Source organism: Gammaproteobacteria bacterium, from assembly GCA_035279405.1.
In the GTDB taxonomy this organism is placed as follows: Bacteria; Pseudomonadota; Gammaproteobacteria; order Natronospirales; family REEB76; genus REEB76.
The window spans coordinates 1-57,671 of sequence record DATEHU010000049.1 but is presented as its reverse complement, the minus strand read 5'-3'; the positions used below and the strand labels follow the sequence as shown (position 1 = coordinate 57,671).

Sequence of the window (57,671 nt, the reverse complement as noted above, 5' to 3'; positions counted from 1 at the left end):
TGATTTTCCGTCCCGCGCGGATCATTCAGCGTCGGGCTGCCTATCCGGTGCAGCATCCGCAAATGCGGCCAGTGCCAGACAGGTGGCATTGATGCGCTCAATGGCGGGAAACGACGCGAGATCTATCTTGAAACGCCGGGCATTGAATACCTGAGGCACGAGGCAAATGTCGGCCAACGTGGGCTGATCGCCGTGGCAGAACTTGCCGGTGGCGGGGCTGCTGCCCAACAGTTTGTCCAGCGCGTTGAATCCCTCGACGATCCAGTGACGGTACCACTTGCTGCGCGCGGCTTCGTCAGCGCGGAATTCCTTTTCTAGGTACTTCAGAATCCGCTGATTGTTCACCGGATGAATGTCACTGGCCACGATTTGCGCCAGTGCACGCACGCGCGCGCGGCCGGGCGCATCCTTCGGCAACAGCGGCGGTTGGGGATGGGTTTCGTCCAGGTACTCGATGATGGCGAGGGATTGCGTGAGCACGTGTCCCTTGTCCACCAGTGCCGGCACCAGGCCCTGCGGATTCAGCGCCAGGTATTCCGGCTGGTGCTGCTGGCCGCCGTCCTTGACCAGATGCACGTAGCGGTAATCCGCCTTCAAGCCCTTGAGGTTGAGTGCGATGCGCACGCGGTAGGCGGCGGAAGAACGGAAGTAGGTGTAAAGCTCCATGTGTCTCTTCTGCAACTTGAGCTAAGTGCGGCAAGACCCAAAATGCGGGGCCGCAACGTCGGGATCGGCAGATTCACCCGATCTGCGGTTGATATTTCTCCACCACTTGGTCAATCGCGCCGAAAACAGACATGCCGTCCGCATCGCACATCTCGATGCGCACCCGGTCGCCGAATTTCATAAACGGCGTGGTCGGCTTGCCGTCCTTGATGATCTCCAGCACGCGCTTCTCGGCGAGGCAGGAGGAACCTCTGGATTCGTCCTGGTTGGCCACGGTACCGGAACCGACGATGGTGCCTGCAGCCAGCGGCCGCGTCTTGGCCGCATGTGCGATCAACTGCGGAAAATTGAACTGCATATCCGCGCCGGCATTGGGCTCGCCGAACAGCTTGTCGTTGAGGTGCGTGATCAGCGGCAGATGCACCTTGCCGTCCTTCCACGCATCGCCCAGCTCGTCCGGCGTCACCGCGATGGGCGAGAGCGCCGAGCGCGGCTTGCTTTGCAGGAAGCCGAAGCCCTTGCCGAGTTCCGCGGGAATCAGGCTGCGCAGCGATACGTCGTTGATGAGCAGAATCAGCTTGATGTGCTTGGCCGCCGCCTCGGGCGTAACACCCATCGGCACATCGTCCACCACCACGCCGACTTCTGATTCGAAATCTATGCCGTAGTCCTCGCTCGCGGCCTGGATGGGCGCACTGGGTGCGAGAAACGCATCGCTCGCCGCCTGATACATGAGCGGATCGGTAAGGAAACTCGGCGGCATCTCCGCACTGCGCGCCTTGCGTACCCGTTCCACATGCGCGAGATAGGCGCTGCCGTCCACGAACTGCGGTGCACGCGGCATGGCCGCCGCCAACTCCCTGATAGTCACCTTGAAAACACCCGTAGCCTTGCCGGCTGCCAATGTGTCGAACTCAGCCTTGAGCTTCAATTCGGTTTCAGACCAGCTCTCCAGCGCCAATAACAGACTGCCGGCAATATCCGGAACCCGCGTCGCGTTCTCCAGTTTTTTGTCCACAATAATCAGCGTGCCGTCGCGGCCGTTGTTGAGGCTCGCCAGTCGCATACTCGCAGCTCCTTTTGTCAGTCGTCATTCTGCGCCAGCAGGGATCCGGCATCATCGAGTCCCGGGATACCTGCTCTTGCCCGCATGCCAGGCAGAAATGTACTCAGCGCTGGGTCGGATTGAAATGCTTTTTGATGCCCTGCCAGCACTGCCAGTAATCAGTCTGCAATTCCCCCGCGAGCATGGCCTGTTTGGTCGGGTGGATCACCAGGCGTGTCTCGAACATGAAAGCCATGGTATCGGTAACGTGCTGGGGTTTCGAGGTATCCGTGGCAAGCGCCTTCTCGTAGCTGGCGGCGTCCGGCCCGTGACCGCTCATGCAATTGTGCAGCGAAGCGCCGCCCGGCACGAAGCCGCCGCCCTTGCCGCCCTCCTTGGCATCGTACACGCCGGTGATGAGGCCCATGAATTCGCTCGCCACGTTGCGGTGAAACCACGGCGGCCGAAAAGTATGCTCGGCGACCAGCCAGCGCGGCGGAAAAATCGCGAAATCCACGTTGGCCGTGCCGGACGTATCGCTCGGCGAAGTCAGCACCGTGAAAATCGAAGGATCCGGGTGATCGTAGCTGATGGAGCCGATGGTATTGAATCGCGTGAGGTCGTACTTGTACGGCGCGTGATTGCCGTGCCAGGCCACCACGTCGAGCGGCGAGTGGTTCAGCTCCGCCGACCACAACCGGCCCTGGAATTTGCCGACCAGTTCACACTTGCCTTGTACGTCCTCGTAGGCGGCAACCGGATACAGGAAATCCCGCGCGTTGGCCAGAGAGTTGGCGCCGATGGGTCCGAGTTCCGGCAGGCGCAGCGGCGCACCAAAATTTTCTCCCACGTAACCGCGTGCGCTTGCGTCGAGCAGTTCCACGCGAAAGCGCGTGCCGCGCGGAATCACCGCGATTTCCAGCGGCGCGAGGTCGAGCACACCCAACTCCGTAGCAATCCGCAGCCGTCCCTGCTGCGGCACGATGATCAGCTCGCCGTCGGCGTTGTAGAAAAACCGTGCTTGCATGGAGCGGTTGGCGCAATAGATATGGATGCCGCAGCCGCTTTGGGTGGCGGGACTGCCGTTGCCAGCAACCGTGAATAGGCCGTCGAGAAAATCCATGGGCTTGCGTGGCATCGGGAACGGATTCCAGCGCAGACGCTCGGGCGTGACCGGCAATTCATCGAAGCGGCTATGAAAACGGCCCACGCGCAACAACTTGAATGGCATGTGCACGGCGGCCGGGCGGATGCGGTACAGCCAACTGCGGCGGTTGGCGGCGCGCGGCGCGGTGAACGCGCTACCTGTGAACTGTTCGGCATACAGCCCATAGGGCACCGTCTGCGGAGAGTTCTGGCCGACGGGCAGTGCGCCCGGCAGCGCTTCGGTGGAAAACTCGTTGCCGAAACCGGATTGGTAATGGACAGTTTTGCTCGTCAACATCGTACTTTTCGATTCACGCTTGCCAAGCTTTTGCTCCATCGTTGAGACCTCACGAATCCGATAGCTATCAGTCGTCAGGCACTGCTCATTCTACGGCCCACACGGGAGAGAAGCTGGCGCGTTTCCCTCCATGCGTTCAGTGCCTTCCGATGTTCTTAAATCCGTTCACCCTGAGCTTGTCGAAGGGTGCCGGTTTCTGAACGCTGAGATAATAGCAAGACCCGTTCGTACTTCGACCAGCTCAGTACGAACGGATTTTTCAATCATTTTTGGGTTTGCTCTTGGCTAGTCTGCTTACCTCTGCCCAGTCATTGGCTACATATGCCAGCTTTTTGGCGCGACTCCAACCTTTTAACTTACGCTCCATAGTAAGCGCTTCGTAGCGGCTTTCGAATTCCTCAGCATGAATCAGTTTCAATGGCAATCGCCTTGCAGTATAGGCATCTACTTTACTCTGTTCATGCTGCTGTAAACGTCGGCTTAGATTATCGGTGTGACCGATGTACAGCGTTTCATCGGCACACTTCAGGATATACAGTGTAAACATTGCCATCCGTGGCACTCCAATTCAGGACCCTTCGACTTCGCCCTTCGGGCTACGCCTGTCCTGAGCTTGCCGAAGGGCTCAGGGTGAACGGTATTTACATGAACGCCATGGCTACAATACCCCGCGCTTCATCTGTTCGCGCTCGATGGATTCGAACAACGCGGTAAAGTTGCCGTTGCCGAACCCCTCATTGCCCTTGCGCTGGATGATCTCGAAGAAGATCGGGCCGATGCAGTTCTGGGTGAAGATCTGCAGGAGCAGCTTCTTTTTGGTTTCATCGTCCGCGTCCATGAGGATGCGGTTCTTCTGCATGCGCGCCAGGTCTTCGCCGTGGCCGGGAATGCGCTCGTCAATGATCTCGTAATAGGCATCCGGCGTGTCCAGGAATGCCACTTTTTTCGCGCGCATGGCTTCCACCGTGACGTAGATGTCGTTGGTGAACAGCGCGACGTGCTGGATGCCCTCGCCCTTGTATTCGTCCAGATACTCGTTGATCTGGCTTTTCTTGTCGGAGGACTGGTTCAGCGGAATGCGCACCATGCCGTCCGGAGCGGTCATGGCCTTGGACACCAGGCCGGTGCGCGCGCCCTTGATGTCGAAGTAGCGGATCTCGCGGAAATTGAACAGCTGCTGGTAGAAATCCGCGAACTTTTCCATGTTGCCGAAATACAGATTATGCGTGAGGTGGTCAATGAAGGTGAGACCGAAGCCTTTTGGATGCCGCTCCGCGCCCGGCAGATATTCAAACTCCGCGTCGTACACTTCGCCCTGGGCGCCATAGCGATCCACCAGATACAGCATGCTGCCGCCAATGCCGGCAATCACCGGCACGTTCACCGCCTTGCTGGCTTCCTTGTGGGTGATTTTCACCGCGCCTTTGGCCAGTGCCTGCTCTTGCAATTGGGCGGCCGGTTTGCTGAAACGAATGGCAAAACCGCAGGCACAGGGCCCGTGCTTTTTCGCAAAGTCGGCGGCGAATGAATCCGGCTCTTCGTTCACCAGGAAGTTGCACTCGCCCTGGCAATACAGGCTGATCTTGCGGCGCTTGTGCCTGGCCACCCGCGTGAAGCCGAGGCGGGGAAACAGATCGTGCAGGAGTTTGGCGTCGGGCGCGGCAAATTCCACGAACTCGAAGCCGTCCACCCCCATGGGATTCTCGAAGGTGGTGGGGCGCATGCCGATATTGGGTTGGGCGCTCATGGTGTTCCTCCTGCCGCAACGCAAGCGGCAAACAGCGCGCAGTGATGCTGCAATTATACCGTCCGGCCGGGAACCGGCCCAAGGCGGAGATCAGCCAGTCGCGCCAATTTCGGTGCGCACGTCAATCAATTCGGGGAAAAACGTCAGGTCCAGCGCCTGCTTGAGGAATCCCACGCCCGAGGAGCCGCCGGTGCCCTGCTTGTGACCGATGATGCGCTCCACGGTTTTCATGTGGCGGAAGCGCCAGAGCTGGAAATATTCCTCCACATCCACGAGCTTTTCGCACATCTCGTAGGCGTCCCACCAGCGCGCGGTGTCCTGATAAATCAGCTTGAACACGGCGACCACTCCGGAATGGCGTTCGTAGGGCTCGGACCAGTCGCGCTCGACGCGCTCCTTCGGCACCGGCAGGCCGCGGCGCGCCAGATAGCGCAGGAATTCGTCGTAGAGGCTCGGGCGCTTGAGAAGCGACTCCAGCCAGGCGTACGCCTTGGGATCATGCCGGTGCACGCGCAGCAACTCCGCGGCCTTGTTGCCGAGCATGAATTCGAGCGCGCGGTACTGCACCGATTGGAATCCCGAAGCATGCCCCAGCACCGAGCGGAACTCCGCGTATTCGCTTGGCGTCAGGGTCTCGAGCACCGCCCACTGGTTGAACAACTGCATCTGCACGTGCTTGACGCGCGCCAGGATCTTGAAGCACGGCTCGAGCGCGTCGTGCTGCACGTGGCCGAGCGCGGCTTCGAGTTCATGCAGCAGCAATTTGATCCACAGTTCCGAGGTCTGGTGCTGGATGATGAACAGCATCTCGTCGTGGTGCTCGGGACGGCTGAGTGGCACCTGCGCCGAGAGCAGGCGCTCCAGTTGCAGGTAACCCGAGTACGTCAGGCGATCGCGCAGATCGGTGTGGATGCCCTGCTCCAGCTCGCGCTTGTTCGCAGTCATGGCGGTATCCGGTTTGGCAATGAAGGCATTCTAGCCGAGCCCGGTCGCATGCCGACCGGTCGCGCCGCGGGCCTCCTGTATAATGGCGGGCCCGCGGTGCGCGGGAATCCCGGCGTTTCAAGCCGTTACGGACATTTCTCCCCGCAGCCCTCGAGGAGCATGCAGTTTGAAGACCGTCGCCACCTTCGAAATAAAATTCCGGCAGTACCTCGACCCGCAAGGCAAGCTCACGCAGAAGGCCCTGCCCGGGTTCGCCCAGGACACGGGCGAACTCGTGAAGATGTACCGCATGATGTCGCTGGTGCGTGTGTTCGATACCAAGGCCATCGCGCTGCAGCGCACCGGCCAGTTGGGCACGTACGCGTCCTCTCTGGGTCACGAGGCCACGCACGTCGGCATCGGCGCGGCCATGAAACCCGAAGACGCGTTCTTCCCCATGTACCGCGAGTACGGTACGCAGTTCTGGCGAGGCGTAAAGCCTCACGAAGTGCTGCTGTTCTGGGGCGGCGACGAGCGCGGCAACGTGTTCTCCGGACCCACACACGATTTTGCCTGGTGCGTGCCCATCGCCACGCAATATCATCATGCGGCCGGCGCGGCGCTGGCCTTCAAGCTGCGCAAGGAGAAGCGCGTGGCGGTGACCGTGATCGGCGACGGCGGCACTTCGCAAGGCGATTTCTACGAATCCCTGAACGCTGCGGGCGCCTATCAACTGCCGGTGGTGTTCGTGGTCACCAACAACAAATGGGCGATTTCCGTACCGCTCGCCGCGCAAACCGCCTGCGAAACGCTGGCGCAGAAGGCCATCGCCGGCGGCTTCGAGGGCGTGCAGGTGGACGGTAACGACATCATCGCGGTGCGCGACACCATGGAATACGCGCTCGACAAGGCGCGCTCCGGCAAAGGTCCGACCCTGGTCGAGGCACTTACCTACCGCATCAGCGATCACACCACCGCAGATGACGCCACGCGCTATCGCAGCAAGGACGAAGTGGAAGACGCCAAAAGGAAAGAACCGCTGATCCGTATCCGCAAGTACCTCATGGACATCGGCGCCTGGAATCAGAAGCAGGAGGATCAGCTGCTGGCCGAATGCGCCGCACAGATAGACACGGAGGTTAAGGTATATAAGGACACCGGCAAGCCGCCGGTGGCATCCATGTTCGATCACATGTTCGCCAACCTGCCGGAGAGCCTCATCGAACAGCGCGCCGCTGCGATCGCGGAGGGCGAGCACCATGGCTAAGCTCGCAATGGTGGAAGCCATTACCCAGGCGATGGCTTACGAGCTGGAGCACGACCCGGCCGTGGTGGTACTGGGCGAAGACGTGGGCATAAACGGCGGCGTGTTCCGCGCCACCAACGGTCTGCAGCAGCGCTTCGGCAAGGAACGCGTCATGGACACGCCGCTTGCGGAAGCCCTGATCGCCGGCCTGTCCATCGGCATGGCGGCCATGGGCCTGAAGCCGGTGGCGGAAATCCAGTTCTCGGGCTTCATCTATCCCACCGTGGACCAAATGATCAACCACGCCGGGCGGCTGCGCACCCGCACCCGCGGCCGGCTGCACGTGCCCATGGTGCTGCGCGCGCCGTCGGGCGGCGGCATCCACGCGCCCGAGCATCATTCCGAATCCAACGAAGCGCTGTTTGCCCATATGCCGGGCATCCGCGTGGTCATGCCCTCCTCGCCGACGCGCGCTTATGGCTTGCTGCTCGCCGCGATCCGCGACCCCGATCCGGTGGTGTTCCTCGAACCCACGCGGCTGTACCGCATGAACAAGCAGGAAGTCGAGGACAACGGCCAGGCCCTGCCGCTCGATACCTGCTTCGTCTTGCGCGAAGGCGAGGACGTGACGCTGGTATCCTGGGGCGCGATGATCCACGAAAGTCTGCAGGCCGCGGCCAATCTCGCGGAAGAAGGCGTGGGCTGCGAAGTCATTGACCTGGCGACGGTAAGTCCTATTGATTTCGAGACCATCCTGGGATCGGTGGAAAAAACCGGCCGGCTCGTGATCGTGCACGAGGCGCCGCGGAACTGCGGCGTGGGCGCCGAGATCGCAGCCACGGTGGCCGAAAAGGCGATTTATTCGCTGCAAGCACCCGTGGAGCGCATCACCGGCTACGATACCCCGATGCCATTATTCAAGCTGGAGCACGACTACATGCCGAGCGTGGAGCGGGTGATCAAGGGAATTCGCAGGGTTCTGGAGACGTAAATTTCATGCGCCGCATCGCGGCGCCTCCTTGTCCCCTCTCCCCCGGCGGGAGAGGGTAGGGTGAGGGGGAAATCATGGCGGCACAGGGCAGCAATGATGAGGATTTTGAAATGAGAACCTTCAATCTTCCCGACTTGGGCGAAGGTCTGCAGGAAGCCGAGATCGTCAACTGGCTGGTCAAGGAAGGCGACAGCGTCAAGGCGGAACAGCCGCTGGTGTCGGTGGAAACCGCCAAAGCCGTGGTGGACGTGCCCGCCCCCTGGTCCGGCAAGATTCTGAAATTGCACGGCAAGGCCGGCGACATCATTCCCACGCACGCGCCGCTCGTGGATTTCGCACTCGAGGGCGAGGCCTCCTCAAGCAGCGCGCCCGCCAAACCGGCGACCGCGGCCAAACCCGCCGCGAGTAAATCCGTCCCCATTGCCGAAGACAGCGGCACAGTCGTGGGCAGCATGCCCACGAGCACGACGCTGGTGGCGGAAACCGCGATCATCCGCAAGCAACAGAAAAAAGCGCCGGCGCACGTCAAGGCGCTGCCGTCGGTGCGCATTCTCGCCAGGCAAATGGGCGTGGACCTGACTGCCTGTGAACCCAGCGGAAAAAACGACACGGTCACGGCGGACGATGTACGGCGCGCCTCGGAAGGCGCAGGTGCCGTACGCGCAGTTGCGCCGGGCGCCGCGCCGGCCGCGGCGTGGTATCCGCCGCCGGTGCGTACCGATGTCAAATACGGCGTGGCCGAACCGCTGCGCGGACCGCGGCGCGCCATGCACGCCACCATGAGCAAGTCGCGCAGCGAAGTGGCCGCATGTGCGCTGTTCGACGACGCCGACATCCACAACTGGGCGCCGGGTCAGGACATCACGGTGCGCGTCATTCGCGCGATGGTCGCCGGCTGCCGCGCCGAGCCGGAGCTGAACGCCTGGTACAACGGCGAGAAGCTGGAACGCATCCTGCACCGCCAGGTGGACCTCGCGATGGCGGTGGATACCCCCGACGGACTGATCGTGCCGGTACTGCGCAATGTGGATGCCAAGAACAGTGCGCAGCTGCGCGACGATCTCAACCGCACCAAACAGGCGACGCGCAACCGCACGGTAGCCCCCGCCGACATGAAGGACCCGACCATCACGCTGTCCAACTTCGGCATGCTGGCGGGCCGCTACGCCGCGCCGGTGGTGGTGCCGCCGCAGGTGGCCATCCTCGGCACCGGAGGCCTGCGCCACGATGTGGTGCCGGTGCTGGGCGGCATCGAGGTGCACAAGCGCATTCCGCTATCGCTGACCTTCGACCACCGCTGCATCACCGGCGGAACCGCCTGCCGTTTCCTGGCGGCGGTCATCAAGGATCTGGAACGCTCAGTCTGAATTCGCGTGCCGATGCATTGGACGGCGGCCATTACGACTTTTCCCCATGGGCGCACTGGCCGCAACCGCCGGGCAAAAGGCATAAAATAGGCGCACCGCAATTCGCCCTCCGGGGCCAGTGACCATCATGCAGCGCGCCTATTCCAACAGCAAGAACAAGCGTCTCGAAAAAGTCACCGCACTCGCCAAGCAGCACGCCCCCTCTCCAAGCTTCGAACAATTCCTGCAACAGTATTATCACGACATCGCCGAAGAAGACCTGCGGCAGTACACGCCGCAATACCTGTGCAGCGCGGCCCGCAGCCACTGGGAATTCGGGCGCGAACGTCCGGCCGGCGAATTCAGGCTGCGGGTGTTCAATCCCACGGTCAAGCGCGACGGCTGGAAAAGCCCGCATACCATCATCGAGATGGTCAATGGCGACATGCCGTTCCTGGTGGACACCACCATCATGACGCTGACGCGCAACGGCCTCGGCGTGCATCTCACGGTGCACCCGATCCTGTATCTGGCGCGCGACAAACACGGCGTGATCACGCGCTTCGACAGCGGCGATGCGGCGCACGAGAGCGGTCTGGTGGAATCCTGGATGCACATTGAGATTGACCACCAGAGCGACGCCGCCACGCTGAAGAAGCTCGAAAATGAGCTGCGCGCGGCGATGAGCGACGTGCGCGCCACGGTGGACGACTGGCACCTGATACGCGACAAGGTGGGCGAGATCTGCGCCGCCACCGATGCCTACCGCACGATCCTCGGCGATGACGAAGTGGACGAGGGCCAGCGTTTTCTCGAATGGTTGGCCAACAACCACTTCACCTTCCTGGGATTCCGCGAATACCGGCTGGTGGAGGAAAACGGCGAGGACTTGTTGCGCATCGTGCCCGGCTCCGGCCTCGGCATCCTGCGCGACAGCAGCGCCAAGGTCTCGCAGAGCTTTCTGGTGCTGCCCAAGGACGTGCGCCGGCGCGCACGCACGCGCGAATTCATGATCGTGACCAAGGCCAACTCCACGGCCACGGTGCACCGCCCGGGCTACATGGATTACGTGGGCGTGAAGCGTTACGACCAGGCCGGCAACGTCAGCGGCGAATGGCGATTCCTGGGGTTGTTCACCTCCACCGCATACAGCCGCAGCCCGGCCGACACTCCGGTGGTGCGCCGCAAAGTTGCGGAAATCCGCCAGCGCTCGCAGCTGCCGAGCGGCAGCCACGACCTCAAGGCGCTGATGCACATCCTCGAGACGTTCCCGCGCGACGAACTGTTCCAGAGCACGACCGAAGAGCTGTATACCGCAGCCATGGGCGTGGTGCAGTTGCAGGAACGCGCGCGCGTCCGGCTGTTCATCCGGCGCGACAGTTTCGGCCGGTTCTTCTCCTGCCTGCTGTACCTGCCGCGCGACCGCTACAACAGCCAGGTGCGCGGCAAGATCCAGAGCATTCTGCTCACGGCGCTCAACGGCAAGAGCGCCGAGCACGATGTATTCCTTTCGGAATCGGCGCTGGCGCGCATCCAGTTCATCGTGCACACCACGCCCTGGAAACTGCCCGCCTTTGAGCATGCTGCGCTCGAACAGGACATAGCGCGCGCGGTACGCTCCTGGCAAGACGAACTCAAGGAGGCGCTGGTCGAAAAATTCGGCGAAGAGCGCGGCCTGCAGTTGCTGGCGCGCTATGCCAGTGCCTTTCCAGCCGCCTACCAGGACGACGTCAAGGCCAAAGCCGCGGTGTTCGACATCGAACAGCTCGACGCCCTCACCACCGACGAGGGCCTGCGCCTGAGTCTGTACCGCCCGAAACACAGCGCCGCCGGATATCTGCGTTTCAAGATATTCCACCGCGAGCAGGAAATCTCGATTTCCGATGCCCTGCCGATGCTGGAAAACCTGGGCGTACGCGTCATGGGCGAGCGCCCCTACGACATCAGGCTGGCGGACGAGTCCATTTTCTGGATCCAGGACTTCGAACTGATTTATGCCGGCGAGCTGGACGTGGACGCGGTGCGCGACAGCTTCCACGAGCAGTTTGCGCGCGTGTGGCAGGGCGAAGCGGAAAACGACGGCTTCAACCGCCTGGTGCTGACCGCGGGGCTCAACTGGCGCCAGACCACGCTGCTGCGCGCCTGCTGCAAGTACCTGCTGCAGACCAGTCTGACATTCAGTCCGGCCTACATGGAGCGCACGCTGTCGGCGAATCCGCAGATTGCGGCGCTGCTGGTGAAATACTTCGAGGCGCGCCATGACCCCGAAGGCGGCAAGGATCGCGATACGCTCGGCGCGCGTTACGCGGGTGAAATCGACAAGGCGCTGGAGTCGGTAGCGAGTCTCGACGACGACCGCATTCTGCGCAGCTTCTTCAACGTGGCGCGCGCCACGCTGCGCACCAATTATTTCCAGACCCTCAAGGACGGCGGACACAAGCCTTATATCGCCTTCAAGTTCGATCCCGCGCAATTGCCGGAACTGCCGTTGCCCAAGCCGATGTTCGAAATCTGGGTGTACTCGCCGCGCGTCGAGGCGGTGCACTTGCGCGGCGGCAAAGTGGCACGCGGCGGCATCCGCTGGTCGGACCGGCGCGAGGACTTCCGCACCGAGGTACTCGGGCTGATGAAGGCACAGATGGTCAAGAATACGGTGATCGTGCCGGTCGGATCCAAGGGCGGCTATTACGTGAAGCGGCCGCCGGCGAGCGGCAACCGCGAGGATACGCTCAAGGAAAGCATTGCCTGTTACCAGACCTTCATGCGCGGCATGCTGGACCTGACCGACAATATCGTGGACGGCAAGATCGTGCCGCCGCCCGGAGTAGTGCGTCACGACGAGGACGATCCCTATTTGGTAGTGGCGGCCGACAAGGGCACGGCCGCGTTTTCCGACATCGCCAACGGCGTGGCGCGCGAGTATCGCTACTGGCTGGACGACGCCTTCGCCTCCGGCGGCTCGGCCGGTTATGACCACAAGAAAATGGGGATCACCGCCAAGGGCGCGTGGGAATCGGTGAAGCGCCACTTCCGCGAAATGGGCATGGACACGCAGAGCACGGAATTCACCGCGGTCGGCATCGGCGACATGTCGGGTGACGTGTTCGGCAACGGCATGCTGCTGTCGCGCCACATCAAGTTGCTGGCGGCCTTTGATCACCGTCACATCTTTCTCGACCCCAGTCCTGATCCGCAAGTCAGCTTCAAGGAGCGCGAACGCATGTTTAATCTGCCGCGTTCCTCGTGGGCGGATTACGATGCCAAGCTGATTTCCAAAGGCGGCGGCGTGTTCCCGCGCAGCGCCAAAACCGTCAAGCTGTCAGGCGAAGCGCAGCGGGCACTGGGCATCGAAGCCGCACAGCTCACGCCCATGGAACTCATGCGCGCCATCCTCAAGGCACCGGTGGACCTGCTGTGGAACGGAGGCATCGGCACCTACGTGAAATCCGGCGATCAGGAAAACTCGGAGTGCGGCGACCGCGCCAACGACGTGCTGCGCATCAATGGCCGCGAATTGCGCTGCAAGGTGGTGGCCGAAGGCGGCAACCTGGGCTTAACCCAGTTGGGACGCATCGAGTACGCGCTCAACGGCGGCCGGCTCAACACGGATTTCATAGACAACTCCGCGGGCGTGGACACCTCCGATCACGAGGTCAACATCAAGATTCTGCTGAATCTGGCGGTGGCCGACGGCACGCTGACCGAAGCGCAACGCAACACGCTGTTGGCCTCGATGAGCGACGAAGTCGGCGCACTGGTGCTGCGCGACAACTACATGCAGAGCCAGGCGCTGTCCATCGCCGAATCCCAGGCACCGGCGCGTATCAGCGAGCACACCTACCTGATGCGCGCGCTGGAAAAGTCCGGCGTGTTGAACCGCGGCATCGAATTCCTGCCGGGCGACGAGGAACTGAAGAAACGGCGCGCCGCCAAACGCGGCTTGATGCGCCCGGAACTGGCGGTGCTGCTGGCCTACAGCAAGATCGCCATCTACAACGCGCTGCTCGCGTCGGACGTCGCCGAGGATCCGTATCTCGCCAACGAGCTGGAAAACTATTTCCCCACGCCCTTGCGGCGCAAATACCGCGCATTCATGCCCAGACACCGGCTGCGGTCCGAAATCGTCTGTACCGCCATCACCAACAGCCTCGTAAACCGCATGGGTCCGACCTTCGCGCAGCGCATGCAGGAGGAGGCCGGCGTGGGCGTGGCCTCGGTGGCGCGCGCCTACACCATCGCGCGCGAGAGCTTCGATACGGTGGGCATCTGGTCGGCGATTGAAGCGCTTGACAACAAGGTTCCCGCCAACGTGCAGGTGGCCATGTCGGTGCAGACCGCGCGGCTGCTGCGGCACGCCACGCGCTGGCTGCTGGATCATCTGCACGGACAACTGGATATCGCGGCGGTGGTGCCGCAGTATCGCCCGGGCATCGAGACGCTTGCCACTCACATGGCCGCGGTGCTCGGTGACAGCCAGCTCGAAACGTTTCATGCCCTGCAGCAGCAATATCTCGATGTGGGCGTGCCGGCGGCGCTCGCGCAGCAGATTGCCGCGCTGGCCACGCTGTATCCGGCGCTGGATCTGGTGGATGTGGCACGCGACACCGGTTTGCCGGTGGAGGTGGTGGCACGCGTGTATTTCCACATTGGCCGCGAACTCGGTCTCGACTGGCTGCGCGGGCAGATCGAGACACTGGCCGTGGAAGGTCACTGGCAGGCCCAAGCGCGCGCCACGTTGCGCGAAGACCTGTACGCCCAGCAACGCGCCCTCGCGGCGCAGGCGCTCACCGGCGCCAAGGATGCGCGTGCTGCCATGGATAAACTGGATGCCTGGTTTGGCAGAGCTGCCACCCGCACGCAGCATGTGCAGCGCATGCTGGCCGACATGAAAACCGCCAACATCGCCGATTTCCCGAGTCTGTCGGTCGCCGTGCAGGAAGTGCGCAAGCTGGCGCGCGCCAAGAGCGGATAGCGCTTGGTGACCGCCCCGGGCATCACGGACGAGTACCGGCAAATCCTGCGGTCGCTCTCCGACCGCATCGTGGCGGCGCAAAAGCCTATCCGCATCCTCGACCAGGTCAAATGGGACAGCAGCATCCAGGAGGAATTTTTCCGCAACGGCGCCCGGCAACTGCCCGGAATTGACCGTGCGTATTACCAGGCCCGGCCGCTTGGCTTTGACGCACCGTCCAAGCGCGACGAATTCCACCAGATCGAGCTCGACATCCGCCGCAAACTCGGCCCGGAGAATCCGCTCGGCGCCATCATGGCGCGCATGTGCCGCGAATACACCCAGGTGGTGCGCATGCTGGAAGCGCGCGGTACAGAGGATTTCGGCGCGCTGTCGCAACAGCTTTACGGCTCGGCCGGCGACGCCTTCCATGAGGGCGGCCCGACGCTTGTGGATCTCGGCGAGTCGCTCGCCAGGGCGATAGCCAACATTGACCAAAGCGAGCTGCTGAAGCCGCCACCCAAGCACATCGCGGCCGAAGATGCCGTCAAAATCCTGCAGCAGCGACTCAACCAGTCGTTCCGGGAATCGGAAAATACCGCGCGCGTGAAGATCTCGGACGGCATCGAGGCCGATGCCGCCGCCGGCGCCGATTACATCAAACTGCGCAAGGACGCGCGCTTCAACGCGCGCGACCTGCGGCTGCTGGAAGTGCACGAGGGCTGGGTGCATCTCGGCACCACATTCAACGGCGCGACCCAGCCGGTATGCACGTTTCTGTCCAAGGGTCCGCCGTCTTCGACCATCACCCAGGAAGGTCTGGCGGTGCTGGTCGAAATTATTACCTTCGCGTCCTACCCGAGCCGCCTCAAGCGCCTGGCCAACCGCATCCGCGCGGTGCAGCTTGCCGAGCAGGGCGGCAACTTCCTGGACGTGTACAAGTTCTACCTCTATCAGAACCTTGGCGAACCGGCGAGCTACGCCAACGCGGCACGCATCTTCCGCGGCAGCCTGCCCGACGGCCCGCCCTTCACCAAGGACCTGTCGTACAACAAGGGTTTCATCATGATCTACAACTACCTGCGCCTGGCGGTGCACAAGGGCATGCTGCAGCGCATTCCCCTGCTGTTCTGCGGCAAGACCACGCTCGAAGACGTGCGCACGCTCGCGCACGCCGTGGACGAAGGCATCGTCGCGCCGCCCCGGTTTCTGCCGCCACCGTTCGCCGATCTCAACGGACTGTCCGCGTGGATGTGCTATTCCAGCTTCCTCAACAAACTGGATCTCGCCCGTGTCCAGGACGATTACGCCGCGATCCTGTGATTTACCGTCCGGCCCCCCCCCGTTCCAAGGCAAAGGCCACGCAGCGGGCGTGCGGGTACGCTTGATGACCTGCCCAGGGCAAAAATCGTCATATTGCGCAGACCCCGGAGTGTTGATTCATGTTGCCGTCCCGAGGTGTATAAAGCCCTCCCAGTCGCCATGCAGTTGGCACGCCACGTGCTTGATTACGGGACAGAGCATGCTTTTTGGGAATTTTGTCATGCAAAAGAATGACTGGGGTTTCACGCTCATCGAGTTGATGATCGTGATTGCCATCATCGGCATCCTGGCGGCCATTTCCGTGCCCATGTATCAGGACTACATTACACGCACCAAGGTCATGGAGGGGCTGACTCTCTCCGACGAGGCCCAGACTGCGGTGGCCGCCTCATTCCAGTCGTATGGCTACATGCCGGCAGGCGGCAACGCAAGCTCGGCCAACAGCTTCGGCCTGCCTCCGGCAACCAGCATTACGGGCAAGTACGTTTCCAGCGTCGCGGTTGCCGGCGGCACGGGCAAGGTGACGATTACCTACAACAGCCAGGTCGGCGGCGGGGTGGCCAGCGGGAATGTGTTGGTGCTCACCCCCGGCACAATCGTGCATGGTGCGGTTGTTTGGGCCTGCGGATACGCTGCCGTGACTGTCGCCGGCCAGACCGTCGGCGGCCCGGGTTCGGGCACCAATGTGCCAGCCAAATACCTGCCCGCAAACTGCCGTAGCTGACACTTTTGTCACAAACCGACAATTTTGCCTGCCGCACGCCGCGGCACCCAAACGAAAGCATCGCAAAGGCTGGAAATCCAAGGGGCTTACGTTGGCATGGGGATTGCTTGAGTAATTGTGACCGCGCACGTGCGCACCACTAGCTTTTGGGAGACAACTCATGAACAAGGTCCAGAAGGGTTTTACCCTCATCGAACTGATGATCGTCATCGCGATCATCGGCATCCTGGCGGCCATCGCCATTCCGCAGTATCAGGACTATGTGACCCGTTCCAAAGTCACGGAAGGCCTGAGCTTGGTCCAGGCGCCGGAGACGGCAGTTGCTGAAACCTATCAGTCCTTCGGCCACATGCCGGGCAGCGGCAATGCGGCGAGCGGCAACAGCTTCGGCCTGCCGGCCGCTGCGAGCATCCAGGGCAAATACATAAAGAGCGTTCTGCTCAGTACGGGAACGAACCCTCTGACCATCTCCATCACCTATAACGCTCAGGTGGGCGGCGGTGTGGCGAGCGGCCAACTACTGGTTATGACGGCTGTGACAGGTGCGGCTTCTGTGGCTTGGGTTTGCGGCAATGCCACTGCCACTGTCAACAACAAATCAGTTACGGGAGCAGGGACCACGGTACCCTCCAAGTATCTGCCTTCGAACTGCCGTCCGTAAACGACGCACTTTGTTTGGTATGATTCCTGCCCCGGCTTTCAGCCGGGGCATTTTTTTGCCCGGACGCTGATAGCGTGAAATCCCCGACTCTGCGCGTGCAGCGCCTGCTGCTGACGATCGCCGTGCCGGCCCTGCTCGCGGCCGTGGCGCTGGCCTACGCGCCGGGGCTGAGCGGGGATTTCATGTTCGACGATATCACCAACATCGTCATGAACCCGTTCCTGCCGCTCGACCATCTGAGTGTGCACGAGCTGTTGCGTGCGGCCTTCTCGGTGCGCTCCGGTCCGCTGTACCGGCCCATCAGCATGCTGAGCTTCGCGCTCAACCTGTACATTTTCGGACCGCACCCGTATTCCTTCAAGCTCGTGAACGTGGTCATCCACCTGGCGAATGCGCTGCTCGTGCTTTGGCTCACCCGGCGGATGCTCAGCAACTGCCGGCGCCGTTACGGGTTCGAGTGGAGTTCCAGCACCCTCAACTGGGCGAGCGTGATCATCGCCGCGGCGTGGGCGCTGCATCCGTTGAATCTCACCGCCGTGCTCTACATCGTGCAGCGCATGACCAGTCTCGCCGCGCTGTGCACGCTGGCGGCCATGCTGGCCTACATGTACGGCCGCGAGCGCTCCCTCGCCGGCCGACGCGGCTGGCCGCTGGTATGGCTGCTCACACCCCTGTTCGGCGTGATCGGGCTGTTCTGCAAAGAAGATGCGGCGCTGCTGCCGCTCTATCTGCTGGTCATCGAGTGGCTGGTGTTCGGCTTCCGCAACCAGCACGGACAGACGTCGAGAAATGTGCTGGCATTTTATGCGCTGGGACTGGTGTTGCCGGGACTGGCGGGCGGCGCCCTGCTCATCCACCAGCGTTTCTGGGAGGGTTTTGCAGGCCGCGATTTCACCCTGCCGGAAAGGGTCTTGACCGAGTTCCGGGTGGTGTTGCTGTACGTGAAATGGACCTTCTTTCCCGACATCCGCGAGCTGGCGCTGTATCACGACGACATCCGGGCCTCCACGGGCCTGCTGCATCCGCTGACCACGCTCTGGAGCCTGTTGGCGCTGATCGCAATGTTGGCATTGGCATTCTGGCAGCGTCGCAAACGCCCGCTTGTGTGTCTCGGCATCCTGTTTTTCTTCGCCGGGCAGATGATGGAATCCACGGTGCTGCCGCTGGAACTCGCGTTCGAGCATCGCAATTACCTGCCCGACTACGGCCTGATTCTGGCGTTCTTCAGCCTGTTGCTGTTGCCGGTCCACACCGGCCGCAGGTATCTGCGCGCTTCACTGAGCTGGACGCTCGCGGCCATCATCCTGCCGGTGCTGTTTGGCGCCTTGTTGCTGCGATCCTGGGAGTGGAAAGACCCGTTGAGCTTCTCGTATTACGAAACCCTGCATCATCCCCAGTCGCAGCGCGCACAGTACGGACTCGGCCAGGTTTATGCCAATCTGGCCTTGAGAGGTAACTTGAAAAATCCGGAGCTTGCGGTGCAGACGCTGGCCAAGAGCGCCAAGCTCAGCAACGACATCATGCCGGACGTGGCCATGATGATCGTGGCGGCCGGATTGAATTTGCCCATCGAACCCGCTTGGGAGAATCATGCCCAATGGCTGTTGCAGAACCTGCCTTTCAATTCGCAGGACGAGGCCTCGTTCGACAGTCTGGTGAACTGTCTTCCCACAAGCTGCAAGGTGCTAATGCCACAGGCTGGTGTGCTGTTCGACAGCGTGCTCAGGCCGGGAAGCCGTGCGCGTACGACACTCAGCAATCCGAACTTCTGGGTAATTTACGGCAATTATCTGACTTTCACCGGCCGGCCGCTGAACGAGGTGGTCGCTACCCTGGAAAAAGCAGCGGCCTTGGCTCCAACAGTTCCGATCTACCGCATCAATCTGGCAAAAGGTTACATAGTCACCGGGGATTTGCCGGCCGCTGAGCAGCAGATACAGGCGCTCAAGCGGCTCAACTTTCTCGGCCACCTGGATACCGATATCCGGCAACTCAACGAACGTCTGGCGAGCGCACGCACCCGCGCCAATGACGAGACGCCGGAAACGAATGGGACACCGGGTGCCAAAACACTCCACTGACAGCCACGCATAACCACCGACTTGTGAACACCGATTACGCGACAAATTTTCCGGGCATGGGTTATCCTGAGTTGCCCGGCAACACCTGAATTCATCCCTGCATGTTCCCGCGCCGGATCTACACGTATGCCGCGATTGCAGGAATCCTGATCCTGACCGTGGCGGCCTATTTCCCGGGCCTGCGCGGACCGTTCGTTTTCGATGACATCACCAACGTAGTCCAAAACGGCGCGCTGGCCATCCACAGCCTGCGCTGGGACCAGTTCATGCACGCGGCGTTGTCTTCCGATGCCGGGCCCACGCGACGGCCGCTCAGCTCGCTGTCGTTTGCGCTGAACATCTATTTCGCAGGACTGGAACCCTCCGCTTTCAAGGCGGTGAATCTCGCCATTCATTTGTTGTGCGGGCTGCTGTTTCTGGTCCTGCTGCAACAGGTTTTTGGCTTCTGGCACCGCACCGGAGCCATCGCATCGGCCGCCGCAGCACAATGGCTGCCGTTGTTGTGCACCGGCGCCTGGCTGCTGCATCCGCTGAATGTCACCGCCGTGCTGTACGTGGTGCAGCGCGAAACCAGCTTGTGTTCGCTCTTCATGCTGCTGGGCTGCGTGCTGTATTGCCACGGCCGGCTGCGGCTGTTGTCCGGGCACAGGGGCTGGTGGTGGATTTTTCCCGGTACTGCCGTCGCCGGCCTGCTGGCATTTGCCAGCAAAGAGACCGCCGTGCTGCTGCCGGTCTATCTGCTGGTGCTGGAGTTCTGCGTATTCCGCTTTGCCATTCAGCCAGCAGACCCGGGGGGATCCGTAAAGGTCCTGTCACGCTACGGGCTGTGGATTTTTTATCTGGTGTTTCTGGCGCTGCCGCTGGGCATCGGCATTCTCTGGCTGTTCGTCCTGCATCATGGCCTGGCGTTCAGCTATGCCAGCCGGGATTACACCCTCGGCGAACGGCTGCTCACCGAGTCGCGCGTGGTCTGGGATTACATCCGCTGGACGCTGTACCCGCGCCTGCCGGATCTGGGCCTGTATCACGATGACATCCCGATTTCTCAAGGCCTGCTGGCGCCGGTCACCACGCTGCTGTCCATCCTCGGCCTCGTGGCGTTGCTCGTGGCCGCTGCATTCACCCGCAACCGGCGGCCCTGGATCTGTTTCGGCATTCTCTGGTTTTTCACCGGCCAGCTGCTGGAGTCCACGGTTTTTCCGCTGGAGATCGCCTTCGAGCACCGCAATTACCTAGCGGACATGGGCGTGCTCGTCGCAGTGTTCGGTTTCATCCTCACTGAGCCCTCGCGCTATATCAAAACGCCGCTGCGCGTCGGCATCCTGGTCGCATTCACCCTCACCTTCGGCGCGCTCACCGGTATGCGCGCCTATATCTGGCGCAGCACACTGTCGCTCGTGGAAGTACAGGCAGCCAATCATCCACGTTCGCCCTATGCCACCTATGCACTCGGTGAAGCGCTGACCAATGAGGTTTTGGCGGGAGAAAATAAACTTTTGCCTGCGGCCATTGAGGCCCTGCGGCATTCGGCGGACTTGCCCAATTCCGGCATCATCGCGGGCGCCGCGCTCGCGCTGCTTGAAAGCCAGACCACCGGGAACAACGATCCGGCCAACTTTGCCCACATGGCGCAGCGCCTGCGCACCCGTCCCATTTCGGCTTCCGATCAGCAGGGGCTGGTGGCGCTGGTTCAGTGCCAGAACGCCGATAATTGCCATTTCCCGCCATCGGCACTGCGCGCGCTGTTCGAAGCGGCCATGGCGAATCCGCGCCTGCGGAAGGTTTCCGGCACCTACGCAAACATTCTTACCGATTACGGGAATTTCCTCGGCCAGGGACAGGACAAGGACCTGAAAAAAAGCCGCAGCCTCATGCAACAGGCCGCTGACGCGGTGCCGTCCGAGCCCCAATACCGCATCAACGTGGTCATCCTGGATATTGCCCTGCAGGATCCGGCCAGGGCGGAGCGCGATTTGCAGAAAGTCCGCGCGCTCAACCAGCTGGGCAATCTACGCGCAACCATTGCCAATCTGCAAAAGCAGATTGATGACCTCGAGCGGGTGCCCGAGGCAACCACCAGACCGGTGCCGCCGGCGCCGGGCGCTGCGAGCGGCGATTGACAATGCTATAGTGCCGCGCGGTTCGGGGACCGAGCATATTCCATGTCAAAGCAATTCCCGTCACTCAGTATCATTTTGCCCGCCAAAGATGAAGCTGCGGCACTACCCAGCGTGCTGGGCAGTCTGCATAAGCTCTATCCGCAAGCCGAACTGTTGGTGGTGGATGACGGCTCCAGAGACGCCACCGCCAAAGTGTCAAGCGAATGCGGGGCCCGGATCATCCACCACCCCTATTCCATGGGCAATGGTGCGGCCATCAAATCCGGAGTGCGCGCTGCCGGCGGCGATATTCTGGTGTTCATGGATGCCGACGGCCAGCATAATCCGAATGACATTGCCCGTTTACTGGAGTGTCTCGAACAAGGCTTTGACATGGTGGTCGGCGCGCGCACCCGCAATTCCCAGGCTTCATTCGGGCGCAGTTTTGCGAACGGTGTTTATAACCTGCTAGCAAGCTGGATGGTTGGGCACCGCATCCAGGACCTGACTTCCGGGTTTCGCGCCGTCAGGGCGGAACGATTCAGGGAATTCCTGCATCTGCTGCCCAACACTTTTTCCTATCCCACTACCAGCACCATGGCGTTTTTCCGCGCCGGTTACGGTATCGCTTATGTACCGATTGCCGCCGCAAAGCGCATCGGCAAAAGCCACATCCGGCCGCTGCACGATGGCATACGTTTTCTGCTCATCATATTCAAGGTTGCGACCCTGTATTCGCCGCTGAAGATATTCCTGCCGATCAGTGTCGTGTTCTTTCTGCTTGGATTGGCGTGGTACATCTACACCTTTATCTCGACTCATCATTTCACCGTCATGAGCGCGTTGCTGTTTGTCACGGCCGTGCTGGTATTTCTTATCGGCCTGATATCGGAACAGATTACCAACCTGTTGTTCATCCGTGGCAATAAAAACTGACGCACGGACTGTAGACTGGTGACACGCATCCTGCTGATAACCCGCAACCTGCCGCCGTTGGTGGGCGGGATGGAGCGCCTGAACTGGCATATGGCAGACGAGTTGGCAAAACGCGCCGAAGTACGCGTGGTCGGCCCGGTCGGGTCCGCCGCCCTGGCGCCAAAACACGTTCAAGTCCTCGAGGCACCTCTGAAACCCCTGGTCCGATATCTTGTGCGCGCGCGACAACTGGCACGGCACGCAGCCGAACATTGGCGACCGGATATCGTAATCGCGGGAAGCGGACTCACCGCACCACTGGCCCGTTCCGCCGCACGCCGCTGCAACGCTCACACCGCAGTCTACGTACATGGGCTGGATGTCGCGGCCAAGAACGCGATTTACCGTGCACTGTGGCTGCCGGCAATCAGGCGCATGCAGCGCGTCATCGCCAACAGTCGTGCCACAGCCGATGGATGCCGCGCAGCGGGTGTATCGCCCGAGCGTATCGGCATCGTACACCCCGGAGTCACGCTGCCAGACCCGAAGATAAATCCACAGCGCCTGCATGATTTCCGGCTGCGGCATGCGCTTGGGGACAAACCCGTACTGCTGTCCGTAGGCAGACTCTCCAGCCGCAAAGGGCTAAGAGAGTTCGTCGCCCATTGCCTGCCGCGTATCGTGGCGCATTCTCCGGACACGGCGCTGCTGATCGTCGGCGCTCCACCCCGACAGGCCTTGCACGCCCAAGCGCAAACGCCGGAGAGCATCACCGCTGCGGCTGCAGCAGCGGGCGTGGCCGGCAACATCCGCTTCCTGGGTGTGATTACCGACTATGACGAACTCAGCACAATTTACGCTGCCGCGGACGTGCATGTATTTCCCGTGCGGGAAATCGGGGGTGACCCGGAAGGCTTCGGCATGGTGGCCGTGGAGGCTGCGGCAAACGGACTGCCCACGGTGGCGTTTGCCACCGGCGGTGTCGTTGATGCCGTCGCAGAAGATCGCTCCGGGCATCTTGTTGCGCCCGGCGATTACACGGCTTTTGCAGACAGCGTATTGCGTATTCTCGCCGGCCGCGATGCGTTGCATGCCAGCAGCATTGAGTTTGCCCAGCAATTCGCCTGGCCGGAATTTGGCATACAAATCGTCGCACAGCTGGCGCACGTCGTCCCACAGCTACGCTGATATTCGGGCAGACATGAACACACACAGCCTGGAATGTCAGCCGCATGCAATGCTCGACTTGTCATCGCACGACTGCAAGGCCCTGATGATTGAACGCCTGACGGGCAACGCGCCTGATTCAGCGGTGATGCCATTGCTCCGGATTAATCCTGCCTTGATTTACCGCTTCGACACACTAGCCGCATGAACGCCAGGCGAGGGCCTGCAGTCTGGTTGCCGGCGGTGCGCGCTAGAACAGGTGCGGATGTATTTACACAGCGGCTTGCCAACGGGCTGATCGAGCGCGGCATGCGTGCTGAAATCACCTGGCTGCCGCTGCACGCGGAGTACGCGCCATGGACCGTCCCCATTCCACCACCTCCGGTCTGGGCCAATGTTGTGCACGTCAACACCTGGTTGCATTCACGGTTTCTGCCGACAAGCTTGCCCGTGGTTGCGACCATCCATCACGCGGTGCACCACCCTGATGCCAGGGCCTACAAGGGGACCGCCCGCGCCGTGTATCACCGATACTGGATCGCGCCCAACGAACGCCGTGTGCTGCGTCGCGCCGACCGTGTCGTGGCAGTCAGCCGCTTTGTGGCCGACACCACCATGCAAACCTTGGTGAATATGCCGATACAGGTCATCTACAACGGCATTGATACCGATCGATGGCGACCGGGTAATCGCCAGCGTCGCGCTGACGAACCATTCCGGCTGTTGTATGTGGGAAGCTGGAAGAAGCTGAAAGGTGTGGACCTGCTGGCTCCGATCATGCGCGACCTCGGCAATGGATTTGAACTGCGTTATACCAGCGGCACGACGGCCGAACGGGACCGGCGAGACATGCCGGACAACATGCGCGATATCGGCAGGCTGAAAAGCGAGGACGCCGTGATCGCGGCCATGCAGGAAGCCGATGCGTTGCTATTCCCCTCGCGCAGCGAAGGCTTTGGCCTGGTCGCAGCGGAAGCGATGGCGTGCGGATTGCCGGTGATCGCCGTGCAGGCATCCTCGATACCGGAAATCGTCGACGATGGCGTTACCGGTATACTGTGCCGCCAAGACGACGTCGTGATGTTTGCGAATGCCGCGAGGACACTGGCGCACGACGGCGCGTTGTTCGGCAAGATATCTCGGAGTGCCAGGAGTCTGGCAGCGCAGAGATTTTCCATTGATGCGATGTGCACCGCTTACGAGAATGTGTATGCAACCTGCATCAGCAATCACCCACTGGTCGCGCGGCCGACTTGATCTGATGCGTGCTTGCCCCGCCTGTGGGGCAAGAGTCGTGTCTGCAATCTATTCCCGTCGCGACGACGTGCTTGCGCTCGAGGACATATGGAATGTGGCTCGGTGTGGTAACTGCGGCTCCATGTACTTGATTGAGCGGCCCGATGATGAGTCGCTGCCAAGAGCATACGAGAGTTACTACACGCATGAATCCGAGCCGGATGACTTCGCGTCGGGTAATGCACGCGGTCCGGTGGCGCGACTCATCAGTGGCTATTTGAACGCAAGGTTTCACATGCGGCGTCATCCCGCACTGCGTGCAGGCGCATGGGTATTCGGAGCGCTCGCGCCGCTGCGGATGAAGCTGGATGTGTACGGCCGCCATATCCCAATGGCATTATGCCGGGGGCAAACGCGCCTGCTGGACGTGGGGTGTGGGAACGGTGCATTCCTGTGCCGCGCAGTCGAAATGGGCATTGAAGCCCAAGGCTGCGAGCCGGATCCTGCTGCCGCTGCAACTTGCCGGAAGGCGGGCCTGAACGTCGTGGCGGGTGATGTATGGACGGCCGCCTACCCAGACAGGTCGTTCGCCTACATCACGCTGAATCACGTGATTGAGCACGTTACTGACCCGTCGCGTTTGCTCGGTAAATTGCTGGCATTGCTTGAGCCCGGTGGCACGCTTTGGCTGGCACTGCCAAACCCCGGTGCATTGGGCGTCACACTTTTCGGACGCGGCTGGAAAGGGTTGCACCCGCCCTTCCACCTCCTGATCCCGAGCCAGCGGAAACTGCGCGAGTGGTTGCAGCACGCCGGGTTTACCGACGTACGATTCGTCCGGCGCGGCATGCAGAGTCCGGGGCTGTGGCGTGAGTCGGTTCGCATTGCTGAGCGTGAGGGGACAGCGCATTCTCGCGCGTGGATGACTACCGTCCGTCGCGTGGGCGACTTGCTTTCGACGCTTACGCCCCGCTGGGGTGAGGAGACCATCGTCATGGCACGCCGGCCGGCAATACAACATGCATGATGAAGTAATGCCAGTTGTTGGCCTCACCCTGCATTTTCGCACTCCGGCACAGACGATATCCTGTCTACGCTCGCTGCATGCCGAAGGCATACGACACGCCGTAGTAGTCGACAACTCCGAAGATGACGGCAAGTCCCTGGCAGCCATGCAAGTTCACTTGGACGAGTTAAAGACGTCGGGATTGACAATAGACGTAGTAACGTCCGGGCAGAACATGGGATTTGCACGAGGTGTGAATGCGGGACTGACGCGAGCTGTGGCTGCCAGCCCCTCGAGCGTATTGCTTATCAACTCTGATGCACGCTTGGAGCACGGCGCATTGGCGCTACTGGTGCAAGGCTTGGGCAATGCGCATGTATCAATGCCGCTGGTGCGACCACGACCGGGCGCTCCCGCCTCTTCGCTCTTTGGATATTACCAACGCATGTTTGCGCTCGTGTTGCGCAAGTATCAGCCGGGTTGCGTAAGGTATCCAAGCGGCTGCTGCTTGCTGTTGCGCGCAGAGATGGCCGGGTCACCATTATTCGACAAGGATTTCTTCTTTTACGGTGAGGACGTAATGCTCGGCCTCAAATTGCGAGCGCGTGGTGTGGATGTTGTGCAGTGTCCGTCCGCTGTGGTCGTTCATGCCGGCTCTGGCAGTGCCAAAAACGGTTCGCTGTTTTACGAATACCACCTGAACCGGGGACATTGGTTACTTGCACGCAAATTGGCTAAAAACCGCTTTGAAATAGCTCTGTTCCTGGCAGCGCGCTGCGTGACACTACCGCTCCGCGCAACGGTCCGGAGCATGCGATTCCGATCGTGGGTGGCATGGAAAGGGTTGATCGCTGCAACGTTCGATGTCGTGCGTGGCCGTTGCCGCAGTTTCACGCCACCGGCGCCTTAAGTCTCCCGACTGAATCCCTCGTGCTGATGACGAATGCCACGCCAACTACGGCCATGGCCCATTCCGAGCACACTAGCGCTAATGGCATGCCGGTAGTTCCAAAATGGGCGATCAGTAATAGAGCAGCAACCACGAGCACGACCAGACCGGCCAATTCAAATCCTACCCGCATCCATGGTTTGCCGAGTGCCATCAATACGCTACCCGCAGCCATGCGCAGTGCCATTCCCGGCACGGCAAGACACAACCAGTGGATCACGTGCTGGATGCCGTCGTATTTCGCGCCAAACAGCCACACGAACACCGGTGCGATAAACCACAGCGCGACGGCCAACGCAAGGCTATAGCCAAACGCGGCGGCGAACAGCCATCGAAGCAGGCGCGCAGTACGCCTGGACTTGTCTTGGCCTTCACGAAACAGGCGCGGTAACGCCGACAACATCATCGCGATCACCGGTAGCGTCGCGGCGCCGATTACGCGCGCGCCGGCCGCGTACAAACCACTGGCTGCGAGCGGCAGCAACTTGGTCGCCAGCGTCTTGTCGAGTTCGGCAGGCGTGGTAGCGGTGATATTGAGCGCGGCGTAGCCGGCGGCTTCACGCAGCTCGGCCGCTTTGGGGAATCGCCAGAGGTGCGGCGCAGGCCAGGGCGCCGGCATCGTGACGGTCGCGACCGCGAGTGCGAGCAATGAGGCGATGCAATAGCCGTAGCCGTAGGCAGCCAACGGATCGCCCGGATGCAGCAGAAACACGGCAGCGGCGGCAGCGAGACGCAGTGCCAGCGGCAACGTGGTCAGTAACTGTGAGCGCGCGATGCGCCCGAGTGCCAAGTGTTCCGCCGCCGGCAAGCTGAACAGGGGTTGCAGTAATGTTTCAGTGATGCCGATTGCGACCAGTACCTTAATCGCCACGCCCGCCTCGCGCAGCGCGAAGGTACAGATCAAGAGATAAATCACGAGCAGCGCGCCACCGCACAGCAGCGTGAACGGCACCGCGTAGGGCAGTACGTCCTTGCGCCGCGCTGGTCCGCGCGACACTTCGCCGAGCAGCACCAGGTGCGTACCAAAAGTGGCAAGCGTGCCAAGCATCACCGCGAGCGCGGCGACGCCCGCGAACGCGCCATACTCGCGTGGCCCGAGCATACGGGCAATCAGGAGCAGCGTGCCTGCCTGCACCACCAGACGCAGCCCGAGCACGAAGCTCGTGCGCATGGTGCCGCGGGCAATCGGACCCTGGGTAATCGAAATCATGGGGCTTCCAGTCGCGGCCGGTGTGCACCGAGCCTGGCACGCGGCATCGGGCTGTCTGCCTGCCAGCGCAAGGCGCACACACTGCAGTTAACCGTTGGCACGTAAACATTCTCCGCGCAGTTGGTCATCGATCGGTGCGATTCGCGGGCCTTGGCTTCGGAACCGCTCATCGTTGCCAATACACCGCTCATCGGCGTCACACATGGACGCGGCCCGGCCACGGAATCCCGGCGGCGCCGCACAGGCCGTCCCCAGCGCCAAAGATCAGAACAGTTCCTCAAGTAATGTCTCAACGCTAACTCATTGATGCTTCAGCCCATTGGACATTTCCGGCCGATAAACTACCATGTAAAAGTGTTGATGCGGGGCCGGGGAGGCCTCGGGGTGATTCAGGGATGCCTTTAGGGACGCAAGCATGGCAACCACAAATGTCAAAGTAAACCTGACCGGCCTGCCGCGCCGCCTGGTCGCGGAGGGCCTGCTCAAGGAAGCCGAGGCCTGGGACGTTACGCGCGCAGCGGCCCAGGAAAAGCTGCTGCTGGTTTCCTATCTGGTGCGCCACAAGAAACTCGATGCCCACAAGCTCGCGCGCATTGCCGCGGATGAATTCGGTGTACCGGTTCTGGATATTGATTGCGTGGATCTCACGGATGCGCCGGTCAAGGAAATGGAATTCGAGGTCATGGAAAAGTACCACGTGCTGCCGCTGTACCGGCGCGGTCGCAAGATTTTCGTGGGAATTTCCGATCCCACCAACCTTCAGGCCCTCGGTGAAATCCGCTTCACCACCGGGCTCACCGTGGACGCGGTGGTGGTGGAAGAAGACAAGCTGGTAAATGCCATCGAAAAAGTCCAGCGCGGCACATCCAATATAGCGGACCTCCAGGAAACCGACGCCGACTTCCTCGAGACTGCCGATGACGCTCCCACCACCAGCGACGACGGTGAAATTGATGCACCGGTGGTGCGCTATGTAAACCAGGTATTGATGGCCGCCATCAACAAGAATGCCTCGGACATCCACTTTGAACCTTACGAAAAATATTACCGCGTGCGTCTGCGCATTGACGGCATGTTGCACGAACTGGCGCAGCCGCCGCGCGCCCAGGCGGCAAAACTGACGGCGCGCATCAAGGTCATGTCACGCCTGGACATATCGGAAAAGCGCGTCCCACAGGACGGCCGTATCAAGCTCAAGATGTCAAAGAACCACGCGATTGATTTCCGTGTGAATACCTGCCCCACCCTATGGGGCGAGAAAGTGGTGTTGCGCATCCTCGATTCCTCGAGTACCAAACTTGGAATTGACGCCCTGGGTTACGAGGATCTCCAGAAAGCACAGTACCTGAGCGCTCTCGACCGTCCTTACGGCATGATACTGGTCACCGGCCCGACCGGCAGCGGCAAGACCGTATCGCTGTACACCGGCATCAACATATTGAATACACCGGACCGCAACATCTGCACCGTCGAGGATCCGGTGGAAATCCAGATCCCGGGCATCAATCAGGTAAACATCCACACCAAGGTGGACCTCACGTTCGCCAATGCCCTGCGTGCCTTCCTGCGCCAGGATCCGGACGTGATTCTGGTGGGCGAAATCCGCGATGAGGAAACCGCCAAGATCGCGGTTACCGCGGCTCAGACCGGACACCTGGTGTTGTCGACGCTGCACACCAACGATGCGCCCAAGACATTGACGCGCCTCGTGGAACTCGGTGTTCCACGCTATGCCATCGCGACCTCCGTGCACCTGATCATCGCCCAGCGCCTGGCGCGCAAGCTCTGCCAGCATTGCAAACAAGCGCAAAAGCTTTCGGCCGGAGACCTGCTGCGGGAAGGCTTTTCGGAGGCCCAAATCAAGGCCGGGATCAAGGTATTCGATGCAGTGGGTTGCGATCAGTGTGTGGAAGGTTACCGCGGGCGCACCGGCGTCTACCAGGTGATGCCCATTTCCGATGCTTTGCGGCGTCTGATACTAACTGAGGGCAGCAACGCCACGATGATTGCGGATCAGGCACACAAGGAAGGCATCTGGGACCTGCGCCAGGCAGGTCTGCACAAGGTAATGGCTGGGATCACCAGCCTCAAGGAATTGAATCGGGTTACCGTGGAATAGCGCACCGGGAGTCAAGCATCATGGCCATTGCAGCTGTCAAGCAATCCAATTATTTCTGGGAAGGCACCGACAAGAAAGGTGCACGCATCAAGGGCAAGACCACGGCCTCGACCGAGTCCGCCGTCAAGGCGGATCTGCGCCGCCAGGGTATCGTTCCGGTGCGTATCCGCAAGGAGAGTTTTCTCTCCGCATTGGGGCGTGGCAAGAAGATCAAGTCGGGCGACATCGCATTTTTCACGCGTCAGTTGTCCACCATGATGAGCGCCGGCGTGCCACTGATGCAGGCCATTGACATCATCGGCCGCGGCCACGCCAACCCGCGCATGCGCGACATGGTGCTCGGCATCAAGGCGGACGTGGAATCCGGCAACAACCTCGCGGATTCGCTCGGCAAACAGCCCCTGTATTTCGACCATTTGTACACCAACCTGGTGCGCGCGGGCGAGCAGTCCGGCACGCTCGAAACCCTGCTGGACCGTATCGCCACCTACAAGGAAAAGACCGAAGCCATCAAGAAAAAAATCAAAAAGGCGATGTTTTACCCGGCAGCGGTGCTGGTCGTGGCCTTTGTCGTGACCGCGATACTGCTGATTTTCGTGATTCCCGAGTTCCAGTCCCTGTTCCAGGGCGCCGGCGCCAGCCTGCCGGCCTTCACCCAGATGGTGATCAACCTGTCGAAATCCGTGCGCCAGGAAGGCTGGCTGTATCTGCTGGTGATCATTGCCATCATCGTCGGCTTCGTCATGACGCACAAACGCTCGGCGCGCTTTCGCGAATTTGTGGACCGGGTCATCCTGAGATTGCCGATCATCGGCATGATACTCACGAAGGCCTGCATTGCGCGCTTCACCCGCACGCTGGCTACCATGTTCGCGGCGGGCGTAAATTTGGTGGATGCCCTGGGCTCGGTGGCCGGCGCCACCGGTAACATCATTTACGAAAAGGCCACGCTCAAGATCCGCGACCAGGTGTCCACCGGCCAGCAACTAAATCTGGCCATGGCGCAGACCGGCATTTTCCCGCATACCGTGGTGCAGATGATCGCCATCGGCGAGGAAGCCGGCTCGATTGACACCATGGCCTCCAAGGTTGCGGATTTTTACGAAGAGGAAGTGGACAATGCCGTGGACGCCATGTCGAGCCTCATGGAACCGATGATCATGGTGATCCTGGGCATCCTGATCGGTGGATTGGTGGTGGCCATGTACCTGCCGATCTTCAATCTCGGCAACGCGTTCTGATTATCGTTCTCGCTGGACGGGGGCGCCTGCGGCGCCCCCGTCCATAAAGGCTGGCCGCATGTGGTTGATAGCATTTTTCCAGGCCACGGCCTGGGCCTGGGTCGTGGTGGCGGTCTGCCTCGGCTTGATCATCGGCAGTTTCCTGAACGTCGTGATTCACCGCCTGCCCATCATGCTGGAGCGCGAATGGCGCGAGCATTGTGCGGAACTGAACGGCACCACGGCCGCCACGGGTGAACCCTACAATCTGGTGGTACCGCGCTCACGCTGTCCGCACTGCAGCCACCTGATCCATGCCCTGGACAACATCCCGCTGCTCAGTTTCCTGTGGCTGCGCGGCCGCTGCCGCCATTGCGCCGCGCGCATTTCTCCGCGTTATCCGAGCGTGGAGCTGATCTCGGGGCTGCTCTCGGGTTGGCTCGCATGGCATTTCGGCTTCACTTGGGCGGCCGGCGGGGCCTTGCTGCTGACCTGGGCCCTGCTGGCGCTGGCCGTCATTGATTTCGACACCCAACTGCTGCCTGACAAGATTACCCTGCCGTTTCTGTGGCTGGGGCTGATCTTCAACCTCGATCACACCTTCACGGATTTGCGCTCAGCGATTATCGGCGCGCTCGCCGGATATCTGAGCCTGTGGTGTATCTACCAGATTTTCAAACTCATCACCGGCAAGGAAGGCATGGGTCACGGCGACTTCAAGTTGTATGCCATGCTCGGCGCCTGGCTGGGTTGGCAGCGCCTGCCACTGATCATCCTGATCGCCGCGGCTTCAGGCGCGATCGTCGGCATCGGCCTGATTGCCACGCGCCGCAGCCAGCGTGGCAAGCCGATTCCCTTCGGACCGTATCTGACCGTGGCCGGCTGGATTGCCTTGGTGTGGGGCCCCGAGATCACACGCGCCTATTTCTCGCTTTGGGGCGTGGCCTGACGACATGCTCAGAGTAGGCCTGACCGGCGGAATCGCCAGCGGCAAATCCGAGGCCGTTGCCGCCTTTTCCCGGCTGGGCGTACCCGTAGTGGATGCCGACGTCATAGCCCGTGAACTGACGGCTCCGGGTGCGCCGGGCCTTGCGCAACTGGTTGCGGCGCTCGGCGCGCAGATACTGGACCGGCACGGCCAACTGCAACGGGCGGCCTTGCGCCGGCAGCTGTTTGCTGACGCGGGCCTGCGCGCACGTGTGCAAGCCGTTCTGCACCCGTTGATAATCCAGCGCCTGCAAGCCGCGCTCGACACCTGCAAGACGCGTTACGCGCTGGCCGTAATTCCACTGCTCATCGAAGCGCCGGCGGCGCGTACGCTCGTGGAGCGCGTACTGGTTGTGGACTGCCCCGAGCCCCTGCAACTCTCGCGGCTTATGTCACGTGATGGCGAGAACGAAGCCACGGCACAAACCATGTTGGCAACCCAGGCGCCCCGCAGCCTGCGGCTGGCGGCGGGAGATGATATTCTCATCAACACGGGCACGCGGCACGAACTGGTCGCACACGTGGCTGAGCTGCACCAACTGTACATGGATATCGCCGGCCCGCGGGCGCAGTCCCGGCGGGCGGCGCGGCCACCTATGAGCGGTACTGGCATCTGATATGTTGAACGCCGAGCAGGATCCGGTTGCAGAACTTTTGCCGGTGGAATGGCTGGTTTATGAACAGCCGCTTACCGAGCGTATCCGCACCTTCCTGCGCCTGGAATTCCTGTTCGAGCAATGCGACCATCACCTGCGGCTCACGTCGCCCTGGGACAGCCGCGCGGCGCTCGCCGCCATTCTCGAGATTGGCGCGTTGCTCACCCGCGGCGACGTGCGCACCGAGGTGCTCAAGGAACTCGAGCGCTGCCTGTATTTCCTGAACCGGCTTGCCGGCAGCCCCGAGGTGGACAACACGCGCCTGCAGTCGGTGCTGGCGGAACTCGAGACCCTGCGCAAGGCAATGAACGGCGACGGCCGGCCTCTCGGCCAAATGCTCAAGGACAACGAATTTCTCAATACCATCCGCAATCGCATGGCGATTCCCGGCGGTACCTGCCAGTTCGATCTGCCCGTGTACCATGCCTGGCTCAGCCAGCCGCATGCGAAGCGCCATCCCGACATGCAGGCGTGGCTGGATGAAATCCGCCCGCTGCGCGACACTATCAGCCTGCTGCTGGCGCTCAGCCGGGAGAGTGCCACACCCACGCGCGAGGTGGCCGAACAGGGTATGTTCATGCGGATTCTGGACGCCGCATCCTGTCCGCTGGTGCGCGTCATGGTGCCGGCCACCAGCAGCGTGTTCCCGGAAATCAGCGCCGGACGCCAGCGCATCACCATACATTTTCTGGAGCGTCAGGATACCGGTGGGCGCGCGCAGCTGGTCAAGTCCGACATCAGCTTCAGACTGGTGTGCTGCCAGCTGTGATGTCGGCCGACCCGCACACCACATCTGCGCCGGTCGTCTCCTGCCCGCATTGCGGCGCAGCCGTCAGTTGGGATGCCGCATCGGAATACAAGCCCTTTTGCAGCGAACGTTGCCGTCTCATTGACCTTGGCGGCTGGTTGGCGGGCAAGCATGCAATCCCGGGCGAAACCGAACCGGTACCCGGGGAAGATGCGCCGGATTAACCACGCCAGAAACCGCGGATTCCTGCTACCCCGTGTCCGCCCAGCTCGCGGACTTTCGCCAACGTTTCCGCACGCATGCCGCCAATCGCATACACCGGCAATTCACTGCGGGCCGCGAGGGATTTGAAGCCGTCCCACCCGAGTGGGTTGGCTTGCGCATGGCTAGGCGTAGGCAAAACCGGACCCACAACAACGTAATCCAGGCCAAGATCCTGCGCCCGGCGAACTTGCGCCGCGTCGTGACAGGATGCCCCGCACAGAAATTCCCGTGGAATCGGCCGGTGTTTAATCTGTGCCAAGCGCGCGCTGTTCAGATGCACGCCGTCCGCGGCCAGCTCACGCACCAACCCTGGTTCCGCATTCAGCACTACGCGCGCATCGAAATCCCGGCAGAGACTGATGACCTCGCGTGCCAGGCCGGCATAGTCGGCCGCGGCCAATGCGGGCGCCCGCAGTTGCACGAATTCCACGCCGTGCTGCAGGGCATCGCCAAGTTGGCGGAGAAACTTTGCTCGATCGGCGCCGGGTGAAGGTGTAACCAACATTTGCGGCGGAAACCGCAGTGCCCTGACAATCGGGGCATCGGCCGGCAACAGCTTCAGTCCGCCGAGTGCCTTCGGCCGTATCCAGGCGAGTGCCTGGTGCTCGTGCGCCTGCGCTATACCGCTGTAGCGCTGCACTCGCCAGACCTGCAGCTCGACTCGCTGCTCGGGATAGTCAAAACTCAGCTGCAGCCACGCTTGAGCCGTATGCACCGCGAGTCCCAGCTCCTCCAGAAGTTCGCGCTCCAGCGCCGCACGCGGCGTTTCACCGGCTTCGATTTTTCCGCCGGGGAACTCCCAATATCCCGCCCAGGGCTTGCCGGTAGGCCGCTGGTTGACCAGTACCCGTCCCTGCCCGTCCTTGAGCACCGCGGCGACTACGGCAAGCGTGGGCAGATTGCCCTGGTCCATGGATGTGGAAAGTCTGCGCTCAGCTCAAGCGCCCGTGACATTGCTTGTATTTCAACCCCGATCCGCACGGACAGGGTTCATTGCGGCCGACCTTGCGTCCTTCGCGCACGAAGGTGGTGACCGGCGCAGGCGGCGCCTGGGCCGGCGGCGAACTGTCGCCGCCACCCACGGCGCTTTGCGCCTCGGCATGCTGGAACTGCATGGCGCGCGCGCGCCGGCGCTGCTCCTCGACCGCGGCCACGTCCTCCTGCGTGCGTACCTGCACCTTGGCCAGAATGCTGACCACGTCGTTCTTGAGCCGGTCCAGCAGATCGGAAAACATGATGAAGGCTTCGCGCTTGTATTCCTGCTTGGGATTGACCTGGGCGAAACCCCGCAGGTGGATGCCGGCGCGCAGATAATCCATGTTGGCGAGGTGTTCGCGCCACAGATTGTCGAGCACCTGCAGCAGCACGGCCTTCTCGAACTGGCGCATGACCTCGGCGCCGGTCTGCTGCTCCTTGGCCTTGTAGGACGCGAGGAACGCGTCCACGATTTTCTGGCGCAGGGTTTCTTCGTGCAGGCTGTCATCGCTCGCCAGCCAGCCCTGGATGTCGAGCTTCTGACCGAAATCACGCTCCAGATGCTCCTGCAGCCCGGCGACGTCCCATTGCTCTTCCACGCTCTGCGGCGGGATGTGCGCGCTGATGATGCCGTTGATCACATCGCCGGAAATGTTGCTGATGGTGCCGGATATGTCGGCCGCGCTCAGCAGTTCATTGCGCTGCTCGTAGATCACCTTGCGCTGGTCGTTGGCAACGTCGTCGTATTCCAGCAGCTCCTTGCGGATGTCGAAGTTGTGGGCCTCGACCTTGCGCTGCGCGCTTTCGATGGCGCGCGTGACCCAAGGGTGCTCAATGGCCTCGTCGCCCTTGACGCCAAAGCGCTGCATGATGCCCTTGACACGGTCGCCGGCGAAGATGCGCATCAGGTTGTCTTCCAGCGACAGGAAGAAGCGGCTCGAGCCGGGATCGCCCTGACGGCCGGAGCGGCCGCGCAACTGGTTGTCGATGCGTCGCGACTCGTGGCGTTCGCTGCCGACGATATGCAGGCCGCCGGCCGCGACCACCGCGGCATGGCGCCGCTGCCATTCGGCACGCACGCGCTCGCGCTCCGGCTCGCCGGCTTCCGGCGCCAGCGCCTTGAGTTCCGCTTCCAGGCTTCCGCCCAGCACGATGTCAGTGCCGCGGCCGGCCATGTTGGTGGCGATAGTGACAGTGCCGGGGCGGCCGGCCTGGGCAATGATGTGGGCCTCGCGTTCGTGCTGTTTGGCGTTCAGCACCTCATGCGGAATACTTTCCTTCTTGATCAGTGCCGAGAGCAGTTCGGAGTTTTCAATGGACGCCGTGCCCACCAGCACCGGCTGGCCGCGGCCGTGGGCCTCGCGGATTTCGTTGATCACCGCCTGGAATTTGCCCTTGCTGTTCAGGTACACGTGATCCGGCCGGTCCTCGCGAATCATGGGCTTGTTGGTGGGAACCACCACGACTTCCAGGCCATAAATCTCGTGGAACTCGGCCGCCTCGGTGTCCGCGGTGCCGGTCATGCCCGCGAGTTTCTTGTACAGGCGGAAGTAATTCTGGAAAGTGATCGAGGCGAGCGTCTGGTTCTCGGCCTGGATCTTGACGCCCTCCTTGGCCTCGATGGCCTGATGCAGGCCTTCGGACCAGCGCCGCCCCGGCATGGTGCGGCCGGTGAACTCGTCCACGATCACCACTTCGCCGTCCTTGACGATGTATTCCACCTCGCGGTGATACAACGCGTGCGCGCGCAGCGCCGCGTTGATCTGGTGCATGAGCATGATGTTGGAGGCGTCGTACAGTGAATCGTTCTCCTTGAGCAACCCGGCCTTGATCAGCAGTTCCTCGATTTTCTCGTGGCCGGCCTCGGTCAGGTATACCTGCTTCTGCTTCTCGTCCACGCTGAAGTCGCCCGGTCCCTCCTCTTCTTCCTGCTTGGTGAGCTGCGGCACCAGCACGTTGACCTTGCGATACAGCTCGGTGTTGTCGTCCACCGCCCCGGAGATGATCAATGGCGTGCGTGCCTCGTCGATCAGGATTGAATCCACTTCGTCCACGATGGCGTAATGCAACTCGCGTTGCACCTTGTCTTCAAGCCGGAAAGCCATGTTGTCGCGCAGATAATCAAAGCCGAACTCGTTGTTGGTGCCGTAGGTGATGTCGGCACCGTAGGCGGCGCGTTTGGTCTCCGCGTCCTGGCCCACCAGGATGACGCCCACGTTCATGCCAAGCGCCGTGTACACCGGACGCATCCAGTCGGCGTCGCGTTGCGCAAGATAATCGTTGACCGTGACCACGTGCACGCCGCGGCCGGCAATGGCGTTGAGATACACCGCCAGCGTCGCCACCAGGGTTTTGCCCTCGCCGGTACGCATCTCGGCGATCTTGCCGCGATGCAACACCATGCCGCCGATCAGCTGCACGTCGAAATGCCGCATGCCGAGAGTGCGGCGCGCGGCCTCGCGCACCGCCGCGAAGACTTCCGGCAGCAGATCGTCAAGCGCTTCACCGTCGGCGTGACGCTTGCGGAATTCCGCGGTCTTGGCCTTGAGTGCGTCTTCGGAAAGCGCCTGCAGCTGCGCTTCCATGGCGTTGATGCGCGCCACGATCTGGCCCGTGCTGCGCAGCAGCCGCTGGTTGCGGCTGCCGAAAATCTGCTTGAGTAAACTGCTTGGCATGCGTGTTGGGAACCACCCGCGTAAAGTGTCGTGGCGGGCTGCGGCCCGCAAACCCGCCTGCCATATAGGCGCACGGGCGTGAATTCAAGGCGGTTGCTGGGATTTGGCCGCCGGACCGGGTCAGACTCGGCCGGCAGCGGGAACAGGGCAGCCGGAAAGCCGCAGTGCGGCGCGCTGCTTCAGTCCAAGCTGTGCGGCACCGCGGCGACCCGCAGCTGCCCCACACTGTTCACAAACTGGGCCGGATTGACCGGCTTGCCATTGTATAGGACTTCAAAATGTACGTGGGGGCCGGTGGAGCGGCCGGTGGACCCCAGCAAGGCGATTTCCTGACCCTTTTTCACCACGTCGCCCACATGCACCAGCAGTTTTTCACTATGGCCGTAGAGCGTTGAATAGCCGTTGCCGTGATCGATTTCCACCATGTCACCGTAGCCCGCGCGCGGACCGGCCCAGGTCACCACGCCGGCAGCCACGGCCTTGACGGGTTCGCCTTGCGGACCGGCAAAATCAATGCCCGGATGAAATGACAGCTCGCCAGTGAACGGGTCAATGCGCATGCCAAACGGGGAACTCTCGTAACCCTCCACCACCGGCGGACCGGAGGGTCGCGCCTGCAGCTGTACGGCCCGATGCATCAGCAGGCCTTCGAGCACCGTAAGCTGCTGTTCGCGGCTGTTGATCTGGTCCGAAAGCTGGTCGAGATCGCCGAGGAAATCAGGCAGTCCCACATGCTGCAGCGGGGCGCTGATCTCGGGGCCGCCCTCGGCCGGCGGGGCGCCAAAATTGAATTCGCCGTGTTTCAGCCCGGCCATGCGCGTAAGCAACTGCCCGAGGGCATCCAGCCGGGTGATATGCGCCTGCAGTGCGCCCACCTTGGCCGACAGGGCATCGATGTTCACTTGCGCGACTTGCTTGGCCTGGGCCACCTCGCGCGCCTGGGTATTGAACTGTGCCTGCAACGCCTGCACATGGCTGGAAGGCCTGGCCATCCAGCTGGACGTGAAATAACCGGCCACGAACAACAGTGCCGCCGCCAGCAGGCCGGCAAACGCGGTACCCGCAAGGCAGGCAGGTCGCGCCAGATCAAACTGGCGCACGCGACCCTGTTTTAGAAATAGAATCTGGCTCATATACCCAATTTCCGCGTAACCTGTCCCATACGATGCAACCGAAATCCCAGTCACTCAAAGCGTTGCTCAGCGGCGACGCCGGATTAAGACAACTGACGGCGACCGCCCGTGAGCTGCAGCAACTGCACTCTACGGTGTGCCGTTTGCTGCCCGATTCCCTGCGCAGTCACTGTCTGGGCATTGAGCAGCAGGCCGATACGCTGGTCATCTACATGGACAACGCGGCCAACGCCACACTGATCCGTTACCAGCAACGCCAACTTCTGTCCCAACTCGCAAGCCGGCGGCTGTCCTGCCAACACCTCAAGGTGCGCATCCTGCCACCCGCGGTTGCACCGCCGACTCCCACACACGTGTCCCGTTCCTTGCCCGAATCCGTCCGCGCCATGCTGCAGAGCACGGCCGCGGGGCTGGAGGATGGCCCCCTCAGTCGTTCGCTCCACAACCTGGCGCGCCGTCGCAGTTCGCGGCCGTAGTCTCCGCCCAGCGCAACTACCGCATACGCCTAAAGCGCGTGCACCGGAGTCATGTAGGAAATCGGTGCCGCGGCTGCGTCATCAAAAGTGACTTCTTCCCAAGCCGTCTTCTGCGCGAGCAGTGCGCGCAGCAAAGTATTGTTGAGACCGTGACCGGACTTGTAAGCACTGAATGCTCCGATCAGGCTGTGGCCGAGCAGATACAAATCCCCAATGGAATCCAGAATCTTGTGTTTGACAAACTCGTCCTCGTAACGCAAGCCGTCCTCATTGAGGATACGGTAGTCATCGAGCGCAATGGCGTTGTCCAGCGACGCGCCCAGCGTCAGGTGCTTCTGGCGCAGCATTTCAATATCGCGCATGAATCCGAAGGTGCGCGCGCGGCTTACCTCCTTGACGAAGGAGGTGGTGGAGAAATCCACACTCGCGCTCTGCGTGTGCTTTTTGAAAATCGGGTGATCGAAGTCGATCTGGAAGCTGACTTTGAATCCATCGAAGCGTTCAAAGCGCGCCCATTTGTCGCCGTCGCGCACTTCCACGGTGTCGCGGATGCGGATGAAGCGCTTGTGGGCGTTCTGCTCTTCGATGCCGGCGGACTGCAGCAGGAACACGAACGGACCGGCGCTGCCATCCATGATCGGCACTTCCGGGGCGCTCAGGTCCACATACGCGTTGTCTATGCCCAAGCCGGCGAAGGCGGACAACAGGTGTTCAACGGTGGAAACGCGCACCTCGCCGTCCACCAGCGTGGTGCCCAACATGGTGTCGCCGACGTGTTCGGCGTTAGCGCGGATCTCGACGGGTTGTTCCAGATCCACGCGACGAAACAGCACTCCGGTATTGGGTGCCGCCGGGCGCAGGGTCATGTAAACCTTTTCGCCGGTGTGCAGTCCCACGCCGGTGGCGCGGATCGAATTCTTGAGCGTGCGCTGTTTCAACATGCGGTCGTGCAATCTGCCCTGTCAGGAATCGCGTGCCTGTCGGGCCCCGGTTGACGGGCGCCTTCGTGTAGCTTGTGCCAAGTTTGGCAGTTTGCCACGGGCTACCCTCCACGCGCGCCTGATGGTGAACGAGCGTGTACGGTATCACAGCGCCGCCTCCAGCCTCAAGGATTTCATAACCTTACATCCGGTTTTTTCAGTCCGCCTGTCGCCTCAGAAAGGCGGGGATGTCGAGGTAGTCCTGACTTTGAGGGTCATGATCATTCCGGTCCCGCTGCCGCGCATAAGCGGGGCGCTCGAGTTTTTTCCAGTCCGGGCGTTCATCGGTGCCCGTACGTGCCAAGGGCACGAGCTCGGGTGCGGGCACCGCCACGGGCACGGGCTTCACCGCGGTAACGGTCTGCGCCTGCGGCCGCGTCAGGCCGGTAGCCACCACGGTCACGCGGATTTCGTCGTTCATGGATGGATCGAGCACGGTACCGACCTTGATGGACGCATCCTCGACCGCGTAACCGTGGGCGATGTCCATGACTTCCTCGTATTCGCCCATGGTCAGGTCCATGCCCGCGGTGATGTTCACCAAAATGCCGCGTGCGCCCTGCAGGTTGATGTTTTCCAGCAATGGACTGGTGACCGCGGCCTCGGTGGCGCGACGTGCACGGCCCTCGCCGCTCGCGTGACCGGTACCCATCATCGCGGTGCCCATCTCGGCCATCACCGTGCGCACGTCGGCAAAGTCCAGGTTCATGAGTCCCGGCCGCGTGATGATGTCGGCGATACCGCGCACTGCGCCATGCAGCACTTCGTTGGCCGCCTGGAAGGCCTGCAGCACGGGCAAATCGCGTCCCAGCACGGCTGAAAGTTTTTCGTTAGGAATCACGATCAACGAGTCCACGTATTGCGCGAGCTCGGTCAAGCCCTGTTCCGCCACTTTCATGCGCTTGCTGCCTTCATGCGGAAACGGCTTGGTGACTACGGCCACCACCAGCACGTCCAGTTCTTTGGCCACTTGCGCTACCACCGGCGCGGCCCCGGTACCGGTGCCCCCGCCCATGCCCGCAGTGATGAACACCATGTCGCTGCCGCGCAGCACCTCTTCCAGGCGGTCGCGATCCTCGAGCGCGGCTTGTTTGCCGGTTTCCGGATTGGAGCCGGCCCCCAGTCCGCGGGTGAGATTGCTGCCGATCTGCAACGTGGTGCGGGCGTTGATTTTCTTCAGTACCTGCGCGTCGGTATTGATGGCGACGAAATCCACGCCCTCGATGCCGCTCGCCAGCATATGCTGCACGGCGTTGCCGCCGCCGCCGCCCACGCCCACCACCTTGATGACCGCGCTCTGATTCACGTCCTCTTCAATTGTCCAGTTCATGTCCCGGTCTCCTCTGCTGGTTGCTGAATTCAGTCAAAACGAACCCTGAAACCACTGCTTCATGCGTTGCCATACATCTTTGACATTCACGTTGCCCGCCAGGCGCCGCGAACTGCCGTCGCGCGGCAGGCTTTGCGCGCCGAACAACAACAAGCCCACGCCGGTGGCGTGAATCGGATTGCGCACCACGTCCGCCAGTCCGGTGACGTACTGCGGCACGCCCAGGCGCACCGGCGAGTGGAATACTTCTTCGGCGAGTTCCACCGCGCCTTCCATCTTGGCGCTGCCGCCGGTAAGCACCACGCCCGCGGGCACCGCGTCCTCGAACCCGCTGCGCCGCAACTCCGCGTGCACCAGGCTGAAGAGTTCCTCGTAACGCGGCTCGACCACTTCGGCGAGCGTCTGGCGCGCAAGGCGCCGCGCAGGCCGCTCGCCGACACTCGGCACTTCGATGGTCTCGTCGGCACTCGCGAGTTGCGGCAGTGCGCAGGCGTATTTGATCTTGATGTCCTCGGCATGATGCGTGGGCGTGCGCAAGGCCACCGCAATGTCGTTCGTGACCTGGTCGCCGGCGATCGGGATCACCGCGGTGTGGCGGATGGCACCTTCGGTAAACACCGCGATGTCGGTGGTACCGCCGCCGATATCCACCAGGCATACGCCCAGGTCCTTCTCATCCTCGTTGAGCACTGCATAACTGGAGGCCAGTTGCTCGAGGATGATGTCGTCCACCTTCAGGCCGCAGCGCTCCACGCAGCGCACGATGTTTTGCGCGGCGCTGAGCGCGCCGGTGACGATGTGCACGTGCACTTCAAGGCGCACCCCGGACATGCCCACGGGCTCACGGATGCCGTCCTGGCCGTCAATCACGAAGTCCTGCGGCAGGACATGCAGGATTTTCTGGTCCGCCGGCACGCTCACGGCGCGCGCCGCGTCAATCACGCGCTCCACGTCGCCCGCGGTCACTTCCTTGTCGCGGATGGCTACGACCCCGTGCGAGTTCAGGCTGCGCACGTGGCCGCCGGCGATGCCGGTGTACACCGAGTGGATCTGGCAACCGGCCATCAATTCGGCCTCGGCCACGGCACGCTGAATGGACTGCACCGTGGACTCGATGTTGACCACCACTCCGCGCTTCAGGCCGCGCGAGGGGTGCGACCCGATGCCGACGATTTCGATGCTGCCATCGGCGAGGATTTCTCCGACGATGGCTACGACTTTGGAGGTGCCGACGTCGAGTCCAACAATCAGTTGCTTGTCGGTCTTTCTAACCATTAGGACGAACCTCGTTGGTAGTTGCGCAGGTTCCTGGCGAGCCACCCATGGAGCCCGGACCGACCGCCGCGCAAGGCGCGCTGCAGCTCTGCGAACCATCCATGGTGATCAGCCCAGTGCTGCCATCCTTGGCAGCCCGCTCGAAGCTTTGCTTCTCGCCCCTGCCGCGACGGTTGCCGTCGGCGCCGACCGCTGTTGGCTGAGTAGACGCCACGCAAGGAGCATTGCAGGCCTGAGAACCATCCCTGGTGCGCTGTCCAGCCGCGCCATCCATGGCGCGGCGTTTGCCGTCGGCGCCGACCTGCCACCGGCAGGTCGGCATGTAACCGACGGCAAACCCATTGGTGTAGCGCATGTCCACATAGGCCACGCCAGGCAATTGCGCCGCTAACGTCGGCAAAGCCACGCTCACAAAACGTTCGAGCCGCAGCTCGGCGTTTTCGCGACCGAGGCGCACCTCCAGGCCATTTCCCAACTGCAGGCTGGCATCGCCGCGCGCATCCACCGTGAGCTGCCGCAGCACGAGTGCATGTGGCGCGAGCAACGCGGCGAAGGTGTGATACTCGGCCAGCAGATCCGCTTCGCTGCCGTCCGGGCCATTCAGCACCGGCAACCGGGCCCAGGCGCTGTCATCGGAATGCACGAACACGCGGCCGCCGGTATCCATCAGTCCGTTGCCATTCCAGCGCACCACCGGCTGCTCTTCGGTGACCTCGACGTACAGCGTGTGCGGCCAACTGCGGCGCACCGCAGCGCTCGCCACCCACGGCAGCGCCGCAACCGCGCTGCGCACCGCATCCACGTGCGTGGTGAAGAATCCGCTGCCTAACGCCGAGCGCACTGCGTCCTGCACGGCCTGCGGCGGTACATGCTCGAGCCTGCCGGTAATCACCAATTGCGTGAGCGCGGGCCCGGCCAGCAGCGGCCGCGTGTAATGCACGGCCGAGGCGATTCCCGCAGCCAGCAGCAAACCCAGCAGGCTGGCGCCGATCACCTGCCCCCGCGTGACGTGCAGGCCGATGCGGGAAATGCGCGTATTCATGAGTGCGCCTCCTGGTCGGGGACGACAGGCGCGTGCGCGGCAGCCAGATGCTGCGGCAACTCGGCCGCCATCACGCCGATGTCGCCGGCACCCAGCGTGAGCAGCAGATCACCGTCGCGCAGCACGCCCGCGAGTGCCTGCGGCAAATCCTGGGTGTGCAACACGAATACCGGATCCACGCGCCCACGGTTACGGATGGAGCGCGCCAGCGCACGCGCATCCGCGCCGGCAATCGGCGCTTCGCCCGCGGCGTACACCTCGAGCAACACCAGGGCATCCACCTGCGACAGCACTTCGGCGAAGTCCTCGAATAGGTCGCGCGTGCGGCTGTAGCGGTGCGGCTGGAAGGCCACCACCAACCGCCGTCCCGGCCAGCCTTCGCGCGCCGCCTGAATCGTGACCGCGAGTTCGCGCGGATGGTGGCCGTAGTCGTCCACCAGCAACACCCGGCCGGCGGCGGTGTTGATCTCGCCGTGAATCTGGAAGCGCCGGCCCACGCCCTGAAAACCGGCGAACGCTTTGAGCACGGCGTCGTCGTTCACGCCCAGATCCTGCGCCACCACCATGGCGGCCAGGGCATTCAACACGTTGTGGCGACCGGCCAGATTCAGCGTGACCTCCAGCGGCGCGCGCTGGCCGGGCCGCCATGCCTTGAAATGCGTCTTGCGGCCGTCGCGGCGAATGTCGCCGGCGCGGAAATCCGCGCTTGCGTCGGTGCCGTAGGTGAGCATTGGTCGCGCCACTTGCGACAGCACCTCGCGCACTTCGGCATCGTCCAGACACAGCACCGCGAGACCGTAAAACGGCAGGTGCTGCAGGAATTCCACAAAGGTGGTGCGCAGCCGGCTGAAATCGCCCTGATAGGTGCCGAGGTGGTCGGCGTCGATGTTCGTGACCACGGCAATCAGCGGCTGCAGGTGCAGGAACGAGGCGTCGCTTTCGTCGGCCTCGGCCACCAGATAACGTCCGGTGCCGAGATGCGCGTTGCTGCCGGCGCTGATCAGCCGGCCGCCGATCACGAACGTGGGATCCAGCCCGCCCTCGGACAGCACGCTCGCCACCAGGCTGGTGGTGGTGGTCTTGCCGTGGGTGCCGGCCACGGCGATGCCGAAGCGGAAGCGCATGAGCTCGGCGAGCATTTCCGCGCGCCGCACCACGGGTGTACGTCGCGCGTGCGCCGCAGCTACTTCCACGTTGTCCTCGTGGACCGCGCTCGAAATCACCACCACGTCCGCGTCGCCCAGATTCTCGGCGCGGTGGCCCGCGAGCACGCGCGCGCCCAGGCCGGTGAGACGCCGGGTGATGGCGTTGGTGCGCAGATCCGAGCCGCTCACCTGATAGCCGAGATTCAACAGCACTTCGGCGATACCGCCCATGCCGGCGCCGCCGATGCCGACCAGATGGATGCGGCGGATGCGGCGCATGAGTTCGCTCATGCCGCGCCTCCCGCCTGCAGGCAGGCTTCGGCCACCCTGAGCGCGGCCTGCGGTTTGGCGAGCGCGCGAGCGCGCTGCGCCATGGCCAGCAACATCTGGCGATCCTTCGCCATGCGTTGCAGCACGGCTTGCAGACTTTCAGCGGACAGCGCCGCTTGCAGCAACAGTTCGGCCGCAGCGGCACGCACCAGGAATTGCGCATTGCGGGTCTGGTGGTCATCCACCGCGGCCGCGAATGGCACCAGCACCGCGCCCAATCCGGCTGCGGTGAGTTCCGCGATCGTAAGTGCGCCGGCGCGGCACACGGCGACATCCGCCCAGCCATAGGCCGCGGCCATGTCCTCGATGAACGGAGCGACGCGCGCCTTTATGCCCTGCGCGCGGTACGCGGCAGCCACGGATTCCGCATCGCGCGCACCGGTCTGATGCCAGACCTCCGGACGCGGCAGCGCTGGCCACAGTGCAATCGCGTCCGGCACTGTCTGATTCAGGACGCGCGCGCCCTGGCTGCCGCCAATCACCAGCACACACAGGGCGCCGCTGCGGCCGGCAAAGCGCAGCTCCGGCGGAGGCAAGGCGGCAATCGCGCCGCGCACTGGATTGCCTATGAATTCGGCACCGCGTGCGGCGCTGAAGCTGCCGGGAAAACCTTCGAGCACGCGCCGCGCCATGTGACTCAGTACGCGGTTGGTAACGCCCGGCACGGAATTTTGTTCGTGCAACACCAGCGGACAGCCGCTCAGGCGCGCCGCCAAACCGCCCGGCCCGCTCGCGAATCCGCCCATGCCGAGCGCCACCGCCGGCCGCAGCCGCCGGAAAATCCGCCGCGCCTGCTGCACGGCACGTACCAGGCGCCACGGCGACATCAAAAGAGTTCTCCACCCCTTGCCACGCAGACCGCCAACGTCAATCCATTCCATGGGAATGCCGGCCGCGGGCACCACGCGCGCTTCCAGACCTTGGCGCGTGCCGATCCAGGCAACTTCGTGCCCACGCGCGCGCAGCACATCGGCTACCGCGAGAGCGGGGAAGACGTGTCCACCAGTGCCGCCGGCCATAATCACGATCTTCATGGACCTCTCGTTGTGCATGGACCCATCCATGGTGCGTTCACCAGCCGGTACATCCATGTACCGGCGCTCGGCCGGGGCGGAATGCCACCGGCATTCCGCTGAATACCCCGGACCCGCTCGCTCATCAGCACTACATGCATTTCTCGGTCTCCGTGTTCACGTGCCGGCCGCGCTGCGTTCCAGCCAGTTGCGACTGGAGCGTGTTTCCATGTTCACGCGCAGAATCAAACCGATGGCCGCACAGATCACGATCAGGCTGCTGCCGCCGTAACTCATGAGCGGCAGCGTCAGACCCTTGGTCGGGAGCGCGCCCATGTTCACGCCCATGTTGATGAACGCCTGCAGGCCGATCCACAGACCCAGGCCGAAGGCGAGTTGCGCACCGAACAGCTGGCCAGCACGTGCCGCCCGGCGTGCGATCACCACCGCGCGCCAGGTGAGCATGAAATACAGCGCAATCACCGCCATACAGCCCAGCAGCCCGAGTTCCTCGGCCAGCACCGCGAACAGGAAATCGGTATGCGCTTCCGGCAGGTAGAACAGCTTCTGCACGCTCTCGCCCAGGCCCACGCCGAAGAAGCCGCCGCGCCCGATGGCAATCAGCGAATTGGTGAGCTGGAAGCCGCTGTCGAATGGATGGCTCCAGGGATGCAGGAAGCCGGTGAGACGTTCCAGCCGGTACGGCGAGGCCACGGCCAGCACCACGAAACCCAGCACGCCGAGCGCGGCCAGGCCGGTGAAATCGCGCAGGCGCGCGCCGCCGAAGAACAGCATGGCCATGGCCGTGGCGATCAGCACCATGGCGGCGCCGAAATCCGGTTCCATCAAGAGCAACAGCGCCGCCAGGCCTACCACGAGCATGGGCTTGAGCGAGCCGCTGAAGCGCTCCGCGAGTTCCGCCTGCCGCCGCACCACGTAGCCGGCTATATATATGAGTATCAGCAGGCGCGCCGGCTCCGACACCTGCAGGCGGAAAGGCCCGAGGTCTATCCAGCGAATGCTGCCGTTGACATAGCGGCCGATGCCCGGGATCAGCACCACCGCGAGCATCGCCAGCGCCAGCATCAGCAGCGGAAAAGTGCCGCGCAACCACCAGCTGAGCGGCACGTGGTAAACCACGCCCGCCACGATCAGGCCCGCAAGCGCATAGACAAACTGGCGCTCGAAAAAATAAAAGGGATTGCCGGTGGTCTTGTCAGCCAGCGTAATCGAAGCCGAGGCCACCATCACCAGCCCCAGGCCGAGAATCAGCGCTGCCGTCATCCACAGCGCGCGGTCGGGCGCGAGCGTACGGCGGCCGGCGATGGCACGGACCTCAGCCATCGCCCAGCCTCCCCACCGCGTCGGCAAACACGCGGCCGCGGTGCTCGAAATTGTCGAACATGTCGAGACTTGAACAGGCCGGCGACAGCAGCACCCAGTCTCCCGCCTGCGCGTGCGCTGCGGCTTGCGCCACGGCGACCTGCATGTCCTTGACGCGTACGCTGGGCACGCGCCCGGCGAGTGCTTGTTCAATGACCGCCGCATCCTTGCCGAGCAGCACCACGACGCGTGCCTTTCCGACCAGCGCCTGCGCCAGCGGCGCGAAGTCCTGGTGCTTGCCGTCGCCGCCGGCGATCAACACCAGCGGCTGACCGACGCCGGCGACTGCGGCCAGCGTCGCGCCCACGTTGGTGCCCTTGGAATCGTCGTAATACTCGACGCCGCGTCGCGTGCCCAAGTACTGCATGCGGTGCGGGAGGCCGGGGAACTCCCGGAGCGCCGCGAGCATCGCAGGCCACGGCAGACCGGCGGCTTCGCCGAGCGCCAGGGCCGCAAGCGCGTTGGCGACATTGTGTGTGCCGCGGATACGCAGCTCGGAAACGGCCAACAGCCTTTCAGCGCCGCGTGCCAACCAGTCCTTAGCGCCGGACTTGAGCACTCCATAGTTCGCATCCCGGGGGGCGTCCAGACCGAAGCTGATTTGTTTTTGCTGCGCCTGCACCATGCGGCGCACTTGCGTATCCTCGCGGTTGATGACCGCGGTTACACAGTGCCGGAAGATGCGCGCCTTGGCGGCGGCATAGTCCGCAACGCGCGCGTAGCGGTCCATGTGATCCGGCGAGATGTTGAGCACCGTGGCCACCGCGCAGTGCAATGAATCGGTGACTTCGAGCTGAAAACTCGAAAGCTCCAGCACGTAAAGCGCGGGTTCAGTAGCGCGGATTAAATCCAGTGCAGGCGTACCCAGATTGCCGCCGACGCGCACGTCGACCCCGGCGCGCTCTGCCATCCGACCCACGAGCGTGGTTACCGTGCTCTTGCCGTTGGAGCCGGTGATGCCCACCACCGGGGCGCGCACCGTGCGCGCAAACAACTCGATGTCCCCGAACACCGGCAGGCCGCGTGCACGCGCGGTCTCAAGAAACGGCGCGTTGGCCGCCACGCCCGGCGACACCAGCACCTGCTCGGCGCCCGCCAGGGCCTGCTCGGAAAATCCGCCCACGAACACCGCCGCCTGCGGCACCAGTTCGCGCAGTTGCGACAGCGCCGGCGGCCGTGCCCGGCTGTCGGTCACCGCCACTTCGGCGCCGCGCGCCGCCAGAAAGCGCACGCAGGACAGGCCGGTACGGCCGAGCCCCACGACCAGAGTCTTGTTGTGTGCGGGCGGGATGTGCATGCGCGGCTCCCTAACGCACCTTGAGGGTGGACAGACCGATGAGCACCAGGATCACGGTCAGCACCCAGAAGCGCACGATCACACGCGGCTCCGGCCAGCCTTTGAGCTCGAAGTGATGATGCAGCGGCGCCATGCGGAAGATGCGTTTGCCGGTGAGCTTGAAGGACCCGACCTGGAGAATCACCGAGGCGGTCTCCATGACAAATACGCCGCCCATGATGAACAGCACGATCTCCTGACGCACGATCACGCCCAGCGTACCGAGCGCCGCGCCCAGGGACAGCGCGCCCACGTCGCCCATGAACACCTGCGCCGGATAGGCGTTGAACCACAGGAATCCAAGGCCCGCGCCCACGAGCGCGCCGCAGTACACCACCACTTCGCCGGCACCCGGCAGGTAGGGGATCGTGAGGTAATGCGCAAACACGAAATTGCCGGCCGCGTAGCCGAAGATTCCCAGGGCGCCGGCCACCATCACGGCCGGCATGATGGCCAGACCGTCCAACCCGTCGGTGAGATTCACCGCATTGCTCATGCCGACCACCACGAACCAGGTGATGAGGATGAAAAATCCGCCGAGGCTCACCGACACGTGCTTGAGCAGCGGCACGATGTAGGCGATCTCGGCCACATTGTGGTGACCGGCATACAAGGCCACGGCGGCGGCCAGACCCAACAACGACTGCAACAGGAATTTGAGCGCCGGCTTCAGGCCGCGCGTGTCGCGCAGCACAAGTTTCTTGTAATCGTCGGCGAATCCAATCAGGCCGAAACCCACGCTCACGCCGATCAGGATCCACACGTAACGATTGTGCAAATCCGACCACAGCAGCGTAGTGATGATGATGGTCACCAGAATCAGCGTGCCGCCCATGGTGGGCGTACCGGCTTTGGTGAGATGCGATTGCGGCCCGTCGTCACGCACCTGCTGGCCGATCTGGCGTTGGCTCAGGCTGCGGATCATGGCCGGGCCGGTGACAAACGACAGCACCAGTGCAGTGAGCACGCCGAGGATGGCGCGAAAGGTGAGATAGGAAAAGACATTGAACGCCGAGTGATAGCGGGTCAGGTATTCGGTGAGCATCAGCAGCATGGATGTCAGCCTCCGCCTGCGGCGCCCGCCAGCGCCGGTGATGCACGCAGTGCTTCGACCACGCGCTCCATGCGCATGCTGCGTGAACCCTTGATGAGTATGGTGATGCCAGAGCGCAGATTGCCGCGCAGCGCCGCAATGAGCGCCTCGCAGTCGCCAAAGTGTTCGGCGCCTGCACCGAATGACGCGCTGGCATGCCGGCTCAGGCTGCCGCAGGTCCACAGGCGCAGTACGCCAAGGCGCCGCGCCAGCGCGCCGCACTCGGCATGCAGCGTGGCCGCGCCGGCACCGAGCTCGCCCATGTCGCCCAACGCCAGCCACACCGGATCACCGAGACTCACGGCGAACTCCACCGCGGCCTTGAGTGATACGGGATTGGCGTTGTAGCTGTCGTCAATCAGGCGGCAGCCGTGCAAACCCCACAACACGATCAGGCGGCCGTGGGTTTGCGGCACCCGCGCCAATCCACTGCTGATCTCCGCGAGGCTCGCGCCGGCCGCATGTGCCGCGGCCGCTGCGGCCAATGCATTCATGACGTTGTGGCGCCCCGGCAAGGACAGGTGCACCGGGACCGCGCCGTCCGGTGCCTGCAGCGTGAACTCCCACGCACCGTCAGCCAGCTGGCGCATGGAATCGGCTGCCGGATGAAAGTCGGCTGACGCGCTCAGGCCAAAACTGCGCTGCACGTGGCGGCCGGCCATTTCGCGCCACAACGGTGCGCATTCATCATCGGCATTGATTACCGCGGTGCCGCCGGCAGGCAAACCGGCGAACAAGGCGCCTTTCTCCAGCGCCACGCCGCGCATGCTGCCCAGCGCCTCAAGATGCGCGCTCCCGGCATTGGTGACCACCGCCACGCTGGCCGCGACCAGCGACGCCAGATACGCGATCTCGCCGGGATGATTGGTGCCCATCTCGATGACCGCGGCGCGATGCTGCGCGTTCAGCTCGAGCAGCGTGAGTGGCACGCCGATGTCGTTGTTCTGGTTGCCGCGCGTGGCCAGGGTCTCGCCGCGCTGGCGCAGGATGCTGGCAATCATCTCCTTGACCGTGGTCTTGCCGTTGGAGCCGGTGACGCCCACCACGGGAATCCCGAAACCACGCCGCCAATGTGCGGCATAGGCGCCGAGCGCGCGCCGGGTATCCGCCACCACGATCTGCGCCAGTGGCGCAGCCACCGGATGTCCGACCAAAGCGCCTGCAGCACCCAGTTGTCCGGCCTGCGCCACATAGTCGCGGCCATCGAAATGTTCGCCGCGCAAGGCCACAAACAGCTCGTCCGCGGCAAGCCTGCGGGTATCGGCGCTGACGCGCAGGAAATTGCGGTCCGCGCCCAGCAGCCGGCCGGCGGTGGCCGCGGCCACATCCGAAAGCCGCCGCACGTTCATGCCGGCACCCCGCGCAACAGTTGCTGTACCGTGTCGCGATCGCTGTAATTCAGATAGCGGTCGCCGACGATCTGATACTGCTCATGTCCCTTGCCGGCCAGCAGCACCACATCGCCGGCGCGCGCGGCCTGCAGTGCCTCGGCCAGCGCACGCGCGCGATCGCGCTGCACGCGCACATGCCGGCGCTGCGTGATGCCGCCCAGGATTTCCGCGACGATGGCGTCACCGTCCTCATGACGCGGATTGTCATCGGTGACGATCACGTGATCGGCCAGCTTTTCGGCGAGCGCGCCCATCTGCGGACGCTTGCCGCGATCGCGCTCGCCGCCGCAGCCGAACACGCACCAGAGCTCTCCCGTGCAATGCGCGCGCGCCGCGGTCAGGGCCTTTTCCAGCGCGTCGGGCGTGTGCGCGTAATCCACCACCACCAGCGGCTGACCCGCGCCGCCGAAACATTCCATGCGCCCCGGAACGGTGCGCGCCTGATGCAAGGCCGCAAGCGCCTGCGCGAACGGCACGTCCTGGGACAGCAACACGCCCAAAACCGCCAGCAGATTTTGCACGTTGAAACGTCCGAGCAGGCGCGCGTTCACTTGCCCGTTGTCGCCCGCGCCGCTGACGTCGAACTGCAAACCGCTGGCGCTCAGCAACAGTTGCGTGGCCTGCAGGGTCTGGCCGCGCGGTGCGCGACGATTCTCCAGGCTGTAGCCAATGAGCGTGATGTCGGACGACAATGTAGCGGCAAGTTCCCATCCGAAGGCATCGTCCAGGTTGATGACCGCGTGGCGCAATCCCGGCATCTCGAACAGGCGGCGCTTGGCGGCGCCGTAGGCCTGCATGTCGCCGTGGTAATCCAGATGATCGCGGGTCAGATTGGTGAACACGGCGGTGTTGAAGTGCACGCCGTTCAGCCGGCCCTGATCGAGCGCATGGCTGGAGGCTTCCAGGCTCACATGGCGCACGCGCGCAGCGCGGAAACGCGCCAACCAGACCTGCATGCTCACCGCATCCGGGGTGGTGTGGCTGCCGGTTTGCAGATCGCCGTATACGCCGTAGCCCAGCGTACCCAGCAGCCCGCAGGGTTTGCCGAGCTGCGTGAGGGTTTGCGCGCTGAGCAGGCTCACCGAGGTTTTGCCGTTGGTGCCGGTAACCGCGATCACACTTTGCGCAGCCGAAGGATCGGCATAAAAACGCGCGGCGATCTGGCCGGTCTGCTGGGCCAGCGCACGCACCGCAAACGCCGGCAGCCCGTTGAGACCCGGAAGATACTGCACCGCGCCTTCGGGGTCGTAGGCCACCGCGATCGCGCCCCGGCGGCGGGCATCGGCGAGGTGTTGCAGGCCGTGGTGATCGTGGCCGCGCACCGCGAGAAACAGGAAGCCCGGCCGGATTTCGCGGCTGTCCAGCGCCACGCCCTGCAGCGGCTGATCGCGCTCCGGCGCGACCGGCGCCACATCCTGCAATACCGTTGCGAGCGTCGGGCCGGCGCGCGGGCGCGGTTGCGCCATCATGAGCTGTGGTCCAGGTTCACCACGAACGCGGTGGTGAGGTTGCCCAAGTTGTCCGGCGCGATGTCGAGCAGGCGCAATGCGCCACTCATGACGCGCGCGAACACCGGCGCGGCCACGGTGCCGGCATAATATTCGCCGCGGCTGGGCTCGCGGATCACCACCACCGTCACCAGGCGCGGATCGCTGGCGGGCGCCATGCCGCAAAACACGGATATGTAATCGGTGTCGGAATAGCCGCCGTGCTGCGCGATGTGCGCGGTGCCGGTCTTGCCGGCCACGCGGTAACCGGCCACGTCCGCCAGCCGGCCGGTGCCTTCATTCGACACCACGGTTTCCAGCATGCGCCGCAGCGTCACCATGACCGGCGCGGGAATTACCTGCTGGCCGCGCGGCGGCGCGTCCACGCGCACGAAGCTCGACGGGATCCGCACGCCGTTGTCGGCGATGATGTCGTAGGCATCGGCAAGTTGCAGCGCGGTGACCGCCACGCCGTAGCCGTAGGAAATGGTCGCCTGGCGCGCCTGCGACCAGCTGCGATACGGCGGCAACGACCCCGGCACCTCGCCGGGAAAGCCGCTGCCGCTCAGCTGTCCGAATCCGAACGCGCTGAGCGTATTCCACAGCAACTGCGGCGGCAGCGTCAAGGCGATTTTGCTGGCGCCCACGTTGCTGGATTTTTCCAGCACCGTGGTGAGATCGATGGCGCCGTAATCGCTGTCGTCGCGAATGGTGTAACCGGAGACCTTGTAGAAACCCGGCGCGGTGTTGACCACGGTATTCGGGGTGTAACGCCCCGAGAGCAACGCGGCCAGGATGCTGAACGGCTTCATGCTGGAGCCGGGCTCGAACTGATCGGTGACCGCGCGGTTGCGGTACGACGCCGGGGCGTAGTCGGCACGATTGTTAGGATTGAAAGACGGCTGGTTCGCCATGGCCAGCACTTCGCCGGTTTTGGCATCCATGACGATGATGGATCCGGAACGCGCACCCTGTTGCTGTACCGCCTGCTTGAGCGCGCGATAGGCAAGGTACTGCACGCGCAGATCCAGGCTCGATACCAGGTCCTTGCCGGGCCGCGGTGCGCGCAGGCTTTCCACGTCCTGCACCCAGTGCCCGTAGCGGTCCACGATCACGCGCTCGGCGCCGGGCGTGCCCTGCAACCAGTCGTTGTAGGCGAGTTCCAGTCCCTCTTGGCCGACATCGTCCACGTTGGTGAAGCCCAGCACCTGGGAGGCCACCTCGCCCGCCGGGTAATAGCGGCGATATTCGCGCTGGCTGTAAACACCGGGAATATCCAGCGCCGTCACGCGCTTGGCCGCATACGGGTCCAGCCCGCGCTGCAGATACACGAATTCCTTGTCACGATTCTGGCGCAGCAACGTGCGCAGGTCCGCGCTCGGCATGCCCAGGGCATGCGCCAACTGCGGCACGCGCGTCTCGGCGCCCGCCAGTTCCTGTGGATCCATCCAGATGGAATCCACGGGCGTGGACACCGCCAGCGGCTGGCCATTGCGGTCGAGAATCATGCCGCGATGCGCGGGAATCTGCACCACGCGCAGGTGCCGTTCCTTGCCCTGGGCCTGCAGGAACTGCTCGTCGAACATCTGCAGGTACACGGCGCGGCCCAGCAAGGCCGTAGCCAGCAGCAAGAACACCGCAAGCACCAGCGCGCTGCGCCAGTTCCAGGACGCTCCGGGCTCGGCGCCGCGCGTCACGGGTGCACCACCACGATCCTGGGATGGGACGGCGATTGCATGTTGAGCTTTTGGGTGGCCATCTGTTCGACGCGTGCATGCGTGGACCAGGTGCTTTGCTCGAGCAGCAGCTGGCCCCACTCGACATTCTGCTGGTCGCGCTGCTGGCGCAACTGCTGCAGTTGCGTGAACAGCATGCGGTTCTCGTGGCGCGCATCAATTACCGCCAGCGCGCTCAGCATCACGGCCGCGAGCAGCAGCGCCAGAATAGCGCGCGTGAATCTCATGCCAGACGCTCCGCTATGCGCAGCACTGCACTGCGCGCGCGCGGGTTGCGCTCGATCTCCGCGGCCTGCGGACGCGTGGCTTTGGCCACCAGCTTCAGGCTCGGACGCGTGGCCGGCGACAGCCAGGGCGCCTTGGGATCGGGCGCTGCGGCGCGTGCGTGCCCGCGCATGAAGCGTTTCACCACGCGATCTTCGAGGGAATGAAAGCTGATCACCACCAGCCGTCCGCCCGGCGCCAGCACCCTGAGACACTGATCCAGGCATGCGGCGAGTTCCTCCAGCTCGCGGTTGATGTGGATGCGCAGTGCCTGAAATGTGCGCGTGGCCGGATGCTTGCGACGCTCGCGCGTCGGGACCGCAGCGCTCACAATGTCGGCGAGCTGTTGCGTGCGGGTAATCGGCGCACGCTCGCGTACGGCGACGATGGCACGTGCAATGCGCCGGGCAAAGCGCTCCTCCCCGTAGCGCTGGATCACCGCGACAATTTCCGCCGGCGTGGCGCGCTTGAGCCAATCCGCCGCGCTCTCGCAACTTTCCGGGTCCATGCGCATGTCGAGCGGCCCATCGCGCAGGAAGCTGAAGCCGCGCTGCGCATCATCCAGCTGCGCCGAAGAAATTCCCAGGTCCAGCAGTACGCCGTTCACCTGTCCACACACACTGAGTTGCTGCGCGATGCGCTCAAGCATGGAAAACGCACCTCGATGCACCGTAACTCGCCTGTCACCGTTCCATTCCATTTGTGCCGCCGCCACCGCTTGCGGGTCGCGGTCCACCGCGATCAACCGCCCCTCCGCACCCAGGTGCTTGAGGATTTCGCGGCTGTGACCACCGCGCCCGTAGGTGGCATCCACATACACGCCATCCGCGCGCACCGCCAGACACATCACCGCTTCTTCGAGCATCACCGGCTGGTGCGTGTGCCCGGCTGCGGTGTGGTTCACAGCGCCAGCCTGGCCAGCTCCTCCGGCAGGCCCGCGGCTGCAGCGTGATCCGCCGCAAGACTGTGCTCACGACGCGCGTCCCAGGCGGATTTGTCCCACAACTCGAATTTGTTCATGAGGCCAAGCAACACGACATCGCGTTCCAGCTTGGCGAATTCGCGCAGCTCGGCGGGCAACAGCACGCGCCCGTGGCTGTCCATGGAAATTTCGGTGGCGTGTCCGACCAGCAGGCGCTGCAGCTCGCGCACTTGCGGCTGCAGGCTGGGCAAGTGCACGAGTTTGGCTTCGATTTCTTCCCAGGTGGGTAACGGGTAAATCAGCAGGTAATAGCCGCGGTCAATCGTGACCACGAGTTTGCCGTCACACACCTGCGCGAGACGCTTACGGTAGCGTGCCGGCACGGCGAGCCGGCCCTTGGCATCCAACGTCAGGCTGTTTACCCCGCGAAACACATGCCCACCCCGGAGTCCTGGAAACCCATTTCATCCCACTTTTACCCACTTCGAACACTATAGGAAGCGATTGGCATGCAGTCAAGGGTGAACTGTAAAAAAAGTGCTTGTCGGACAGGGACTTAGGCGCGAATCGTGATGGAAATTGGCAAAAATAAGTGCCTATCAATCAGTAGCTTGGAAGGCCATCCTAGAGCCGGTATCAGATTGTGGCGAATTGTGGACTGAAAGATTACGCCGCCATTGCGGTGGCAAGCATCAAGTGAGGCGCGGGAGAGCCCCGGTTCACCCCGTTTTACTCTGGATGGGAGCCTAATGCTTCAGCAGATTGTTGAGCGCGGTGTAAGTCAAATCCGTGGCCAGAGCCTGGAATCCACCGCCGGCAAGGATGTCACGGGCCAGCCGCTCTGCAAATGCCAGACTGGCGCGATGCAGGCCCGACCCGATGCTCACTCGTGCCACGCCCAGCTTTTCGAGCTCGGCAACCGCAGGCGTCGCGGGCCCGGCGAGCACGTTCAGCGGCAACTTCAGGCTCCGTACCAGAGCCGCAATGGTGGTGGCATCCGCAACTCCAGGCGCAAACAGGCAATCGGCGCCGGCCTGGGCGTACGCTTGGAGTCGCCGCAGAGTTTCGCCGAGGCGACTGTCCGGTGCTCCTACCTGATGAAGGAAAACATCGGTGCGCGCATTGATCACCAGCGGGATTCCCGCCTCATCGGCAGCCGCGCGCGCGGCACGCAAACGTGCTTGCTGATCCGCGATGTCACGCAGCGGTTGCGAGGAACCTGGAGGCAGGCCGTCTTCAAGATTGACGCCCACGGCACCGGTCGCCAGCAGTTGGCGCATCACGGCCTGCAGAGCCGCCGGTGTTTCCGCATAACCCGCTTCAAGATCGGCGCTCACCGGGATTTGCACCGCCGCGGCCATGCGCTGTGTCGCCGCAAGCACCTGCGCAAGCGGCGCCGCCTGACCATCGGCAAAGCCCAGCGCATTCGCGACACCGGCACTGGTGGTGGCGACGGCACGCGCACCGGCACGCGCGAACAGCGCAGCGCTGGCCGCATCCCAGGCATTGGGCAACACCAGTATCGGCGGCGTCCGATGCAGGCTGCGCAATAACTCGGCCCTGCGCTTCTGCGTTGAATCGTTCTGCATGGTGTCCTCCGGCTTCGACGAGACGGCACCCTGACCCTCCCTGGTCAGCGGTGCTGCTGTGGCAATTGAAAAATAAGGAGCCGGCCTGTAAGCCGGGTTCTGTCGTGGACAGCCATTCATCTGGGACACGCGTCGCCGCGCGCCTCTAGCGGCCTACCCGGAAGCCGTGCGGACCGCACGCGCAGGTTGCCCCGCTGCTTCCCTATTTGGCCTTGCTCCGGATGGGGTTTTCCGTGCCGCGAACGGTTGCCCGTCGCGCGGTGCGCTCTTACCGCACCTTTTCACCCTTGCCTGTGCCTTGCGGCCATCGGCGGTGTGTTTTCTGTGGCACTGTCCGTGGGCTCGCGCCCCCCAGGCGTTACCTGGCATCC

The 57,671-nt window shown here is 63.0% G+C and carries 48 protein-coding genes and 1 other RNA gene; 22 read left to right on the top strand and 27 right to left on the bottom strand.

Annotation, left to right across the window (positions count from 1 at the left end):
- Nucleotides 1–21: 21 nt before the first annotated feature.
- The 6 genes from maiA to VJR90_10670 form a co-directional block, all read right to left on the bottom strand.
- Nucleotides 22–666 (bottom strand): maleylacetoacetate isomerase, encoded by a 645-nt coding sequence (gene maiA, locus VJR90_10695; protein ID HKV97939.1) that lies wholly within the window; start codon nucleotides 664–666, stop codon nucleotides 22–24.
- A 73-nt stretch (nucleotides 667–739) separates the two neighbouring features.
- Entirely contained in the window at nucleotides 740–1,732 is a 993-nt protein-coding gene (locus VJR90_10690) for a fumarylacetoacetate hydrolase family protein (protein HKV97938.1), read from the bottom strand.
- A 103-nt stretch (nucleotides 1,733–1,835) separates the two neighbouring features.
- Nucleotides 1,836–3,155, bottom strand: coding sequence for a homogentisate 1,2-dioxygenase (hmgA, locus tag VJR90_10685; protein HKV97937.1), 1,320 nt, complete (start codon nucleotides 3,153–3,155; stop codon nucleotides 1,836–1,838).
- A 259-nt stretch (nucleotides 3,156–3,414) separates the two neighbouring features.
- Nucleotides 3,415–3,708, bottom strand: a complete 294-nt coding sequence (locus VJR90_10680) for a GIY-YIG nuclease family protein (GenBank protein HKV97936.1) — start codon at nucleotides 3,706–3,708, stop codon at nucleotides 3,415–3,417.
- A 105-nt stretch (nucleotides 3,709–3,813) separates the two neighbouring features.
- Nucleotides 3,814–4,902: a 4-hydroxyphenylpyruvate dioxygenase gene (gene hppD / locus VJR90_10675; GenBank protein HKV97935.1), complete on the bottom strand. Its 1,089-nt coding sequence runs from the start codon at nucleotides 4,900–4,902 to the stop codon at nucleotides 3,814–3,816.
- A 90-nt stretch (nucleotides 4,903–4,992) separates the two neighbouring features.
- Nucleotides 4,993–5,847 carry a tryptophan 2,3-dioxygenase family protein gene (locus VJR90_10670; protein ID HKV97934.1) on the bottom strand — a complete coding sequence of 285 codons (855 nt, stop codon included), beginning with the start codon at nucleotides 5,845–5,847 and terminating at the stop codon, nucleotides 4,993–4,995.
- A gap of 166 nt (nucleotides 5,848–6,013) precedes the next feature.
- Here VJR90_10670 and pdhA point away from each other — a divergent pair, with 166 nt between their 5' ends.
- The 15 genes from pdhA (at nucleotide 6,014) to VJR90_10595 (ending at nucleotide 26,482) form a co-directional block, all read left to right on the top strand.
- Nucleotides 6,014–7,093 carry a pyruvate dehydrogenase (acetyl-transferring) E1 component subunit alpha gene (gene pdhA, locus VJR90_10665; protein HKV97933.1) on the top strand — a complete coding sequence of 360 codons (1,080 nt, stop codon included), beginning with the start codon at nucleotides 6,014–6,016 and terminating at the stop codon, nucleotides 7,091–7,093.
- A complete protein-coding gene (locus VJR90_10660; protein ID HKV97932.1) occupies nucleotides 7,086–8,063 on the top strand; it encodes an alpha-ketoacid dehydrogenase subunit beta in 978 nt (325 codons plus the stop codon). The genes pdhA and VJR90_10660 overlap by 8 nt, the downstream gene beginning before the upstream one ends.
- Before the next feature lie 110 nt (nucleotides 8,064–8,173).
- Nucleotides 8,174–9,430 (top strand): dihydrolipoamide acetyltransferase family protein, encoded by a 1,257-nt coding sequence (locus VJR90_10655; protein ID HKV97931.1) that lies wholly within the window; start codon nucleotides 8,174–8,176, stop codon nucleotides 9,428–9,430.
- Between the two features lie 127 nt (nucleotides 9,431–9,557).
- On the top strand, nucleotides 9,558–14,381 hold the full coding sequence (locus VJR90_10650; GenBank protein HKV97930.1) for an NAD-glutamate dehydrogenase: 4,824 nt from the start codon (nucleotides 9,558–9,560) through the stop codon (nucleotides 14,379–14,381).
- A gap of 3 nt (nucleotides 14,382–14,384) precedes the next feature.
- On the top strand, nucleotides 14,385–15,683 hold the full coding sequence (locus VJR90_10645) for a flavohemoglobin expression-modulating QEGLA motif protein (GenBank protein ID HKV97929.1): 1,299 nt from the start codon (nucleotides 14,385–14,387) through the stop codon (nucleotides 15,681–15,683).
- 220 nt (nucleotides 15,684–15,903) lie between these two features.
- Nucleotides 15,904–16,407, top strand: coding sequence for a pilin (locus VJR90_10640; protein HKV97928.1), 504 nt, complete (start codon nucleotides 15,904–15,906; stop codon nucleotides 16,405–16,407).
- 160 nt (nucleotides 16,408–16,567) lie between these two features.
- Complete coding sequence (locus VJR90_10635) at nucleotides 16,568–17,068, top strand: pilin (protein HKV97927.1); 501 nt, start codon at nucleotides 16,568–16,570, stop codon at nucleotides 17,066–17,068.
- Nucleotides 17,069–17,142: 74 nt separating this feature from the next.
- On the top strand, nucleotides 17,143–19,149 hold the full coding sequence (locus tag VJR90_10630) for a hypothetical protein (protein HKV97926.1): 2,007 nt from the start codon (nucleotides 17,143–17,145) through the stop codon (nucleotides 19,147–19,149).
- Nucleotides 19,150–19,250: 101 nt separating this feature from the next.
- Nucleotides 19,251–21,269, top strand: a complete 2,019-nt coding sequence (locus VJR90_10625) for a hypothetical protein (GenBank protein HKV97925.1) — start codon at nucleotides 19,251–19,253, stop codon at nucleotides 21,267–21,269.
- A 42-nt stretch (nucleotides 21,270–21,311) separates the two neighbouring features.
- Entirely contained in the window at nucleotides 21,312–22,184 is an 873-nt protein-coding gene (locus VJR90_10620; protein HKV97924.1) for a glycosyltransferase family 2 protein, read from the top strand.
- Nucleotides 22,185–22,202: 18 nt separating this feature from the next.
- Entirely contained in the window at nucleotides 22,203–23,351 is a 1,149-nt protein-coding gene (locus VJR90_10615; protein ID HKV97923.1) for a glycosyltransferase family 4 protein, read from the top strand.
- Nucleotides 23,352–23,364: 13 nt separating this feature from the next.
- Entirely contained in the window at nucleotides 23,365–23,538 is a 174-nt protein-coding gene (locus tag VJR90_10610) for a hypothetical protein (GenBank protein HKV97922.1), read from the top strand.
- Entirely contained in the window at nucleotides 23,535–24,587 is a 1,053-nt protein-coding gene (locus VJR90_10605) for a glycosyltransferase family 4 protein (protein ID HKV97921.1), read from the top strand. The genes VJR90_10610 and VJR90_10605 overlap by 4 nt, the downstream gene beginning before the upstream one ends.
- Nucleotides 24,588–24,861: 274 nt before the next feature.
- Nucleotides 24,862–25,593, top strand: a complete 732-nt coding sequence (locus tag VJR90_10600; GenBank protein ID HKV97920.1) for a class I SAM-dependent methyltransferase — start codon at nucleotides 24,862–24,864, stop codon at nucleotides 25,591–25,593.
- Complete coding sequence (locus tag VJR90_10595) at nucleotides 25,586–26,482, top strand: glycosyltransferase family 2 protein (protein ID HKV97919.1); 897 nt, start codon at nucleotides 25,586–25,588, stop codon at nucleotides 26,480–26,482. Before VJR90_10600 ends, VJR90_10595 begins: the two co-directional genes overlap by 8 nt.
- Here VJR90_10595 and VJR90_10590 read toward each other — a convergent pair.
- Nucleotides 26,463–27,731 (bottom strand): lipopolysaccharide biosynthesis protein, encoded by a 1,269-nt coding sequence (locus VJR90_10590; protein ID HKV97918.1) that lies wholly within the window; start codon nucleotides 27,729–27,731, stop codon nucleotides 26,463–26,465. The two genes, VJR90_10595 and VJR90_10590, sit on opposite strands and share 20 nt — an antisense overlap.
- Nucleotides 27,732–28,146: 415 nt before the next feature.
- Between VJR90_10590 and pilB the strand changes: the two genes are divergently transcribed.
- From pilB to VJR90_10560, 6 genes are read left to right on the top strand one after another with little or no spacing between them, the layout of a single operon-like run.
- Nucleotides 28,147–29,850: a type IV-A pilus assembly ATPase PilB gene (gene pilB, locus VJR90_10585; GenBank protein ID HKV97917.1), complete on the top strand. Its 1,704-nt coding sequence runs from the start codon at nucleotides 28,147–28,149 to the stop codon at nucleotides 29,848–29,850.
- Nucleotides 29,851–29,870: 20 nt separating this feature from the next.
- Nucleotides 29,871–31,091 carry a type II secretion system F family protein gene (locus tag VJR90_10580; GenBank protein ID HKV97916.1) on the top strand — a complete coding sequence of 407 codons (1,221 nt, stop codon included), beginning with the start codon at nucleotides 29,871–29,873 and terminating at the stop codon, nucleotides 31,089–31,091.
- 58 nt (nucleotides 31,092–31,149) lie between these two features.
- A complete protein-coding gene (locus tag VJR90_10575) occupies nucleotides 31,150–32,019 on the top strand; it encodes an A24 family peptidase (protein ID HKV97915.1) in 870 nt (289 codons plus the stop codon).
- Between the two features lie 4 nt (nucleotides 32,020–32,023).
- Nucleotides 32,024–32,674, top strand: a complete 651-nt coding sequence (gene coaE / locus VJR90_10570; protein HKV97914.1) for a dephospho-CoA kinase — start codon at nucleotides 32,024–32,026, stop codon at nucleotides 32,672–32,674.
- Nucleotide 32,675: 1 nt separating this feature from the next.
- Nucleotides 32,676–33,482: a cell division protein ZapD gene (gene zapD / locus VJR90_10565; protein HKV97913.1), complete on the top strand. Its 807-nt coding sequence runs from the start codon at nucleotides 32,676–32,678 to the stop codon at nucleotides 33,480–33,482.
- Nucleotides 33,482–33,685: a DNA gyrase inhibitor YacG gene (locus tag VJR90_10560; GenBank protein ID HKV97912.1), complete on the top strand. Its 204-nt coding sequence runs from the start codon at nucleotides 33,482–33,484 to the stop codon at nucleotides 33,683–33,685. The genes zapD and VJR90_10560 overlap by 1 nt, the downstream gene beginning before the upstream one ends.
- Here VJR90_10560 and VJR90_10555 read toward each other — a convergent pair.
- The 3 genes from VJR90_10555 to VJR90_10545 all read right to left on the bottom strand — a co-directional run bounded on the left by VJR90_10555 (nucleotide 33,682) and on the right by VJR90_10545 (nucleotide 38,508).
- A complete protein-coding gene (locus VJR90_10555; protein HKV97911.1) occupies nucleotides 33,682–34,638 on the bottom strand; it encodes a Nudix family hydrolase in 957 nt (318 codons plus the stop codon). The two genes, VJR90_10560 and VJR90_10555, sit on opposite strands and share 4 nt — an antisense overlap.
- A gap of 19 nt (nucleotides 34,639–34,657) precedes the next feature.
- Nucleotides 34,658–37,375 (bottom strand): preprotein translocase subunit SecA, encoded by a 2,718-nt coding sequence (gene secA / locus VJR90_10550; GenBank protein ID HKV97910.1) that lies wholly within the window; start codon nucleotides 37,373–37,375, stop codon nucleotides 34,658–34,660.
- A 179-nt stretch (nucleotides 37,376–37,554) separates the two neighbouring features.
- A complete protein-coding gene (locus VJR90_10545) occupies nucleotides 37,555–38,508 on the bottom strand; it encodes a M23 family metallopeptidase (protein HKV97909.1) in 954 nt (317 codons plus the stop codon).
- Between the two features lie 32 nt (nucleotides 38,509–38,540).
- Here VJR90_10545 and VJR90_10540 point away from each other — a divergent pair, with 32 nt between their 5' ends.
- Complete coding sequence (locus VJR90_10540; protein HKV97908.1) at nucleotides 38,541–38,984, top strand: DciA family protein; 444 nt, start codon at nucleotides 38,541–38,543, stop codon at nucleotides 38,982–38,984.
- A 29-nt stretch (nucleotides 38,985–39,013) separates the two neighbouring features.
- Here the strand turns inward: VJR90_10540 and lpxC are convergent, their stop codons facing one another.
- The 17 genes from lpxC to rnpB form a co-directional block, all read right to left on the bottom strand.
- The gene (gene lpxC, locus VJR90_10535) at nucleotides 39,014–39,925 is read right to left on the bottom strand and encodes a UDP-3-O-acyl-N-acetylglucosamine deacetylase (GenBank protein ID HKV97907.1); all 912 of its coding nucleotides are present in this window, start codon (nucleotides 39,923–39,925) and stop codon (nucleotides 39,014–39,016) included.
- A 196-nt stretch (nucleotides 39,926–40,121) separates the two neighbouring features.
- Nucleotides 40,122–41,294, bottom strand: a complete 1,173-nt coding sequence (gene ftsZ, locus VJR90_10530; protein ID HKV97906.1) for a cell division protein FtsZ — start codon at nucleotides 41,292–41,294, stop codon at nucleotides 40,122–40,124.
- Between the two features lie 33 nt (nucleotides 41,295–41,327).
- Nucleotides 41,328–42,569, bottom strand: coding sequence for a cell division protein FtsA (gene ftsA / locus VJR90_10525; GenBank protein ID HKV97905.1), 1,242 nt, complete (start codon nucleotides 42,567–42,569; stop codon nucleotides 41,328–41,330).
- On the bottom strand, nucleotides 42,562–43,611 hold the full coding sequence (locus tag VJR90_10520) for a cell division protein FtsQ/DivIB (protein HKV97904.1): 1,050 nt from the start codon (nucleotides 43,609–43,611) through the stop codon (nucleotides 42,562–42,564). Before VJR90_10520 ends, ftsA begins: the two co-directional genes overlap by 8 nt.
- Nucleotides 43,608–45,047 carry a UDP-N-acetylmuramate--L-alanine ligase gene (gene murC / locus VJR90_10515; GenBank protein HKV97903.1) on the bottom strand — a complete coding sequence of 480 codons (1,440 nt, stop codon included), beginning with the start codon at nucleotides 45,045–45,047 and terminating at the stop codon, nucleotides 43,608–43,610. The genes VJR90_10520 and murC overlap by 4 nt, the downstream gene beginning before the upstream one ends.
- The gene (gene murG / locus VJR90_10510; GenBank protein ID HKV97902.1) at nucleotides 45,044–46,138 is read right to left on the bottom strand and encodes an undecaprenyldiphospho-muramoylpentapeptide beta-N-acetylglucosaminyltransferase; all 1,095 of its coding nucleotides are present in this window, start codon (nucleotides 46,136–46,138) and stop codon (nucleotides 45,044–45,046) included. The genes murC and murG overlap by 4 nt, the downstream gene beginning before the upstream one ends.
- A 138-nt stretch (nucleotides 46,139–46,276) precedes the next feature.
- Entirely contained in the window at nucleotides 46,277–47,443 is a 1,167-nt protein-coding gene (gene ftsW, locus VJR90_10505) for a putative lipid II flippase FtsW (GenBank protein ID HKV97901.1), read from the bottom strand.
- Nucleotides 47,436–48,779 (bottom strand): UDP-N-acetylmuramoyl-L-alanine--D-glutamate ligase, encoded by a 1,344-nt coding sequence (gene murD / locus VJR90_10500; GenBank protein ID HKV97900.1) that lies wholly within the window; start codon nucleotides 48,777–48,779, stop codon nucleotides 47,436–47,438. The genes ftsW and murD overlap by 8 nt, the downstream gene beginning before the upstream one ends.
- 10 nt (nucleotides 48,780–48,789) lie before the next feature.
- Nucleotides 48,790–49,872 (bottom strand): phospho-N-acetylmuramoyl-pentapeptide-transferase, encoded by a 1,083-nt coding sequence (gene mraY / locus VJR90_10495; protein ID HKV97899.1) that lies wholly within the window; start codon nucleotides 49,870–49,872, stop codon nucleotides 48,790–48,792.
- A 5-nt stretch (nucleotides 49,873–49,877) separates the two neighbouring features.
- Nucleotides 49,878–51,260, bottom strand: coding sequence for a UDP-N-acetylmuramoyl-tripeptide--D-alanyl-D-alanine ligase (gene murF / locus VJR90_10490; GenBank protein ID HKV97898.1), 1,383 nt, complete (start codon nucleotides 51,258–51,260; stop codon nucleotides 49,878–49,880).
- Nucleotides 51,257–52,771 (bottom strand): UDP-N-acetylmuramoyl-L-alanyl-D-glutamate--2,6-diaminopimelate ligase, encoded by a 1,515-nt coding sequence (locus VJR90_10485; protein ID HKV97897.1) that lies wholly within the window; start codon nucleotides 52,769–52,771, stop codon nucleotides 51,257–51,259. The genes murF and VJR90_10485 overlap by 4 nt, the downstream gene beginning before the upstream one ends.
- Nucleotides 52,768–54,486, bottom strand: a complete 1,719-nt coding sequence (locus VJR90_10480) for a penicillin-binding transpeptidase domain-containing protein (GenBank protein HKV97896.1) — start codon at nucleotides 54,484–54,486, stop codon at nucleotides 52,768–52,770. The genes VJR90_10485 and VJR90_10480 overlap by 4 nt, the downstream gene beginning before the upstream one ends.
- Nucleotides 54,483–54,752, bottom strand: a complete 270-nt coding sequence (gene ftsL, locus VJR90_10475) for a cell division protein FtsL (protein ID HKV97895.1) — start codon at nucleotides 54,750–54,752, stop codon at nucleotides 54,483–54,485. Before ftsL ends, VJR90_10480 begins: the two co-directional genes overlap by 4 nt.
- Nucleotides 54,749–55,693, bottom strand: coding sequence for a 16S rRNA (cytosine(1402)-N(4))-methyltransferase RsmH (gene rsmH, locus VJR90_10470; GenBank protein ID HKV97894.1), 945 nt, complete (start codon nucleotides 55,691–55,693; stop codon nucleotides 54,749–54,751). The genes ftsL and rsmH overlap by 4 nt, the downstream gene beginning before the upstream one ends.
- Nucleotides 55,690–56,145: a division/cell wall cluster transcriptional repressor MraZ gene (mraZ, locus tag VJR90_10465; protein ID HKV97893.1), complete on the bottom strand. Its 456-nt coding sequence runs from the start codon at nucleotides 56,143–56,145 to the stop codon at nucleotides 55,690–55,692. Before mraZ ends, rsmH begins: the two co-directional genes overlap by 4 nt.
- A gap of 312 nt (nucleotides 56,146–56,457) precedes the next feature.
- Nucleotides 56,458–57,300: an isocitrate lyase/phosphoenolpyruvate mutase family protein gene (locus VJR90_10460; GenBank protein HKV97892.1), complete on the bottom strand. Its 843-nt coding sequence runs from the start codon at nucleotides 57,298–57,300 to the stop codon at nucleotides 56,458–56,460.
- 72 nt (nucleotides 57,301–57,372) lie between these two features.
- Nucleotides 57,373–57,671: RNase P RNA component class A (rnpB, locus tag VJR90_10455), an RNA gene on the bottom strand; the annotation flags it as partial.

Bases quoted from the DNA above. Each gene is read 5' to 3' on its own strand.
- maiA (HKV97939.1), bottom strand. From the start codon at position 666: ATGGAGCTTTACACCTACTTCCGTTCTTCCGCCGCCTACCGCGTGCGC.
- VJR90_10690 (HKV97938.1), bottom strand. From the start codon at position 1,732: ATGCGACTGGCGAGCCTCAACAACGGCCGCGACGGCACGCTGATTATT.
- hmgA (HKV97937.1), bottom strand. From the start codon at position 3,155: ATGTTGACGAGCAAAACTGTCCATTACCAATCCGGTTTCGGCAACGAG.
- VJR90_10680 (HKV97936.1), bottom strand. From the start codon at position 3,708: ATGGCAATGTTTACACTGTATATCCTGAAGTGTGCCGATGAAACGCTG.
- hppD (HKV97935.1), bottom strand. From the start codon at position 4,902: ATGAGCGCCCAACCCAATATCGGCATGCGCCCCACCACCTTCGAGAAT.
- VJR90_10670 (HKV97934.1), bottom strand. From the start codon at position 5,847: ATGACTGCGAACAAGCGCGAGCTGGAGCAGGGCATCCACACCGATCTG.
- VJR90_10660 (HKV97932.1), top strand. From the start codon at position 7,086: ATGGCTAAGCTCGCAATGGTGGAAGCCATTACCCAGGCGATGGCTTAC.
- VJR90_10655 (HKV97931.1), top strand. From the start codon at position 8,174: ATGAGAACCTTCAATCTTCCCGACTTGGGCGAAGGTCTGCAGGAAGCC.
- VJR90_10650 (HKV97930.1), top strand. From the start codon at position 9,558: ATGCAGCGCGCCTATTCCAACAGCAAGAACAAGCGTCTCGAAAAAGTC.
- VJR90_10640 (HKV97928.1), top strand. From the start codon at position 15,904: ATGCAAAAGAATGACTGGGGTTTCACGCTCATCGAGTTGATGATCGTG.
- VJR90_10635 (HKV97927.1), top strand. From the start codon at position 16,568: ATGAACAAGGTCCAGAAGGGTTTTACCCTCATCGAACTGATGATCGTC.
- VJR90_10625 (HKV97925.1), top strand. From the start codon at position 19,251: ATGTTCCCGCGCCGGATCTACACGTATGCCGCGATTGCAGGAATCCTG.
- VJR90_10620 (HKV97924.1), top strand. From the start codon at position 21,312: ATGTCAAAGCAATTCCCGTCACTCAGTATCATTTTGCCCGCCAAAGAT.
- VJR90_10610 (HKV97922.1), top strand. From the start codon at position 23,365: ATGAACACACACAGCCTGGAATGTCAGCCGCATGCAATGCTCGACTTG.
- VJR90_10605 (HKV97921.1), top strand. From the start codon at position 23,535: ATGAACGCCAGGCGAGGGCCTGCAGTCTGGTTGCCGGCGGTGCGCGCT.
- VJR90_10600 (HKV97920.1), top strand. From the start codon at position 24,862: ATGCGGCGTCATCCCGCACTGCGTGCAGGCGCATGGGTATTCGGAGCG.
- VJR90_10595 (HKV97919.1), top strand. From the start codon at position 25,586: ATGCATGATGAAGTAATGCCAGTTGTTGGCCTCACCCTGCATTTTCGC.
- VJR90_10590 (HKV97918.1), bottom strand. From the start codon at position 27,731: ATGATTTCGATTACCCAGGGTCCGATTGCCCGCGGCACCATGCGCACG.
- pilB (HKV97917.1), top strand. From the start codon at position 28,147: ATGGCAACCACAAATGTCAAAGTAAACCTGACCGGCCTGCCGCGCCGC.
- VJR90_10580 (HKV97916.1), top strand. From the start codon at position 29,871: ATGGCCATTGCAGCTGTCAAGCAATCCAATTATTTCTGGGAAGGCACC.
- VJR90_10575 (HKV97915.1), top strand. From the start codon at position 31,150: ATGTGGTTGATAGCATTTTTCCAGGCCACGGCCTGGGCCTGGGTCGTG.
- coaE (HKV97914.1), top strand. From the start codon at position 32,024: ATGCTCAGAGTAGGCCTGACCGGCGGAATCGCCAGCGGCAAATCCGAG.
- zapD (HKV97913.1), top strand. From the start codon at position 32,676: ATGTTGAACGCCGAGCAGGATCCGGTTGCAGAACTTTTGCCGGTGGAA.
- VJR90_10560 (HKV97912.1), top strand. From the start codon at position 33,482: ATGTCGGCCGACCCGCACACCACATCTGCGCCGGTCGTCTCCTGCCCG.
- VJR90_10555 (HKV97911.1), bottom strand. From the start codon at position 34,638: ATGGACCAGGGCAATCTGCCCACGCTTGCCGTAGTCGCCGCGGTGCTC.
- secA (HKV97910.1), bottom strand. From the start codon at position 37,375: ATGCCAAGCAGTTTACTCAAGCAGATTTTCGGCAGCCGCAACCAGCGG.
- VJR90_10545 (HKV97909.1), bottom strand. From the start codon at position 38,508: ATGAGCCAGATTCTATTTCTAAAACAGGGTCGCGTGCGCCAGTTTGAT.
- VJR90_10540 (HKV97908.1), top strand. From the start codon at position 38,541: ATGCAACCGAAATCCCAGTCACTCAAAGCGTTGCTCAGCGGCGACGCC.
- lpxC (HKV97907.1), bottom strand. From the start codon at position 39,925: ATGTTGAAACAGCGCACGCTCAAGAATTCGATCCGCGCCACCGGCGTG.
- ftsZ (HKV97906.1), bottom strand. From the start codon at position 41,294: ATGAACTGGACAATTGAAGAGGACGTGAATCAGAGCGCGGTCATCAAG.
- ftsA (HKV97905.1), bottom strand. From the start codon at position 42,569: ATGGTTAGAAAGACCGACAAGCAACTGATTGTTGGACTCGACGTCGGC.
- VJR90_10520 (HKV97904.1), bottom strand. From the start codon at position 43,611: ATGAATACGCGCATTTCCCGCATCGGCCTGCACGTCACGCGGGGGCAG.
- murC (HKV97903.1), bottom strand. From the start codon at position 45,047: ATGAGCGAACTCATGCGCCGCATCCGCCGCATCCATCTGGTCGGCATC.
- murG (HKV97902.1), bottom strand. From the start codon at position 46,138: ATGCACAACGAGAGGTCCATGAAGATCGTGATTATGGCCGGCGGCACT.
- ftsW (HKV97901.1), bottom strand. From the start codon at position 47,443: ATGGCTGAGGTCCGTGCCATCGCCGGCCGCCGTACGCTCGCGCCCGAC.
- murD (HKV97900.1), bottom strand. From the start codon at position 48,779: ATGCACATCCCGCCCGCACACAACAAGACTCTGGTCGTGGGGCTCGGC.
- mraY (HKV97899.1), bottom strand. From the start codon at position 49,872: ATGCTGCTGATGCTCACCGAATACCTGACCCGCTATCACTCGGCGTTC.
- murF (HKV97898.1), bottom strand. From the start codon at position 51,260: ATGAACGTGCGGCGGCTTTCGGATGTGGCCGCGGCCACCGCCGGCCGG.
- VJR90_10485 (HKV97897.1), bottom strand. From the start codon at position 52,771: ATGATGGCGCAACCGCGCCCGCGCGCCGGCCCGACGCTCGCAACGGTA.
- ftsL (HKV97895.1), bottom strand. From the start codon at position 54,752: ATGAGATTCACGCGCGCTATTCTGGCGCTGCTGCTCGCGGCCGTGATG.
- VJR90_10460 (HKV97892.1), bottom strand. From the start codon at position 57,300: ATGCAGAACGATTCAACGCAGAAGCGCAGGGCCGAGTTATTGCGCAGC.